The 57,671-nt window shown below is 45.4% G+C and carries 58 protein-coding genes and 1 other annotated feature (2 of these 59 cut by a window edge); of the genes, 53 read left to right on the forward strand and 5 right to left on the reverse strand.

The features are described 5' to 3' along the window. The 18 genes from NE665_RS08355 to NE665_RS08440 all read left to right on the forward strand — a co-directional run. Positions 1–870 carry the 3' portion of a type II secretion system F family protein gene (locus NE665_RS08355; protein ID WP_117443984.1) on the forward strand. It extends 327 nt beyond the left edge of the window, so 870 of the gene's 1,197 nt are visible here — the last part of the coding sequence; its start codon lies off the left edge, out of view; it ends in the stop codon at positions 868–870. 15 nt (positions 871–885) lie between these two features. Next, complete coding sequence (pilM, locus tag NE665_RS08360) at positions 886–1,794, forward strand: pilus assembly protein PilM (RefSeq protein ID WP_117443983.1); 909 nt, start codon at positions 886–888, stop codon at positions 1,792–1,794. A gap of 9 nt (positions 1,795–1,803) precedes the next feature. Continuing rightward, positions 1,804–2,541: a hypothetical protein gene (locus tag NE665_RS08365; protein WP_117443982.1), complete on the forward strand. Its 738-nt coding sequence runs from the start codon at positions 1,804–1,806 to the stop codon at positions 2,539–2,541. A gap of 10 nt (positions 2,542–2,551) precedes the next feature. After that, positions 2,552–3,139: a type II secretion system protein GspM gene (gene gspM / locus NE665_RS08370; RefSeq protein ID WP_117443981.1), complete on the forward strand. Its 588-nt coding sequence runs from the start codon at positions 2,552–2,554 to the stop codon at positions 3,137–3,139. Between the two features lie 17 nt (positions 3,140–3,156). After that, a complete protein-coding gene (locus NE665_RS08375; RefSeq protein ID WP_117443980.1) occupies positions 3,157–3,606 on the forward strand; it encodes a hypothetical protein in 450 nt (149 codons plus the stop codon). Between the two features lie 32 nt (positions 3,607–3,638). After that, the gene (locus NE665_RS08380; RefSeq protein ID WP_117443979.1) at positions 3,639–4,532 is read left to right on the forward strand and encodes a type II secretion system protein; all 894 of its coding nucleotides are present in this window, start codon (positions 3,639–3,641) and stop codon (positions 4,530–4,532) included. After that, on the forward strand, positions 4,523–5,995 hold the full coding sequence (locus NE665_RS08385; RefSeq protein WP_117443978.1) for a prepilin-type N-terminal cleavage/methylation domain-containing protein: 1,473 nt from the start codon (positions 4,523–4,525) through the stop codon (positions 5,993–5,995). The genes NE665_RS08380 and NE665_RS08385 overlap by 10 nt, the downstream gene beginning before the upstream one ends. An 11-nt stretch (positions 5,996–6,006) precedes the next feature. Next, positions 6,007–7,677, forward strand: coding sequence for a GspE/PulE family protein (locus tag NE665_RS08390; protein WP_117443977.1), 1,671 nt, complete (start codon positions 6,007–6,009; stop codon positions 7,675–7,677). Positions 7,678–8,091: 414 nt separating this feature from the next. Continuing rightward, positions 8,092–9,678: a diguanylate cyclase gene (locus NE665_RS08395; RefSeq protein ID WP_117443976.1), complete on the forward strand. Its 1,587-nt coding sequence runs from the start codon at positions 8,092–8,094 to the stop codon at positions 9,676–9,678. A 411-nt stretch (positions 9,679–10,089) separates the two neighbouring features. Then, complete coding sequence (locus tag NE665_RS08400; protein ID WP_117443975.1) at positions 10,090–10,812, forward strand: DUF3196 family protein; 723 nt, start codon at positions 10,090–10,092, stop codon at positions 10,810–10,812. 40 nt (positions 10,813–10,852) lie between these two features. Next, complete coding sequence (gene tig / locus NE665_RS08405; protein WP_117443974.1) at positions 10,853–12,130, forward strand: trigger factor; 1,278 nt, start codon at positions 10,853–10,855, stop codon at positions 12,128–12,130. A gap of 60 nt (positions 12,131–12,190) precedes the next feature. Further along, positions 12,191–14,515: an endopeptidase La gene (gene lon / locus NE665_RS08410; RefSeq protein ID WP_117443973.1), complete on the forward strand. Its 2,325-nt coding sequence runs from the start codon at positions 12,191–12,193 to the stop codon at positions 14,513–14,515. Between the two features lies 1 nt (position 14,516). Further along, positions 14,517–15,107 carry a ribosome biogenesis GTP-binding protein YihA/YsxC gene (gene yihA, locus NE665_RS08415; protein ID WP_117443972.1) on the forward strand — a complete coding sequence of 197 codons (591 nt, stop codon included), beginning with the start codon at positions 14,517–14,519 and terminating at the stop codon, positions 15,105–15,107. 489 nt (positions 15,108–15,596) lie between these two features. After that, positions 15,597–15,809 carry a hypothetical protein gene (locus NE665_RS08420; protein ID WP_117443971.1) on the forward strand — a complete coding sequence of 71 codons (213 nt, stop codon included), beginning with the start codon at positions 15,597–15,599 and terminating at the stop codon, positions 15,807–15,809. A gap of 45 nt (positions 15,810–15,854) precedes the next feature. Next, entirely contained in the window at positions 15,855–16,127 is a 273-nt protein-coding gene (locus NE665_RS08425; protein WP_117443970.1) for a hypothetical protein, read from the forward strand. A 450-nt stretch (positions 16,128–16,577) separates the two neighbouring features. Then, a complete protein-coding gene (locus NE665_RS08430) occupies positions 16,578–16,862 on the forward strand; it encodes a DUF1648 domain-containing protein (protein WP_117443969.1) in 285 nt (94 codons plus the stop codon). Between the two features lie 4 nt (positions 16,863–16,866). Further along, positions 16,867–17,157, forward strand: coding sequence for an autorepressor SdpR family transcription factor (locus tag NE665_RS08435; RefSeq protein WP_117443968.1), 291 nt, complete (start codon positions 16,867–16,869; stop codon positions 17,155–17,157). After that, positions 17,147–17,728 carry an SdpI family protein gene (locus tag NE665_RS08440; protein ID WP_117443967.1) on the forward strand — a complete coding sequence of 194 codons (582 nt, stop codon included), beginning with the start codon at positions 17,147–17,149 and terminating at the stop codon, positions 17,726–17,728. The genes NE665_RS08435 and NE665_RS08440 overlap by 11 nt, the downstream gene beginning before the upstream one ends. 40 nt (positions 17,729–17,768) lie before the next feature. Here the strand turns inward: NE665_RS08440 and NE665_RS08445 are convergent, their stop codons facing one another. After that, on the reverse strand, positions 17,769–18,395 hold the full coding sequence (locus NE665_RS08445) for a hypothetical protein (protein WP_117443966.1): 627 nt from the start codon (positions 18,393–18,395) through the stop codon (positions 17,769–17,771). Between the two features lie 161 nt (positions 18,396–18,556). Between NE665_RS08445 and NE665_RS08450 the strand changes: the two genes are divergently transcribed. The 3 genes from NE665_RS08450 (at position 18,557) to NE665_RS08460 (ending at position 23,197) form a co-directional block, all read left to right on the forward strand. Further along, positions 18,557–19,288, forward strand: a complete 732-nt coding sequence (locus NE665_RS08450) for a LysM peptidoglycan-binding domain-containing protein (protein WP_117443965.1) — start codon at positions 18,557–18,559, stop codon at positions 19,286–19,288. A 445-nt stretch (positions 19,289–19,733) separates the two neighbouring features. Beyond that, positions 19,734–19,944, forward strand: a binding site (T-box leader). Positions 19,945–19,977: 33 nt separating this feature from the next. Beyond that, on the forward strand, positions 19,978–20,529 hold the full coding sequence (locus NE665_RS08455) for a GNAT family N-acetyltransferase (protein WP_117443963.1): 552 nt from the start codon (positions 19,978–19,980) through the stop codon (positions 20,527–20,529). Positions 20,530–20,572: 43 nt separating this feature from the next. Continuing rightward, positions 20,573–23,197 carry a valine--tRNA ligase gene (locus NE665_RS08460; protein WP_117443962.1) on the forward strand — a complete coding sequence of 875 codons (2,625 nt, stop codon included), beginning with the start codon at positions 20,573–20,575 and terminating at the stop codon, positions 23,195–23,197. Between the two features lie 183 nt (positions 23,198–23,380). Here NE665_RS08460 and NE665_RS08465 read toward each other — a convergent pair whose 3' ends face one another. Next, the gene (locus NE665_RS08465) at positions 23,381–24,274 is read right to left on the reverse strand and encodes an HD domain-containing phosphohydrolase (RefSeq protein WP_233104572.1); all 894 of its coding nucleotides are present in this window, start codon (positions 24,272–24,274) and stop codon (positions 23,381–23,383) included. A 624-nt stretch (positions 24,275–24,898) separates the two neighbouring features. Next, positions 24,899–26,641 (reverse strand): carbon starvation protein A, encoded by a 1,743-nt coding sequence (locus tag NE665_RS08470; RefSeq protein WP_117443960.1) that lies wholly within the window; start codon positions 26,639–26,641, stop codon positions 24,899–24,901. A 641-nt stretch (positions 26,642–27,282) separates the two neighbouring features. On the opposite strand from NE665_RS08470, the gene NE665_RS08475 reads away from it, so the two are divergent. From NE665_RS08475 to NE665_RS08500, 6 genes are all read left to right on the forward strand, one after another. Continuing rightward, positions 27,283–28,350, forward strand: a complete 1,068-nt coding sequence (locus NE665_RS08475; protein ID WP_117443959.1) for a branched-chain amino acid aminotransferase — start codon at positions 27,283–27,285, stop codon at positions 28,348–28,350. 88 nt (positions 28,351–28,438) lie between these two features. Beyond that, positions 28,439–29,377, forward strand: a complete 939-nt coding sequence (locus NE665_RS08480; RefSeq protein WP_117443958.1) for an ABC transporter ATP-binding protein — start codon at positions 28,439–28,441, stop codon at positions 29,375–29,377. Between the two features lie 11 nt (positions 29,378–29,388). Continuing rightward, positions 29,389–30,126 (forward strand): ABC transporter permease, encoded by a 738-nt coding sequence (locus NE665_RS08485; RefSeq protein ID WP_117443957.1) that lies wholly within the window; start codon positions 29,389–29,391, stop codon positions 30,124–30,126. Continuing rightward, positions 30,123–31,085 carry an ABC transporter permease gene (locus tag NE665_RS08490; RefSeq protein ID WP_233104571.1) on the forward strand — a complete coding sequence of 321 codons (963 nt, stop codon included), beginning with the start codon at positions 30,123–30,125 and terminating at the stop codon, positions 31,083–31,085. Before NE665_RS08485 ends, NE665_RS08490 begins: the two co-directional genes overlap by 4 nt. Before the next feature lie 51 nt (positions 31,086–31,136). Then, entirely contained in the window at positions 31,137–33,641 is a 2,505-nt protein-coding gene (locus tag NE665_RS08495) for a LuxR C-terminal-related transcriptional regulator (RefSeq protein WP_178760035.1), read from the forward strand. A gap of 634 nt (positions 33,642–34,275) precedes the next feature. Further along, the gene (locus NE665_RS08500) at positions 34,276–34,833 is read left to right on the forward strand and encodes a hypothetical protein (protein ID WP_233104570.1); all 558 of its coding nucleotides are present in this window, start codon (positions 34,276–34,278) and stop codon (positions 34,831–34,833) included. 330 nt (positions 34,834–35,163) lie between these two features. Here NE665_RS08500 and NE665_RS08505 read toward each other — a convergent pair whose 3' ends face one another. Continuing rightward, positions 35,164–36,276, reverse strand: coding sequence for an FAD:protein FMN transferase (locus tag NE665_RS08505; RefSeq protein WP_117443955.1), 1,113 nt, complete (start codon positions 36,274–36,276; stop codon positions 35,164–35,166). Positions 36,277–36,584: 308 nt separating this feature from the next. Here NE665_RS08505 and NE665_RS08510 point away from each other — a divergent pair, with 308 nt between their 5' ends. The 25 genes from NE665_RS08510 to NE665_RS08630 all read left to right on the forward strand — a co-directional run bounded on the left by NE665_RS08510 (position 36,585) and on the right by NE665_RS08630 (position 54,414). Further along, positions 36,585–37,877, forward strand: a complete 1,293-nt coding sequence (locus NE665_RS08510; protein ID WP_117443954.1) for an RnfABCDGE type electron transport complex subunit C — start codon at positions 36,585–36,587, stop codon at positions 37,875–37,877. Between the two features lie 13 nt (positions 37,878–37,890). Further along, a complete protein-coding gene (locus NE665_RS08515) occupies positions 37,891–39,393 on the forward strand; it encodes an RnfABCDGE type electron transport complex subunit D (protein WP_117443953.1) in 1,503 nt (500 codons plus the stop codon). Positions 39,394–39,404: 11 nt separating this feature from the next. Continuing rightward, positions 39,405–39,923 carry an FMN-binding protein gene (locus NE665_RS08520; protein WP_117443952.1) on the forward strand — a complete coding sequence of 173 codons (519 nt, stop codon included), beginning with the start codon at positions 39,405–39,407 and terminating at the stop codon, positions 39,921–39,923. A gap of 14 nt (positions 39,924–39,937) precedes the next feature. Then, on the forward strand, positions 39,938–40,597 hold the full coding sequence (locus NE665_RS08525) for an electron transport complex subunit E (RefSeq protein WP_117443951.1): 660 nt from the start codon (positions 39,938–39,940) through the stop codon (positions 40,595–40,597). 3 nt (positions 40,598–40,600) lie between these two features. Then, complete coding sequence (locus NE665_RS08530) at positions 40,601–41,182, forward strand: RnfABCDGE type electron transport complex subunit A (protein ID WP_117443950.1); 582 nt, start codon at positions 40,601–40,603, stop codon at positions 41,180–41,182. A 1-nt stretch (position 41,183) separates the two neighbouring features. Further along, a complete protein-coding gene (locus NE665_RS08535; protein ID WP_009272898.1) occupies positions 41,184–41,354 on the forward strand; it encodes a hypothetical protein in 171 nt (56 codons plus the stop codon). Positions 41,355–41,368: 14 nt separating this feature from the next. Then, the gene (locus tag NE665_RS08540; protein ID WP_009272897.1) at positions 41,369–41,677 is read left to right on the forward strand and encodes a (Fe-S)-binding protein; all 309 of its coding nucleotides are present in this window, start codon (positions 41,369–41,371) and stop codon (positions 41,675–41,677) included. Between the two features lie 138 nt (positions 41,678–41,815). Then, positions 41,816–42,226: a DUF3788 family protein gene (locus tag NE665_RS08545; RefSeq protein WP_117443949.1), complete on the forward strand. Its 411-nt coding sequence runs from the start codon at positions 41,816–41,818 to the stop codon at positions 42,224–42,226. 29 nt (positions 42,227–42,255) lie between these two features. After that, positions 42,256–42,600: a hypothetical protein gene (locus NE665_RS08550; protein ID WP_117443948.1), complete on the forward strand. Its 345-nt coding sequence runs from the start codon at positions 42,256–42,258 to the stop codon at positions 42,598–42,600. 91 nt (positions 42,601–42,691) lie between these two features. Then, positions 42,692–42,907, forward strand: a complete 216-nt coding sequence (locus NE665_RS08555; protein WP_117443947.1) for a PF20097 family protein — start codon at positions 42,692–42,694, stop codon at positions 42,905–42,907. A gap of 48 nt (positions 42,908–42,955) precedes the next feature. After that, positions 42,956–43,213 carry a hypothetical protein gene (locus NE665_RS08560; protein ID WP_117443946.1) on the forward strand — a complete coding sequence of 86 codons (258 nt, stop codon included), beginning with the start codon at positions 42,956–42,958 and terminating at the stop codon, positions 43,211–43,213. Positions 43,214–43,304: 91 nt separating this feature from the next. Then, on the forward strand, positions 43,305–43,667 hold the full coding sequence (locus tag NE665_RS08565) for a hypothetical protein (protein WP_117443945.1): 363 nt from the start codon (positions 43,305–43,307) through the stop codon (positions 43,665–43,667). An 80-nt stretch (positions 43,668–43,747) separates the two neighbouring features. Then, the gene (locus tag NE665_RS08570; RefSeq protein ID WP_233104569.1) at positions 43,748–44,209 is read left to right on the forward strand and encodes a GNAT family N-acetyltransferase; all 462 of its coding nucleotides are present in this window, start codon (positions 43,748–43,750) and stop codon (positions 44,207–44,209) included. 354 nt (positions 44,210–44,563) lie between these two features. After that, positions 44,564–45,580 (forward strand): aspartate--ammonia ligase, encoded by a 1,017-nt coding sequence (asnA, locus tag NE665_RS08575; RefSeq protein WP_117443942.1) that lies wholly within the window; start codon positions 44,564–44,566, stop codon positions 45,578–45,580. Between the two features lie 165 nt (positions 45,581–45,745). Beyond that, positions 45,746–46,516 carry a DeoR/GlpR family DNA-binding transcription regulator gene (locus tag NE665_RS08580; protein ID WP_117443989.1) on the forward strand — a complete coding sequence of 257 codons (771 nt, stop codon included), beginning with the start codon at positions 45,746–45,748 and terminating at the stop codon, positions 46,514–46,516. Positions 46,517–47,001: 485 nt separating this feature from the next. Further along, entirely contained in the window at positions 47,002–47,406 is a 405-nt protein-coding gene (locus NE665_RS08585) for a PTS fructose transporter subunit IIA (protein ID WP_117443941.1), read from the forward strand. A gap of 36 nt (positions 47,407–47,442) precedes the next feature. Then, positions 47,443–49,077, forward strand: a complete 1,635-nt coding sequence (locus tag NE665_RS08590) for a PTS system mannose/fructose/sorbose family transporter subunit IID (protein WP_117443940.1) — start codon at positions 47,443–47,445, stop codon at positions 49,075–49,077. A 21-nt stretch (positions 49,078–49,098) separates the two neighbouring features. After that, positions 49,099–50,127 carry a dihydroxyacetone kinase subunit DhaK gene (locus NE665_RS08595; protein ID WP_117443939.1) on the forward strand — a complete coding sequence of 343 codons (1,029 nt, stop codon included), beginning with the start codon at positions 49,099–49,101 and terminating at the stop codon, positions 50,125–50,127. Then, positions 50,124–50,750, forward strand: coding sequence for a dihydroxyacetone kinase subunit L (locus NE665_RS08600; protein WP_117443938.1), 627 nt, complete (start codon positions 50,124–50,126; stop codon positions 50,748–50,750). Before NE665_RS08595 ends, NE665_RS08600 begins: the two co-directional genes overlap by 4 nt. Beyond that, on the forward strand, positions 50,740–51,012 hold the full coding sequence (locus tag NE665_RS08605; protein ID WP_117443937.1) for a hypothetical protein: 273 nt from the start codon (positions 50,740–50,742) through the stop codon (positions 51,010–51,012). Before NE665_RS08600 ends, NE665_RS08605 begins: the two co-directional genes overlap by 11 nt. Before the next feature lie 4 nt (positions 51,013–51,016). Beyond that, entirely contained in the window at positions 51,017–51,973 is a 957-nt protein-coding gene (locus NE665_RS08610; protein WP_117443936.1) for an alpha/beta hydrolase, read from the forward strand. Positions 51,974–51,977: 4 nt separating this feature from the next. After that, positions 51,978–52,841, forward strand: a complete 864-nt coding sequence (locus NE665_RS08615; RefSeq protein WP_117443935.1) for a class II fructose-bisphosphate aldolase — start codon at positions 51,978–51,980, stop codon at positions 52,839–52,841. A 16-nt stretch (positions 52,842–52,857) separates the two neighbouring features. After that, entirely contained in the window at positions 52,858–53,358 is a 501-nt protein-coding gene (locus tag NE665_RS08620) for a PTS sugar transporter subunit IIB (RefSeq protein WP_117443934.1), read from the forward strand. A gap of 11 nt (positions 53,359–53,369) precedes the next feature. Next, positions 53,370–53,651, forward strand: coding sequence for a cupin domain-containing protein (locus NE665_RS08625; RefSeq protein ID WP_117443933.1), 282 nt, complete (start codon positions 53,370–53,372; stop codon positions 53,649–53,651). A 193-nt stretch (positions 53,652–53,844) separates the two neighbouring features. Further along, the gene (locus NE665_RS08630; protein ID WP_117443932.1) at positions 53,845–54,414 is read left to right on the forward strand and encodes a hypothetical protein; all 570 of its coding nucleotides are present in this window, start codon (positions 53,845–53,847) and stop codon (positions 54,412–54,414) included. Between the two features lie 268 nt (positions 54,415–54,682). On the opposite strand, the gene NE665_RS08635 is transcribed toward NE665_RS08630, so the two are convergent. After that, complete coding sequence (locus tag NE665_RS08635; protein ID WP_117443931.1) at positions 54,683–56,347, reverse strand: NFACT RNA binding domain-containing protein; 1,665 nt, start codon at positions 56,345–56,347, stop codon at positions 54,683–54,685. 723 nt (positions 56,348–57,070) lie between these two features. Between NE665_RS08635 and NE665_RS08640 the strand changes: the two genes are divergently transcribed. Continuing rightward, a protein-coding gene (locus NE665_RS08640; RefSeq protein WP_347285924.1) for a hypothetical protein crosses the window boundary here: on the forward strand, positions 57,071–57,671 show its 5' portion. Its footprint extends 530 nt past the window's final position; 601 of the gene's 1,131 nt are visible here — the first part of the coding sequence; it begins with the start codon at positions 57,071–57,073; the stop codon falls past the right edge of the window.

Consider the following 57,671-nt stretch of genomic DNA (forward strand, 5'->3'; position numbering starts at 1 on the left):
CTGTCTATGGCAATGAGCGAACAAAAGGCTGCTTTTCCGGAGCTAATGATCAATATGTATCGCTCCGGGGAATCCAGCGGGCAGATGGAAAAGGTCGCAATGACCATGGCAGTACAATATGAAAAGGATTACCGCATACAGACCAAGCTGCGCAATGCCATGATTTATCCCATCATTCTTGGAATCACCACCATACTGGTCATCATCGCTGTGTTTGTGAAAATCATTCCGCAGTTTACACAGCTGTTCAATGGTATGCAGCTGCCCTTAGTGACCGTGATCATCCAGGGCCTATCTGATTTCATGGTGCATTACTGGTACTGGATGCTCATTGTCGTATTATGTGTGATTGCGGCAGTAAGCAGTCTTCTTCGCATGGAGCGGGTACGCTATGCGGTTGATAAAAAAAAGCTTACTCTCTGGAAAATCGGAGAGCTTATGCAGACGATTTACACAGCACGCTTTGCACGGACGCTTTGTTCCCTATACAGCAGCGGTGTGACCATCCTGCATGCTTTGACGATTGTTCGCAGTACCATTGGGAATACCTATATCGCTTCCCAGTTTGATCAGGTTATCAGCATCGTGAAAAACGGCGGCGCGCTGTCACAGGCCATTCAGAGCATGGATGGCTTTGATTCCAAGCTGGCCAGCTCGATATTTGTCGGTGAGGAGAGCGGTAAGCTGGATGCCATGCTGACATCGCTGGCAGACGAATTTGATTATGAGGCAGAGATGGCAACCCAGCGCATGATTTCCTTTATGGAGCCTGCGATGATCGTTGTGCTGGCATTGTTTGTTTTGCTTGTCATGCTGGCGGTGCTGCTGCCGATCTATCAGATGTATCAGAATCCGACAGGACTGAAATAGAAGGGAGTCTTCCACATGGGAACAGAGCACGTTGTTTATATATCTTCACACGCAATTCAACAGATCAAAGGCTCCTGTGAACAGGATGATGTTATCAAGGTGCAGTCCTGTAAAGAGGTGGCCTTGGATGATAATGCAATCATCAACGGTGTGATTACCGATGAGCAGCAGGTGACAAAGGGCTTGCAGACACTGGCGGCATCCGGTGTCCGCGCATGCAGGCTGGTCATAGACAGCGGCCAGATTTTAATGAAAAACATAGAGATTCCGATGATGAAAAAGCGGGAGATCAAGGATGTTGTAAAGCATGCACTATCGGATATTGACAGCTCCTATGAGGATTTGCTGTACGATTACAGCGTATTGAGCACACGGCTGGAAAACAAACGAAATAAAGCGGAGATTCTATGCTGCGGTATGGAGCGCAAGCTGCTTGCCTCTTATGTTGAGGTCTTTGAGCATGCAGGAATACGACTGCTTTCCGTTGATGTATCGGTTAATGCCCTGCTGAAGCTGACACAGGAGCTGAACGATTTTATAAACAAGACCTATATTGTATCGGTTGTCGATGCCAATAATGTTTCCTCGTATTTGTTTATCGATAATCACTATGTGTTTTCCAAGCGGGCACGCTTATTCTCGGAGCGTGGTTCCCATGCGTTTATAACCGAGATGATCAGCACGGTTTCTCAGCTGATGCAATTTGGAAAATCCAATTACAGTCATGCGGTAGCATATGCCTATTTCTGCGGACTGAATGAACAGGAGAATGCTGTTGTCAATGAAAGTGTGCAATCCAATCTCCATATAGCATCTGAAGTGTTTCCCAACGCAGGACTCATCAGCATTGCGGATAAAGAGGAACGAAAGAAATTCCAATTACATTCCTACGTGTATGCAGTAGGTGCTCTTATTAGAAAGTAGGATGAAAGAATGGCAGGAAAAGCTCTTAAAATGAAGGATATCGATTTGCTGAAGGTATATGAAAAAAAGCAAGCATTCGGAAAGCATCCGCAATATCTGAAATACGTGGCACCTCTTTTGCTGTTTTCAGTGGTTGTCGCTATGCTCTTCGGATGGAAATTTTTTGAAAATCGTTCATTGTCACAAAATTTGACAGATATCCGACAGGAAATAAAACAGAAAAAGGAAGCACTGGAAAACGACACGCAGCAGCAGGAATACAAGCAGTACATAGAGCTGCGCAATACCCTTACCCGATTGACGGTATTGCGCAAAAATCTGTCCTCCTATCCCAAGCTGCAGCAGAATACCTTTGACAATATCCTGCTTGCAGCCGATCTCAGTGTGAATGTCGTATCCTTTTCCTATACAAGAGATTCTGAAATCATCACCCTGCAAACAGAGGCGGACAGTGCAGATGCAACCGAGCAGTTCATTCGCCGATTGAAAAGCACCGGACTTTTTTCGGAAGTTACGTACAGTGGCTATACCCTCGTAGAGAAAACAACAGAAACGAAGGTATCTTCACAGTCGGAAAAAACAACAGCCGCAGAAGCAAATACAGATACGAAAACAAACAACACTGGGGATACTGCTGCGGATGAATTGCTGAAGCTGCTGCAGGAGGCAGCGAAAACGCAGGAAAAGGAAGTCGTCAGTACGACAACACAGGCTTATACAGCAACCGTGCTATGCACATTAAGGTAAGGGACAGCTTATGAAACTGAATAAAAGAGAAAAGCGGCTTTTGTATATCCTGCTGTGTGTGCTTTTGGTGGTCGGAGGAATCTTTCTGGTTGTACTTCCGGCCTTTGAAAAAAATACTTCACTGAAAGCGAAGTATAAGCAGGCAGAGCAGGAAATGGCGGCATTATCAAATACTGATAGCAATGCAACGGAGGCAGCCAAGGATACAAAAAGCATACATAATAAAATAAAAAAGCTGAACGATTCCTTTTACTCCAGCATGCAGAAGGAGGATCTGGACGCCATGCTGACACAGCTGGTCATGGATCATGGACTGACTCCGGTATCGCTTACCATTGAGGATGCGAAGGAAGAGGAGGTCCTCAGCTTTACAGAACAGAAACAGAAAAATAAAGACAGTAAGAATCCAGCGGAAGTCTATAGGATGCAGGTTTATAATGCTGAAATGCAGGTTAGTGGGGATGTTTTGAAGCTGCAGCAGCTGGTAGATACAGCGAACTCTTCCAAATCGATGAAGGTCAGTGCGCTCTCCTATACGGAGCAGAATCAGGAGCAGAAAACAATGCGTGTGACATTCAAGGTTTTCATGGTGGATTGATGGCAGGAGGGAATAGGATGCAGAAGAATACAAAGGGCTCTGCATTGATCTGGGCGATTGCTGTCATCATGATGCTGATGGTCGTTTTTATCGGAGTATTATCACTTTCCCATACCTATTACAGCCGTTCCTATAGCTTGAACAGCAGGCGGCAGGCAGAGCTCAGCGCCCAGTCCGTATTGACGGATATGGTGTCCCGCATAGAATCGAGAAATATAAAATACACACAGTTTATTCCCGCGCATGATGGAGAGCGTGAGACTTTACAAATCGAACTGCCTGCAGAAATGGGAAGTGTGGAGCATGCGAGTATTCTTCGGACACAGGATGGGGAAGGACGGCAGAAAATCATATTGGAGGTGCAGTGCACATATTCTGCGCAAACTGCATGTATGAAAGCGGATATGATTGGGACAAACATAAATACGAGTACAGACTTGAAGTGGCAGCTGCAGCGGTATTATTGAATTGTGACAAAAAGCAGAAATGAGGTGGCGCTATGGGAAATAAAGGGATGACACTGCTGGAAACAATCGTAAGTATTCTGATTTTATCCATAGCTGGTTTGATTTTCATATCGGGATTCACGACTGTTTTAAATACCTTCCAAAAAGCGGAAAGTGTAAAAAATCAAAGTGATGCGGTTTACTCGGCAATTCATCAGGGAGGTAGCGCGTCTGTTAAGAAAAAAGGAAAAAAGATTTCCTATACAATATCCGGAAACGGAAAAGCAGTCACCGTCTCACCGACCCTTATGCGCTATTATATGGCACAGGAGGATGTCAGTCTTTCAGTGATCAGTGACGAGGTATTGAAGACCTTAAGCACCTATGAGGAATACAAGACTCTGGTAATCAATGCGAATGCATTGGTAAACTTTGCAGAGGATGTATATTTTCCAGATTCACAAAGTAACTCATCTAATATGACATGGAACGGCTTCAGCAAGTATTATGAAAAATTGACAGGCTGGAAACAATTCCCGAAGCAGCTGCTTCCCAAACCGCTGCAGCAATCCGGAAAATCCTATTATATCAGACCCATCAGCCCATGGAACAAAACAGTTGATCAAAATAAACGACAGTCAATTTTTTATCTGAGTACAGATAATCAGTTTTACCCAGGCAGCTTTCATAATGGTTCCAGCGAGGTGCTGTCAGTTATTTATGATTTAGATAATAAGCGCTGGTATTATGATCCATCCATGCAGATGACGCTTACATATCGTATCGTTGATGACTATAGCTTTTATGCGGATATCGATCGAAATGGCGTTGTGTTTAAAAGCTATGGCGAGCTGATGAGCTATATTCGCAAGCCTGAAAACGGATGGCTGATGCTGGATGAAGAGGCGGAGTTTGATGGGAGCGATACGGATAGCATATGGCTGTAGAAATGGAGATGGTGAGGTTGCATAAGAAGGGGTTTACGCTGATTGAGATAATTGTAACATTGCTGATTGCATCGATTGTTATGCTTGTAGCCGGCACCATGATATTCAATTCTCTGAATTTCTTCCAAAGAACTGCGACATCGGATGCCGATAAGCAGGTACTGGATGATATATCTGAGGTGATTAAGGATGAGCTGATGTTTGCTACCGAGGTTAAGCTGGCAGTAGATGCGGATCGTCCGCAAGGGGATGGCTGGGACTGTCTGTATGAAAAAGACGGATATCTGATGAAAAACGGAAAGCTGCTGTATGAGAAAAATTTTTATAATGGAAATACTCTGCAATGGGTAATAAAGCCATATAAGAATGACTCCCGTATGGATAGCAGGCTGACACTTCAGGCACAGGGGGAGGAAGTGTATCGGACATCCATTACACTGGAGCTTATCAATTTGAAGGCTGCTTTGGCAAAGGACCATGAGCTTACATCCTTTGATACAGAGGATTCCATAGACATGTCTGTACAGGGGGAGACTGGCTATAAGGTGTATTATCGAAGAGGCTCCTTGAACATCAGCGAATCCTATGAACAAACGGGAACCGTAGAGGATGAGCTGATGTGTTTTCTGCTCTCAGAGGATCAGCAGCTGGAGGATTACGCATTTCAAAGCGGAAAGCTTTATTTTCGGGGGGAGTATGCCTTTGTGGATGATCCAGCCGGTCCCAGTGGAAAGCAGTGGTACAGGAAAACGACAACGGCGAAGTCCGGCGGCTCTCCTAAAACAACAAGTGGATGGAAATGTTTGACTGTCAACTGGGACAGCATGAGCGCTTATGAGGTGGGAGATGTTGTGAAAAGCACATACGGCTATTTTCGCTGTAAGAAATCGGTGCGGGGCGGCAGTGAATCCGGAGAGCCGGGGAAATATTATGCCAGTGGGGATGCTTTGAATTATAAGGATAACTGGGAAACAGACCCAATCCCTATGAATGAGCTGAACACGAGCAAATCTGAGAATTTTTGTGTTATCGATACCTCTGGGATGGATTATACCGTCGGTGGTGAAATGCTACGCTGTCCGAATACGGAAAAGCAATGGCAGGCAAGCGAAATATTTCCGGGAGATTATGTCCGTTATCCGAAAAACGGAACAGTGAGCTATGTGTGGGTGGGCGGCTATTCCCTATCGATAAGCCAACAAAATACATGGACGGCTCCGGGCACCTATGGCTGGAAAAAAATCAATGAAGCCTATGATGAAAATAGTGTATATTTCACAGATGACATCGTGCTGTACAATGGGAAATATCATCAGTGTCTGCATGATAACACAGCGCACATAACACCGAATCATGCTATGAATAACGGCTCGTGGACAATCGGCTATACAACGGTGGATGATCTGCTTGCCGCAACAAATAACTATCCGCAATGCAGAATCTATGGCGGCGATAGTGACTAAGGAGTGCTGAAATGAAAAACATACCGATTGGAGAGGTTTTAAAGGAATATGGCTATATTGATGATTTGCAGCTGCAGGAAGCGCTGATCTCCCAGCGTAAACATCCCGATAAACGTCTGGGACAGCATTTGATCGACCTTGGCTTTATAAATGAAAAGCAGATGCTGACAGCCCTGAGTGAGCGATTGAATGAGCCCTTGCTTGATCTGGATGAAGTGAAGATTGAAATCGACGCCGTTATGAAAATACCAAAGGCGCTGGCCCAGAAATACAGTCTGCTTGCCATAAGTGAACAAAACGGGAAGCTGAGCGTAGTCACCAGCGATCCATTGAATTTTTACGGAATTGAGGATATTCGTTTTGTGACCGGGATGAACATTGATATCTCACTTTGTGACAAGGCGTCCATATCGCGTGCCATCGACTATTATTATGCGGAAATTGAAGCAAGAACAGCAGCTACCACCGCCAATGAAAATGTGATATCCTTCACATTTGATGACAGTGAGCTATATAATGCGCAAGAGGATGACACACCGGTTGTAAAGCTTTTGAACAGTCTGCTGACCAGAGGCTATAAGGCAGGAACCAGCGATATTCACGTAGAGCCCTATGAAGATAAAACAATGATTCGTATGCGTATTGACGGGATGCTGGTAGATTATGTCCAGCTGTCGAAAAATCTGCATCAGACACTGCTTGTCCGAATCAAAATCATGAGCAATATGGATATCGCAGAACGCAGACTTCCTCAGGATGGACATTTTCTAACGGAGATTGACGGCAACCGTATGAATTTGAGGGTTTCCGTGATACCAACGGTTCATGGGGAAAAGGCTGTGCTTCGTTTTCTGAACAGCAATATGCCGATTCTCAATGAGCAGCGATATGGGATGAATCAGGAGAATTTTATAAAAATCTGTCAAATGCTGAACATGCCGCATGGTATCATCTATATCACAGGACCAACCGGAAGCGGCAAAACAACGACCCTGTACATGATTTTGGAGGCGCTGGCAAAGCGTCAGCTGAATATCTCAACCATCGAGGATCCTGTAGAGAAAAATATTGAACGAGTCAACCAGATGCAGATCAATACGATGGCAGGACTGACCTTTGAAAGCGGATTGCGGGCATTGCTGCGACAGGATCCGGACATCATTCTGGTGGGAGAGACAAGGGATGCACAGACTGCTTCGATTTCTGTTCGTGCAGCCATCACCGGACATTTGGTGTTAAGCACCCTGCATACCAACGATGCCATCAGCTCCATTGTCAGACTGGAGGATATGGGAATTGAGCCGTATCTGATAGCAAATTCACTGATCGGAAGTGTTTCACAGCGTCTGGTACGTACAATTTGTCCACATTGTAAGCAGAGGGTAAAAGTCAGTGATGCGGATAGAAAACTACTGGGTAAAAATGCGGTCTATGTGTATCAGGGGGCAGGCTGTCATCAGTGTAATCAGACCGGCTATAAGGGAAGAACGGCAGTACATGAAATTATTGTAATTGATAAGGAAATTCGCAGAATGATTTCCGCACATTGTGAAATTGATGAGATTTACACATATGTAAAGGCATCCCAGCAGCTGCAGACCTTACGGGATGAGGTTACAGAGCTTGTACTGCAGGGGCAGACAACGATGGAGGAATTGCTGAAAATTGCCTCATATAGCTAGCGGTCTGTAAAGAACGGCGCAAGATTATCACACTCTTTAAAAGCTACGGCGAACTGTCGTGGCTTTTGTTGTCTGCCGATGTGCGAGCAAAGTGACAGGAATAGAGGATGGCATATATAATTGGACCTGACTCAGGAATCAGCACTGTATCCGGTGGCTATCAAAGCCGATGGGTATAGCATGATAAAACCGACAGATGAAGCAAAAGCGGTGTTCTGCTTTATCCCATTAACAACTTCTCCTGTAGGTATGGTGCCTTGTAGAAGCATTGGTAAAAATTTCTTTTTATAATAAGAATGAACGTATTTTTTTAAATAGTGGATTTGTTTCCATGAAAAGAATATAATAAAGATATAACAATAATCAACGTCATTATGTGAATCCGTAAAAACACAGATGGAAAGGAAGAGGACAATGTATCATGAACATGTAGCTGTAACTGTTTTATCGACCACCTCTGAATTACAGACCTGTCTGGAACAGGGGATTGCCCGTGAACTTTTGCATTGCCATATACAAACGACATCCGATGTGCATGGGGCCTGGCATAACAGTGATATCGTTCTCTGTGAGCTTTCCCTGTGCAGTCTGCAGCCGATTCGCAGCCGAATGAAGGCAGATGCCTATCTGCTGTATATCTGCGATGTCGATGCTGCAATCTGTGCGGATTGCTGGGACGTTGCAGATGAGGTAATCTGCCGCCCGCTGTCTGGGACATATCTTGAAAAACGTATCCGTTGTCTATATGAGGGCTATCAGCAGAAGGAGCGTGCGTGGCTGCTGGATACTTATCTCAATACTCTCATTGACAGTATGCCGGATCTGGTCTGGTTTAAGGATGAGGAAGGCTCTCATGTCAAGGTAAACAGCGCGTTCTGTCATACCGTGGGAAAAAGCAGAGCGGATATTGAGGGCAAGAACCACTGTGCAGTGTGGGACGTGGATGTTGATGACTGTGCCGAAACAGAGGATATCGTTCGACGGGAAAAGAAAACCTGTCAATTCAATGAGCTGGTGAAAAGCCCGCATGGACTGCGGCAGTTTCGTACCTATAAATCACCGTTATTTGATAAGCAGAACAAGATTATGGGCAGTGTCGGCATCGGACATGATATCACCGACTTGGAAAATATGAGTACCGAGCTGGAAATCCTGTTAAACAGTATGCCATTTGCCATTCTTATCCGAGATCAGGCAGGGACTGTGCTTAATGTTAATGATAAATTTACTGAATTTTTTGCTGTATCCAAAGCTTCCATCCTCGATGTAGCATATGATGACTGGTTTTCCTCCCTGCTAAGGGAAGGTAAGGAGCTGAAAAGGGAATCAAATGGAAAGGCGATTCTGACATTTGAGGGAAATCGCAGAATTTTGGAAATCAGCAATGAAACCATATATGATATATTCAAAAGTCGTGTCGGAGATTTGTGTATCTATCGTGATATGACGGAGGAATACCTTCTTGAACAGCAGTTGAGCAGTAATTCCAATACCGATTATCTGACTGGCCTATACAACCGCAGATATTTTTATGAGTATTATGCTGATTTACGGAAATTCAAGCAGATATCCATACTATATGTGGATTTAGATTATTTTAAAACAGTCAATGATACCTATGGACATCAGGTAGGTGATGAAGCGCTGCGTATCAGCGCAGAGGTGCTGAAGGAAATGTTTCCTAAGGATTTGATTGCACGTCTGGGCGGTGATGAATTTCTGGTATCCATTACAGCGGGCATGAGTGCGCAGGAGCTGTTGCGGCAGGGGAACCGGCTTATTCATGAGCTGCAGAAGCACTTTGAGAAGAATGCTTATTATATGAATCTGTCGGCAAGTGTCGGAATTTCGTATACTACAGATCCCGTTATGCGCATCGATGATTTGATACGTGAGAGCGATACGGCATTGTATAAGGCCAAACAGCTGGGCAGGTCAAAATGCCAGCTGTATGAACGGGCCGCAAGCAATACGCGATATTTGAAAAAAGCCATCCGTTAAGATGGTTTTTATATGGAAAAAGGTGCTGTATACAACTGCTTATATAATATATAGGAAAGGCATCTGTTTTTAGAAGGAAAAATACCACGGATGCTCACTTGCATTTGAGGAATAATCATGAAAACCGTCCCCGGCGGCTTCCGCTTTTCTCGGATATGTGGCAACTGAAAACGGATATCATACGATTGCTCAGGGACGGCAGGCTGGATCCGTAGGTATATGTACTCACAGTGATGTGTGCTATCTAAGCGTTATGCGAACGCGAAACGAATGCGTGTTCTCAAAGATTTTGTCAGGATTATGTGAAACTGTAGAGAAATGTTACGAAAATAGGTTCAGAAGCTACTTTATAATTGATAAAAACGAGCGATTATGCTATATTAGTGTATGTTTAGTCGTAAAGGAGAAACCATGGATACTTATTATGAGGATATTCTAAAAAAGGTGGAAACTCTGATGAAGGATGCGCAGTTTGCCGAAGCATATGCCATTCTGGATGAGGAACTCTCCATGCCATATATTCCAAGGGAATATGAGGAACCATTGATCGCATACTATAACCAGTGTCGCAGTGAGTGTAAATGGAAAGATACCGCAGTTCGGGAAGAGGACATTGAAACTCTGCTGAAAGGTTCTCTGGAGGAAGCGTTTCTTGCGATTGAACAGCTGAAAAAAAGTAATATTCGTAATCACATGGATGCTGTGGCGGATTATCTGTCTCAAAATCCGCACTATCTGGTTCGCTCACTGATGATCGAAGCCATGATGGAACAGAACATTACCGATGAGGTCAGTGTGGAAATCGACGGTCTGGAAGTGACCTTTTCCCCGTGCAGTCTGGATGCTCCTATGGAGAGCGAGGGTGCGCTGGAAGCGGTGAATTATCTGAAGGACTGGTTTGAAAACGACAATCCGACATTTACGATGATGTGTGTGGAAACTTTGGTGAAGGAGGCGTATCTGCGTCTGCCATTCAATATCGAAGAGGATGAGGCATTGCCGCTGGCTGCTGCTGTGGCTGCTTATGTGTTTCATGCCTATGAGGAACATGAGGCATGGATGCTCTTTGAGGAAGAAAAAGGTCTTGCACAATACAGGGGTTATGAATTATTATTAAGGAAGCATGAAATGTAATGCTGTGTGCGAAGAGATTGATACGTAGGAGGTATGAACAATGAGTTCAACATGGGAATTAAAAGAAAAATCAACAGGTGAATTAACAGCGACTGTCGAAGGTGATACCTGGAAGGATGCTCAGAAAAAAGCATTTAAGAAACTGGCAAAGAAAGTAAACCTGCCAGGATTCCGTCCGGGTCAGGCTCCTGAGAAACTGGTAAGAAAGCAGATCAGCTCTCAGAATATATTGATGGAAGCAATCGATGAGGTTGCAGGAGACGCATTAAGCGCAGGAATCAAGGAACACGATTTGTGGGTGATTTCCCGTCCGGCACTGGATATCGAAAGCATCGATGAGGATAAGGTAACATTCAAGTTTAACGTAACAGTAAAGCCGGAAGTGAAGCTGGGAGCATACAAGGGCCTGGATATCACAAAGGAAGCTGTTGAAGTAAGCGATGCGGATGTTGAAGAGGAAATCACACGTCTGCAGGAGCGTTTTGCGGACCTCGTAGTGAAAGAAGAAGGCAAGGTTGAAAACGGAGATACTGCTGTGATCGACTTTGAAGGCTTCAAGGAAGGTGTTGCATTTGAAGGCGGTAAGGGAGAAGCATACCCGCTCGTGATTGGAAGCGGAAGCTTTATTCCGGGCTTTGAAGAACAGGTTCTGGGCATGGGAATTGAAGAAACAAAGGACATCAATGTAACCTTCCCGGAAGACTATCAGGCAGAGGAGCTTGCAGGTCAGCCGGTTGTCTTCAAGGTAACTGTTCACGAAATCAAGTCCAAGGTGCTTCCGGAAGCAGATGATGCGCTGGTAAAACAGGCAGAAATCGAAAATGTGGAAACGCTGGAAGCATTCAAGGAATATTCCCGTAAAAACCTGGAGGAAAGCAAGAAAAACCAGGCAGAGCAGAAATTTGAAAACGAAATTCTGACAGCAGTAACAGAGAATGCCGAGGTGGAAATTCCACAGGTTATGATCGAAGAAGAAACTGACAGCCTTGTACGTGATTTTGAACAGCGTCTGCAGTCTCAGGGCTTCGGTCTGGAGCAGTTCAAGCAGGTAACAGGTCAGACGGATGAAATGATCCGTGAGGAAATGGGCAAGGATGCCTTCAATAAAGTAAAAGTGCGTTTAGTTCTGGAAGCTATTGCAGCGGAAGAAAAGATTGAAATAAGTGAAGAGGATGTCAACAGTGAGCTGGAAAATATCGCCAATATGTACAATATGCCGATTGAGCAGGTAAAACAGTTGATTTCCAACGATGCGGTATCGTATGATTTACGTATCCGCAAAGCATTAGAGCTTGTCAAAGAAGCAACGGGCAAGTAATCATGCTGCAAAAGACGCTGGAGCGCGTCTTTTTTGCCTATGGAAAGGAGTGTAGGAATCATGAATGAAAACGATGCAAATCCAATTGTACAGCTTCCTTTGGTCTGTACGCGCGGTGTTGTAGTGTTTCCGAATCAGGAAGTCATCATCGATGTCGGTAGAGAAAAGTCTACGCGTGCAGTAGAAGAAGCACAGGAGAAATACGAAAGTCAGGTCGTTCTGGTAGCACAGCGGGATCTGGCACTGGAAGAACCTGATGTGAATGACGTATATTCCTATGGTACTCTTTGTCAGATCAAGCATATCCGCAGAATGGATGGATATCTGCGTGTGAAATTCAGAGGTATGCAGCGTGTGGAGCTGCACACGATTATCAATGATGAAGCATTGATGAGTGTAACGGCAGAAATCAAAACGGATATCGCACAGGATCCGATGGAAGAGGTTGCTCTGGTAAGGAAAATCGCCAAGCAGTTTGAGGAAATCGAGGCGGTTTCACAGACCATTCCGAAAGAAATGATCAATGAACTGGCGAAGGGCGTTTCTGCACCGATGCTTTCCGATCAGATCGCTCAGCTGTTTCCTTTTACGCTTGAAAAGCGACAGGAGCTGCTGGAAACACGCGGTGTGAATGATCGTCTGTACCTGATTCTTCAGGAAATCGAGAGTGAAAAGGAATTATCACAGATTGAGAATAAGATCAATGACAAGGTAAAAACGAGAATTGAGGAAAGTCAGAAGGAATACTATCTGCGGGAAAAGATGCGCGCCATCAAGGAAGAGCTTGGTGACGTGCCGGATACCGATAAGGACGTGGATGCGATTCGCAAGCGTCTGGAGGAAAATCCATATCCTGACAGCATCAAGGACAAAATCAGAGATGAGCTGTCCCGCTATGAAATGCTGCCGGCTGCCAGTGGAGAAACTGGTGTTATCAAAACGTATATCGACTGGATGATGGATCTGCCGTGGTGGCAGGAATCCAAGGACAATGAGGATCTGAATCTGGCAAGTGAAATTCTGGATGCGGATCATTACGGTCTGGAAAAAATCAAGGAGCGTATTCTGGAATATCTGGCTGTAAAGCAGATGACGAATTCTCTTCGTGCACCGATCATCTGTCTGGTTGGCCCTCCTGGTGTCGGTAAGACATCGCTTGCTAAATCAGTCGCAAGAGCACTGGACCGCAGATTTGTAAAAATATCACTGGGTGGTGTGAAGGATGAATCTGAAATCAGAGGACACCGCAGAACCTATCTGGGAAGTATGCCGGGAAGATTTATTCAGGCAATGAAAAAAGCAGGTACAGTGAATCCTGTCTTCCTGATTGATGAAATCGATAAGATGGCAAGTGATTACAAGGGTGATCCTGCCAGTGCCATGCTGGAGGTATTGGATCCGGAACAGAATTCCCTGTTCTCCGATCACTATATCGAAGAGCCGTATGATTTAAGCAAGGTACTCTTTATCGCAACAGCGAATTATCTGGAGAATATTCCAAACGCATTGCGTGACCGTCTGGAAATCATCGAGCTCAGCTCTTATACCGAGCTGGAGAAAATCGAGATTGCCAAGCGTCATCTGGTGCCAAAGCAGATCAAGGAAAACGGTTTGAAGGCTTCTCAGCTGAAAATTGATGATGATATGATTAGCTTCCTAATTCGATATTATACAAGAGAAAGCGGTGTTCGACAGCTGGAGCGTGTAATTGCGACGGTATGCCGTAAAAGCGTGCTGGCAATATTGAAGGACAGCAAGCGCAGTATCAAGGTAACCAAAAAGCTGGTGAAGGAATGGCTCGGTCACGAGAAATTTGAATATGGCAAACGGGAAACAAAGGATCAGATCGGTACGGTTACCGGTCTGGCATATACCTCCTTTGGAGGCGATGTCCTGCAGGTTGAGGTGAATCATTTTGAAGGCAAGGGAAAACTGGTCATCACCGGTCAGCTTGGGGATGTTATGAAGGAATCCGCAACCATTGCCTATGATTATGTACGTGCCAATGCCAAGAAATACAAAATCAAGCCGGAAGTGTTTGAAAAGAACGATATTCATATCCATGTACCGGAGGGAGCCGTTCCAAAGGATGGACCGAGTGCCGGTGTAACGCTGACAACCGCTCTGGTATCCTCCTTGAGTGATACGCCGGTAAAAGCTAATCTGGCGATGACCGGAGAGGTTACCCTGCGTGGAAATGTTCTGCCAATCGGCGGTCTGAAGGAAAAATCCATGGCGGCACATCGCTGCGGTATCACGACAATCGTCATTCCGAAGGCCAATGTCAAGGATTTGGATGATGTACCGGCAACGGTAAAGGAAAGTGTCAACTTCATACCTGTAGAGCGTGTGTCTCAGGTTTTGGATGTTGCCCTGGTTAAATAACATGATACAATTTCAGAAAGCGGAGCTGGTCATTTCCGCACCGGATAAGAAATCATGGCCGGATACGACACTGCCGGAAATCGTTCTGGCAGGTCGAAGCAATGTCGGCAAGAGCAGCTTCATCAATGCCATGTGCGGACGTAAAAAGCTGGCCTATGTCGGGAATACGCCCGGCAAGACCAGACTTCTGAATTTCTTCAATCTGGATGATAAGTATATGTTTGTAGATGTTCCCGGCTATGGCTATGCGAATATCTCAAAAACACAGCTGATCAAATTCGGACAGATGATGGAGGATTATTTTTCTGAACGAACGCAGAAAAAGGGTGTTGTGATTCTTGTGGATGCCAGACATAAGCCGACGGATGATGATATGACGATGCTGGAATTTGCCCGTTACTATGAAATTCCGGTTGCAGTTGTGGCAACCAAGTGCGATAAGGTGCCGCCGACCAAGCGCGCCCATCATTTTGCGAATATTCGCAAGGCGTTGAAGCTGAATGCGGATGAGCCCTTGTTTCCTTTCTCTGCTGTTGAAAAGCAGGGGATGGAGGAAATCTGGAGCTATCTCATACCGCTGTTCACGTCCTGAAGCAAATGAAACGTAGAGTCTTCTCTGTTTGGAGGAGGCTCTTTTTTCAACCTTGTTAAAGAAAAAGAACATAAGCTCTTGCTATTTGAATCACGTAAGATATACTTATTTTAGATAAAAGCTGGTAGAAAAGTGAATAGCATGTAATAAAGATAACCATAACAGGGAGGGATGTATCATGGAGGATTGCTTACGTATACAGACGATAGCGAAGCTACCATACTGCCTTGTGATGTTTCTGTGGATGGAAAATATACTGTACATCATAGGAGATTCGGGATGATTCTGCAATGCTATTTTGATCAGGGCAGCATAAGGATAAGGCATTTCCTATAGCTATATGACGGTGAAAGCAGTCTGTGTATTCGCTATTGTGACATTGACCATATTGATGTCACGATTTCCTGAATACCTTACGGCAGTCTGCATGGAGTCTGGTAGTGTATCACCTTGCATTTCTTCGTTTATCAAGCAGATGGGGTTAGCTATATGATAGAATCTACGGTATTTTCGTTGTTCAACGATCTGCAAGCGCTACTATCTGAGAAAGGGATTCCACTGTTCGATATCGTCGATCGGATGGATATTGTGCGTGCTGTCCCTATGGAAGAACTTTCGATGTATCTGAATGAATTCTATGAGCTGAACATGAAAACGTATGGGATTGAGGATATGAGAATCACAATGAAGCGAAAAGCCTGATCCCCTGCAGATGACGAAATGAATAGAGAAGAAGGAGGAGCTGCTATGGAGACGCTACTGGAAATCGTCATGGAAATTGTAATGGAAGGTACGCTGTATACTGTAGGAAACAAAAAAGTTTCTCTCTGGATTCGCATACCGCTGATTTTGGTATTGTTGTTGTTTTTCGGCTTTCTTATTACGGGCTGCTTTCTGAGCGGTATTTCTATTATGAAGGAAGAAGGATTTTTTATGGGCATGGTCATGCTGGGAATCTCTTTTCTGATGCTGGCAGCCCTGATTAAGCTGATCATTGATCATAGAAAAAAGCGGAGGTAGTCCTTATAGGTATCCTGACAGGGTTAGAAATATTTGTAGGTACAAGGTTAGTAACCATGCGGCCTTGTACCATTTTTGTTTCTTCTCCTCGACTCGTAATCGCATTCTTTGTATATTAAGCGTATAACTTGAAAGCAGGGGATGCTTACAGGCGCTATGCTGTATGGATTTGATTGCAGCAAGCAGGATGTATCGTGTTAGCCTGTGTTTGGGACATCCTTTTGTTATGCTGAAGGGTAGGGGAATATCAGCATATGCAAGGAAAAGACAATATCCGATTGTTATATAGCAGTGTAGTCTTATAGTGAATAGGTGAATTATATGGGGATTCCTGCTGTGAAGCGGAAAGGCTTTTTTTTATTGTAATTCTGTTTTGCCTGCTATTGACAGAAAGCGGAAGGAGTATTATTATATATTTAACTAAATAGTTAAACAATAGGAGGGTTTTATATGGTGTTCCTGAAAAAATACGGAGCCTATGGTATTCCGATCTGCTTGCTGCTTGTTTCCCTGCTGCTGTATCCGCGACTGCCAAATGAGCTTCCAATGCAGTTCAGCTTGAGCGGTGAGGTAAATCGAACCATGAATAAGGAATTCGCAATTTGGTGTATTCCTGTACTGGAGGCTGTTATTCTGCTGTATACAGATTGCAGGGATAACCGCATTGCAGGACTTGCTATTGCAATTCTGCTGACAATCATTCAGCTGGGCATTATGCTGTTGTTTATGAGGTGAGTATATGGATATGTTTAAAGCGATGGCAGATCCGACAAGGCGGCGGATTCTACAGCTGCTAAGTGAGAAAAATCTAAGCGCCGGGGAGATTGCAGAACAATTCCCAATGTCAAAGCCGGCGATATCCAAACATTTGGATATATTGAAGACCAGTGAGCTAATCACTTGTGAAAAACAGGGACAGTATGTAATTTATGCGATCAATACATCTGCCGTGGAACAGATGTACTGCCGCTTTCTGGATGTGTTTGATGGAATGGCCTTTCATGGAAAGGCGCAGAAGCATGAAAAATGATCGCTGGATGATGCTTTGCTGTGGCGGGATTCTGGTATGCGTGTGTGCCTCCCTGTGGCTTCCCTATACGGAATGGGGAATTCTGCTGTTCTCTATTCTCAGTGCTCTTCGTCTGTATTTCGCCAATGATGTGATAACCGGACTCGATCAGGCAAATCCAAAGAACCGTACCGTCCGGGAAATGGCTATGCTATCCATGTTCTTCATCCTTATGATGGCGGGAATCACAGTATGGTATGAATGCGGACAGCTGCCTGATGTTGTAAAAGAAAAATTGCAGTTTTTCATGGTGCTGTTTCTGGTGCTGGTATATGGGAATGCTGCTCCAAAGCTCCCCTTTAATCGTCATCTGGGACTTCGTCTGCCATGGACGACGACAAATGAAAATACATGGCGGTATGCACATCGCATCTGCGGCTATATGAGCTTTCCAACAGCATTTTTCATGCTGTGCGGATATGCGATGCACCAAAGCGGTGTACAGATCGCTGCGTTATGCATTGGCTTTGTCGGGCTTCCGGCATTTCTGTCCTACCGCTATAATCAGAAACAGAAAAAAGACAGAAGCTGAAGCGGTCTGCTGAAGACGGCTCGCATTCTGTCTTTTCATGTTATTTTTCTTCTACCGCAAGAATCAGCTCTTTGGCATAGGGCAGTGATGCAATCCAGTCACATACGGTATGCCATTCATCCAGCTTGTGGTTTCTTCTTGCATAATAAATGTTCATCAGCGTTTCATAATTCAGCGTACAGGTGCGCATCTGATGGTAGCTGCTTGGCAACAGCTGAATCATGCTGTACCAGGTTTCCTTATCCTTTGTTTCCAAATACTCTTTACGCAGTGCTTCCAGAACGGAAACGGTATGTGACAGCGCCTCCTGTGCCTGTGCATTCATACGCTCATGGGAGAAATCATCCAGCGTAAAGGGCTTACTGGCAATCTTGTGCATGGTGGAGGTGGAATTGGCCACGGTTGCCACCTTGTATGTATCGTATTCCTTCCACCAGTACAGTGGAGCAGTAAAATCGACAGAAACAAATATCTGACGGATGAATTTGCGGTGATCGCTGCCTGCACGTGCCAGGCGCTGTGCCAGATTCAGATCGTTTGGACCCATAATGAAATTCCCCTGCTCATCATAAAAGCTATCCATACGATTCCAGCTGTTCATCGGATTACGGGCACCACGAATGGCATTTTCAAAATTCATTACACTTGTTCTTTCAATGGTAATCATGTTAACATCCTCATTTCTTTCCAATCCATTCTATCATATTTTGTCACTTGTGGACAGAGAAAGACCAAGAAATTAAGGACAGCGGCCATCCCTGCAGGGAATCTGCGAGTACATGCATACTTTGAGTTTCTGCGGCATACATAATGATAGGAGGCTACGCTATGAAAACAATGAAAATAGAAAAAGAGCTGCAGTTCGCAGATCAGGTCAAGGAGCCGCGTTCCCTGCAGGTACGGGAATCACTGGAATACCAGAAGGAAGCTGAGGGTATTCGTGCGGTAGGTCCCCTTCGTGTACAGGGAAGCTACGTGAATGATGAGGGAGAACTGCAGGAGTATGAGGAAGTATTGGATATGGATGTACTTGCGCCCAATCACAAGCTGTCACAGGAGCGCTTTTATCTCGATATTCAGGAATATCAGAGTGTTCCTGCCAATGGTGGATTGAACCTGACGATTTTAATGGGCATTCATGGCTTGCAGGAGCAAAGCGCACCTGCCCAACAGAGGCTTGCGGCACAGGAAGCGGTACAGCCGGAATATACCGCACCAGAACCGCAGAGCGCACAGAGCACATCTGCCTATACAATGCCGCAGGACAACACCCTGCATGCATTAGAACAGCTGTCTGCTGCAGGCGTGCAGGATACTGAGGAAACGGCTGAGGAGGAAGCGGCATCACAGGAATTGGATACCACTGCGATGTCGGAATTTGAAGATTTGTTTGAAGACGATGAAACAACGTATACATCCTACCGTATGGTTGTCGCAAGAGGGAATGACTCCTATGCAACCATAGCACAGCGCTATGATGTGAAGGAGGACGCGTTGCGCATGGCGAATAACAATAAGGAAGTAAATGAGCGTACACTGGTGATCCTTCCCGCAGTCTGATTATGCCGACCTCATAGACAGCAGCTTTACAAAGGTAACCATTTGATAAGACAAAAGCATCAACGCCAATGCTTTTGTCTTTTTATATACTTGTGTATTACTTTGAAATTCGCTTGGCAGGACTCCTGCTTCTTTTGATTGCAGGAAGGCCTGCTTCCCTGTGCTCTTGTCTTGGTATCTGCTGTATACCCGCCGTCAGCATCAAAGCCTAAAACCAGCACATGGTGTATCAGGGCTGTAGGAAGCGGTGACTGCTAAGCATGCATATCTTTACCGTCAGCATTCCATATGCCATAAGAATTGGAAAGTGCTCTGGTCTGCTGTTGAAACAAGGGTGGTGTATGGTATCTGTGCAGGGTGTTAAATCGTTTTCTTCCGGTATCTTTTGGGGTCTCAAAATAAAAAAGAGGTTGAAAACCGCAGGTCTTTTGTTTATAATAGAAAAGGAAATGCGTTAGAAAAGAAGGAGTACCGCAGATTTTCAGGCAGAGAGAGCTTTCGGCTGGTGGAAGAAAGTGCTGGAGCTGTGGGAAGGTAGTCTTGGAGCAGATATTCTGAAAGAGGAGTAGGAGTATTCGTAAAGCACGGCGTTAACGTGGTCAAGGCACAGCACAGCTGTGTAAAATAAGGTGGTACCACGTGAAAACGTCCTTTGCGGGACGCTTTTTTTATATGCGGGAGGTGATCGTATGCGTTTGGATATGCCTTGTGTGGAAACAGCAAGACTGCTGCTTCGTCCTATGGAGGAGGAAGATGTCTGCGATATGTTTGCATATTACAGCGATCCGCTGGTCATGCGGTATCTATCCATACAGCCTCATACGGATATAGAAGAAACACTGAACAGTATCCGCGGCTATTTCCTTACAGCAGAAAAGCGCGGGGTACCGCAGGCCTGGGTCATGGTACATAAGCAGGACGACAAGGTGATTGGAAATCTCGATATTCACACCGTTGATGGGGATATCGGGGAAATCGGCTATCTGCTGCATGCGGATTACTGGAACCGGGGACTGATGAGGGAAGCCGTTGCTGCCCTGGTGAAAACAGGCTTTGCCCATGTCGGTTTGCGGCGTCTGGAGGCATATGTGGCGGTGGAGCATTTGGCCAGTGCTGCCGTCTTACGGCATTGCGGCTTTGTTCAGGAGGGAATTCTTCGCAAGCTTGCCCTGCTACAGGATGGCAGGTATCACGATATGATATTGATGAGTATATTGAAGGAGGATATTCCTTTAAAGTAGCTTCCTACAGAAGCATTCAGAAAACATGAAGGAGAAGTGCGTTATGAGAAAAACATTAGATACGAAGTATGATCATCTCCACGTAGAGATGGATCACTACAAAAGCTGGATCGATCACGGCTATTTCACAGCAGGAGATAAGAGCAAGGACCCCTTCTGCATTGTAATACCACCACCCAATGTAACCGGAAAGCTGCATCTGGGACATGCATGGGATACCACCCTGCAGGATATTGTTTCCCGCTACAAGCGTATGCAGGGCTATGACATGCTGTGGCTGCCGGGAATGGATCATGCCGGTATTGCGACGCAGGCAAAGGTGGATGAACGTCTGAAATCCGAAGGAATTTCCCGCTATGATATCGGGCGTGAAAAATTTCTTGACCGTGCGTGGGAATGGAAGGAGGAATATGCCTCCACAATTCGCAAGCAGTGGGCGAAGCTGGGGCTGTCTCTGGACTATTCCAGAGAGCGTTTTACGCTGGATGAGGGGCTGAGTGACGCTGTACGCAAGGTCTTTGTGGACTTATATAAGGATGGTCTGATCTATCAGGGAGAACGTATTATCAACTGGGACCCGCAGGCCAAAACAGCGCTTTCCAATATTGAGGTTATACATAAGGAAATTGAAGGTGCGATGTATTATTTCAAATACAAGGTAGTGGAAACCGGAAAAGAGCTCGTAATTGCGACGACTCGTCCGGAAACCATGTTTGCGGATCAGGCGATCTTTGTACATCCTGAGGATGCGCGTTACAAGGATATCGTCGGAATGCATGTCATCAATCCTGCCAATGGGGAAGAGCTGCCGATCATGGCGGATGATTATATCGACATGTCCTTTGGTACGGCGGTTATGAAATGTACACCGGCACATGATCCGAATGACTTTGCTCTGGCAAAGAAATACCATCTGGCAATGCCGATCTGTATGCATCCGGATGGAACGATGAATGAAATGGCACACAAATATGAAGGAATGGATCGTTTTGCCTGCCGCAAGGCACTGGTTGCCGATTTTGAACAGGACGGTGTTGTCGATCACATTGAACAGCATATGCACCAGGTCGGACACTCGGAAAGAACCGGTGTTATCGTGGAGCCGTATCTGTCCAAGCAGTGGTTTGTTCGCATGGAGCCGCTTGCTGCAGAGGTGCTGAAAAACCAAACGATCACAGATCAGAAAATAAACTTCTATCCGCAGCGCTTTGAAAAGACCTTCCATCAGTGGCTGGAAAACATCGAGGACTGGTGCATTTCCCGTCAGCTGTGGTGGGGACACCGCATTCCTGCCTGGTATCATAAGGAAACCGGTGAAATCTATGTAGGGATGGAGGATCCAAAGGATTTGGAAAACTGGGTACAGGATGAGGATGTTCTGGATACCTGGTTCTCCAGTGCGCTGTGGCCGTTCTCCACGCTGGGCTGGCCGAATGAAACCGATGATTTGAGCCGTTATTTCCCGAATGATGTGCTCGTGACCGGCTATGATATCATATTCTTCTGGGTTGCCCGTATGGCTTTCCAGACACGCTACTGCATGCACAATCGTCCGTTTAAGGATGTATTGATTCATGGTCTGGTACGGGATGCACAGGGACGTAAGATGAGCAAGTCGCTGGGCAACGGCATCGACCCGATGGATGTGATTGCGGATCACGGTGTAGATGCGCTGCGCTTCTTCCTGACAACCAATTCCACACCGGGACAGGATTTGCGCTACATCGATGAAAAGGTCGAGGCAAGTGCTAACTTCATCAATAAAATATGGAATGCAAGCCGCTTTGTCCTCATGCAGATTCCAAAGGATATGGAGGTTTCCGACATCGATCTGAGCAATGCCTCCATGATTGACAAATGGATTTTGAAGCGCTTCAATGAGGTGCTGGAAAACGTGACAGCGAATATGGAGAAGTACGAGTATGCGCTGGTAGGAAATGAATTGTACAGCTTTGTCTGGGATGACTTCTGCAGCTGGTATATCGAGCTGAGCAAGGCAGGTCTTTCCAGCGATGATGAAACGCTGCGCAAGGCGGCTCAGTCCACGCTGGTAACGGTGCTGAGCGGTATCGTACGTATGCTGCATCCGTTCATGCCGTTTGTGACGGAGGAAATTTATCTGGCAATTCCGCATACCAGAGAAAGCATCAATCTGGAAGCATGGCCATGTGCAGTGGATGCTATGATGAGCGAAGAGGAAATGACAGCGATTCGTCAGCTGATTACAATGATCGAGGCAGTGCGCAGTCTGAAGGTGGATTACAATCTGAAGCCAAGCATGGATATCGAGGTCATCATACGGGATGAAAACGGAAACAACATGCCGAGTGTATCCTATATCAATGCCATCCTGCAAAAGATGTGCCATGCGACATGGATCAGTGAGGACAGTGCTGTGGAAATGGCCGTTCGCCCAATTCTAAACGGTACGCTGAATGTTCCGCTCGCCGCAATCATCAATGTGGAAGAGGAAATTGAAAAGCTCAGTAAGGAAATCAAGCGTCTACAGCAGGAAATCAAACGCGGAGAAGGGATGCTGAGCAATCCGAATTTTGTGAATAAGGCTCCTGAGGTAAAAGTAAACGCAGAGCGTGAAAAGCTGGAGGGATATCGTTCCCAGTATGCAATCGTTGAAAAACAGCTGGAGGAAATGAAGAAAAAAGCATAAGTTATTGAAATAAGCAGGCATCTGTATACCGTGAATTGCGGACGGCAGATGCCTTTTTCAGCTGACAGCTGTTGTATATGCATCGAACAGCCACAGCTTTATCAGGCTGCCGGTTACTGATAAGATAGACGATTCATAAAAGGCGAAAAAAGAACCGGCTGTACCGGTTCTATCATTGTATATTTATTGTATGGATAATCGTTTTTCTTCTACTAAAACATGGAGCGCATGCAGTACATCCGGATCATAGAGCTGCCGTTCCTGTTCCATTACAGAGAGCGCCTGCTCATAGCTTACAGGACTGTTGTAGGAGCGCCGGCTGGTTATGGCATCAAATACATCCGCAACGGCAACAATGCGTGCATCCATCAAAATCGCATCGCCTAATAGACCGCGGGGATAACCGCTGCCATCCATGCATTCATGATGCTGCAGCGCGATCTCCGCTATGTTTTCACCATGTGATTCCATCAGCAGCTGCCAGGATGCCTGTGGGTGCTGCTTGATGATGGAGAACTCCTCAGCATTCAGACGTCCCGGCTTCTGCAGAATTTCAATCGGTGTATAGTATTTACCAAGATCATGGAAGGTTGCGGCAACACCAAGCGTCAAAATATCATAGGAAGGATCCATTTGCAGAGCGATGGACATCGCTAGATTGCTGACACGTTTGCTATGTCCAATCGTGTAGACATCCTTCAATTCTACCTCACGCAGCTTTTCAAAGCAGGCATTGGTTTCATTGACTCTTTGATAAGAGCCGCTGGTACTGAACAGCATCAGCTTTGCCGGTGTTCTGGATATACCGTGGATAGCAGATTCTTCATAGGTGAACAATGCGCTGTCGTCTTTTTTGAGAATAAAGGTTTCCCTGCTGGACTGAAACTGCATTTCACCATCCAGCAGATACAGGACGAATACCGTATCCTGCTCGTGTTCTTCCCATGTGATGCCGATATGGGTGTCTTTCCGTATAGTATACAAACCGGTCTGCAGCTGCTGTGTCGCGTGTATTTCTTCTGCATTCTGGGGGCCTTGTTCCCAGAAGCTCTGGTTATGCTTGATTTCTATTGTCATAATATGTCCTCATTGTATTGCGGAGCTTGCGGATCGAGGGCAAGGATTTTTTCGGAAACGATGTTACGTACGATGAGTCAGGCTCTGTTACGGTGCTTGTGAATCGAAATTTTACGTATTGTTTCATCATGCATTGTCATCACGTCAAGCTCTATTGTCAGACAGATTATATCATAATTTTACAAAAGTTAGTATTTTTGTAAGCATCATTATAAAAATATATAGGCGTGCTGACAGGCGCATCGGATGCTACTCATACGAAGAAGATACGGACCAAAGGAAAGCGTTGGTAAGAAACAGGGAAATGAAAAAGCTTGACCCGTATTGGTATGAGGAGAATGACAACGAACTATGCGGCTGTATCTTACAGGCATACGGTATGTCCTTGCAAGGCTATGGTAGCATCTGCAGGCGGATATGCATACAGATTTTCACCGCTCAGGACGGCTTCTTTATTCAAAAAAAATCTCCATTCGCTGAAGTGATTTTCAACAAATCGGAGATTTCTTACATAGAACACTATCATTTACATAAAACGCTCTCATTTACATCGAACACTATCATTTGATGACGATGCTTTGCACAGCGCAATATAATGTTTTGTTTCAGAATGCATCCAAGGCACTAGGCCTGATTCTCTGCCAGCTGGCTTGCGGACTGCTCATCCTCATCCTGGGCAAACAGCTTTTTGCCGGAACAGAAGGTGATCATCAGCCCCAGCGCCATCAGAAGAACAGCGAAAATCAGCTGCAGCCCATCTGTCATAAAGACAAAGCCGCCCTTCACAAACAGCTTCATGCAGCTTTCATATACCGACATTCCCAATGAGGTCATTGTCACGATGAGCATGATGGTCATTGGAACATACAGCATCCAGCCCTTACGCCCGGTCACCTTCAGGAATACGGCCAATGCGATAAGCACCATTGCCGCAAGCAGCTGGTTTGCAGAACCGAACAACGGCCATATATGATTGTAGCCGCCCAGAGATAACAGATAGCCGCCTGCCAGTGTCAGAATGGTCGCCACATACTTATTGCACAAAAAGCGCTGTACAGTGGAGGGTGTGTGGTCCTGTGTTGGCTCAAACAACTCCTGGAAAGAAAGCCGTCCGATTCTTGCGACAGCATCCAGCGAGGTCAGCGCAAGTGCGGAGACAAACATTGTCATGATGCACAATCCAACCTCTTGCGGCAGTCCGAGCTTGCTGATGAGTCCGGTGACACCGACTGAGAATTTCGTAAACGGTGTTGCTGTTTCTGCCATTGCCATACCTGCCAGCTCACTGTTTAATACCCCCTTTGCCGCGAGGGAGGTCAAGGAGCCGACAATGACGATCACAAGAATTGCCAGCAGAGATTCCAGCAGCATAGAGCCGTAGCCTACCTGCAGCATATCCTTCTCATTGCGAATCTGCTTGCTGCTTGTCTCACTGGATACCAAAGAATGAAAGCCGCTGACAGCACCGCAGGCAATCGTGATAAACAGCGTAGGGAAGAGATAGCTTCCATTCGCAGACGTGAAGCCGGTGAAGGCCGGTGTGGAAATGGTCGGATTGGAAATCAGTACACCAATCACGGCTGCGGCAATCATACCGACAAACAAGAAGGTGGTCAGATAATCCCTTGGCTGCTTCAACAGCCACATCGGTGTAATGCAGGCGAAGAAGATATACACGAAAACAACATAAATCCATGTCTGCTTGCTGAAATACATCGGAAAGGCAATACCTGCCGCCAGCATGGCGATGATCAGCGCGATACCGATTCCAGCCTGCTTCCATCCGCTGATTCCGGTTTTTCTCAAAAACAGTCCGAACGCAACGGCAACCGCAATATACAGCATGGAGATGGAGGCCGCAGAGGCGTTCGGCTTCAGCCGGGCTCCCTGTGCAGAGAATCCGTTAAAGGTACCTGCTACCATATCCGCAAAGGCGGCAATCACCAGCAGCGTAAACAGCCAGCAGAATAGAAAGAAGAGCTTCTTGCCTGTCTTTCCGATATAAGCTTCAATAATCTGTCCCATGGATTTTCCCTGAGACTTGACAGATGCGTACAGGGAGCCGAAATCCTGTACGGCACCGAAGAAGATTCCTCCAATCAGTATCCACAGGAATGCCGGCAGCCAGCCAAACATCATGGCCATGACAGGCCCTGTGACCGGGCCGGCTCCTGCGATGGAGGAAAACTGGTGCGCAAATACTTCCCATTTGTTACTCGGGACAAAATCTACCCCGTCCTCTCTGGCGCATGCCGGAGTCTTTGCCTTTGGGTCGATTCCCCATGAGGCTGCCAAGTAGCGTCCATAGAGAAGGTATGCGGCAGCCAGAACGACGATTGCTATACCTAACACTAATAATCCATTCATACAAAATTTCCTTCTTTCCCTTGCCAATATAGAAAAAAACGCTTTCCTCTTATAATTTCCCTGATCTAAGACGAAAACGTTTGTTTGCGCGATACCACATAGCGTGCCTGTTCGAACACTTTCCCAAGAGCGAAGCTTATCTCATCGGCAGATATACGCTGCATCCCTTATAGATGCAATCTCTATATCATGGTAAGATCGATTCCCTTATCGGCACAATGGCGTGCGTTGAGTTCGCAGCTTGCAGGCCCTCGTCAGGGGGAAGCGGACATACCCATCCCATTGCTCAGCAGCACAGGCTCTTTGTACAGGGATACATCCGTGTTATCCTGTTCTTTGCTTGTCAAAGTATATTGGCTGTTTTCTATGTTACACCGTGCCATATCGCTTGTCAACACCTTATTGAAAGAAAATGAAATATTATATATAAATTTACAACTGTTACATATTCTACTAATACCATTACATTGCGCTTGCATAATTGAACGATAAAGCAGTATACGGCAGTGCTGTGAAGAAAACCGGAGCATTGTGAAATAAAAATGAGAGAGAATGTAAAAATATGAAAGAATGAGGTTGACGAAATTGCAAAAAGGGTGTAACCTATGAAACATAGAAGTTATGATTAGGGAGGATATGTTATGAATATCGAAATTATAGAAGCAGCACAGAGAAAAGAAAAACCGGACTGGAACAGTGATCTGGGCTTTGGTAAAATCTTTACCGACCATATGTTTACGATGGACTGGACAGCAGAGAAGGGCTGGTGCAATGCCAAAATTGAGCCGTATGCGCCGATCTGCATGGATCCTGCAAGTCTGGTTCTGCATTATGCACAGGAAACCTTTGAGGGACTGAAGGCCTATAAGACAAAGGATGGCCGGGTGCTGCTGTTTCGCCCGGAGATGAATGCCCGTCGATTTGCCAATTCCAATCGCCGTCTCTGTATGCCGGAAATGGATGAGGAGATGTTTGTGGAGGCGGTATCTGCCGTTGTAAAATATGAACAGGACTGGATTCCAACCGCAGAGGGTACTTCCTTATATATTCGCCCGTTTATGTTTGCGACGGAAGCAGCGGTAGGCGTACATCCCAGCAATGCCTATAAATTCATGATTCTGCTTTCCCCGGTCGGAGCATATTATCCGGAAGGGGTGAATCCTGTGAAAATCTATGTAGAGGATGAATATGTACGTGCTACAAAGGGGGGCACCGGGTTCACGAAATGCGGCGGAAACTATGCGGCCAGCATCGCTGCACAGGTCAAGGCTGAAAAGCTGGGCTATACCCAGGTGCTCTGGCTGGATGGTGTAGAGCGAAAGTATGTAGAGGAAGTCGGAACGATGAACGTTATGTTCAAAATTGATAATAAAATCGTTACGGCACCCTGTGATGGAACGGTATTGCCGGGTGTTACCAGAGATTCTATTCTGCAGCTGTTAACCTCTTGGGGCTATGAGGTGGAGGAACGCCATCTCGCTATTGATGAACTGATGCAGGCAGGAAAGGAAGGCCGTCTGGAGGAAGCCTTCGGTACGGGAACAGCGGCTGTTATTTCTCCGGTTGGAGAACTGAATTTCAAGGGGGAAATCACGGTGATCAATGACTTTAAGACCGGTGATCTGACTCAGAAGCTGTACGATACCTTAACCGGTATCCAATGGGGCGATGTAGCGGATACCTATGGCTGGACACGGGAAGTAAAATAATCATACCAGGAATCATCCCAACGGTTGATTCCTTTTTTTGCGCCTTCTTATACAATACGGTTGTCCAAGGATGGATCAGGAGGAACTTATGAAAGAGCTATTGAATATACGACATCTGCACAAAAGCTTTCAGGGGCGCACAGCTGTGGATGATTTATCGTTTGATGTACAAAAGGGAGAGATACTGTGTCTTCTGGGACCGAATGGTGCCGGTAAGAGTACCACGATTCACATGATCGGGGGGATATATCCCTATGAGAGGGATACGCTGTTTTACGAAGGCCAGAGTCTAAAGACCGCAAGGACGAAGTTTCTTCGCGAAATCGGCTTTGTACCGCAGGATATTTCATTATATGAGGATTTGAGTGCAAGGGAAAACGTACGGTTTTTTGCCTCCCTGTACGGCTTGCGTAAAGAGCTGTTGAAGCAACGCGTGGAGGAGGCGCTGGAGTTTGCCGGTCTGAAGGATCGTGGCAATGAGATAGTGAAGCATTTCTCCGGGGGGATGAAGCGCAGACTGAATATCGCCTGTGCGATTGCACATCATCCCAAGCTGGTCATCATGGATGAGCCGACCGTGGGAATCGACCCGCAGTCCCGCAATCACATCCTGTCTTCTATCAAGCGGCTGCGTGATGAAGGAATGACAATTCTGTATACGACACATTACATGGAGGAGGTGGAGGAAATATCTACACGGATCATCATCATGGATCACGGGAAGCTGCTCGCACAGGGAACGAAGGAGGAGTTGAAGGAACGCCTGGAGGCAAAGCGTTCCTATATTATGGAGGTGGAGGAGCTGCCGCCAGACTGCCTGGATGCCTTCTATGCCATTGAGGGTGTGCAGGAGGTCGTACAAAAGGAATCGCAGCTATGTATTTCCACGCTGAAGAATGTGGAGAATCTGGATGAAATCATACGAACTGCCATGCGCAGTAAGCTGGTCATCCGTAATCTGTATTGTGAAAGCATCAATCTGGAGACGGTATTCCTGGAGCTGACCGGACGCCGTCTGAGAGACTAGGAGGGTTGGATATGGAACGTTTGATATTATTGAAGCAGGATTTGCATAATCTGCTGATCAATCCGATGTGGGTGTTCTACAGCACGCTGTTTCCCTTTCTGCTCGTCGTTGTAATGGGGTATCTGAGCCGGGATTTGTTCGGAGAAGAGGTGTCCTCTTACGCCTATTATTTTGTGACCTTTCTGGTATACTGTGCCGCAAATTCCGCAACGATTGCCGCCAACAGTTTTATGGAGGAGAAGCTGCGTGCCGGGAATATGCGGATTCTGTATGCACCGCTGCATCCGCATCTGCTGTACCGCAGTAAAATAGCTGCATCCTGGCTGTTTTCCAGTCTGCTGCATCTGTTGACAGCGTTTGTCTGTGTACTGGTGTTCTCCTTACAGGTGAAGCATACGGCAGTGCTGATCGGTATGCTGCTGGCACTGGAGCTGTTCTCGTGCATATTCGGTGTCCTGATGTGTCTGCTGTTTCACAGCGAGCATCTGGCCAATCAGGTAATCACCATCATACTGCCGATATGCGGCGTGCTGGGTGGCGTTTTCTTTTCACTGGACCGCTTTGGCTCATTTGCGTCCATACTGAGCAGACTGTCCTTTATGAAATGGGTGATCACGGCATCGTTTCAGGCGCTATACGATGATGTCATCACATCGGGTCTGTGGACGATTGCATTGCTTACAGGATTGAGTGCTGTTTTGCTGCTAGTATGCAAAAGACTGTTCAAAGAGGAGGACTGTATCGTATGATAACGATTATGAAACAGGCGTTTGTCCGTTTGAAACGTGAAAAGGGAAGTGCTGTGGTATATCTGGTGCTAAGCATTGCCGCTATCTTTGTGGCGCTGTATGTTTCCTCCCTGAACACCAGTCTTGGTTCTATCGCTGTACAAAGTGAACAGCATATATGGAAAAGCAGTGATACGCTGCGTGTCACCTATGTAAAGGAGGCGGTTGCAAAATCACGTCTTGTGGCACAGGAATACGATGCATTTGTACAGGTGCACAAGGATGGCAGCCTGTCGGTTACCTCTGTGAAATCAGATGCATTCAAGCAGGATTTGAACAACGCATTACAGGGACAAATCGGCTCCTCACAGCATAAAAAGCAGCGTGGTGTAGGAACCTGTGTCATTGGCTTTGTTATGATGTTTGCTATTATGCAGTCACTGGTCTATATGATGCAGTATGGCGAGGACAAGGAGCTGCGGCGTATGGAGCGTATTCTGCTCTCTCCGATAACCTTTTCCAGCTATCTGGGCGGAATGATCCTGTTTACCATGCTCTCTGTGACCCTGCCTGCGCTGCTCACGCTTGCCGTGTACTGCATAGTGGGGATTGACATCGGCTTCTCACTTGCGGTCTATGCCGGACTGCTGTTTGTCTTATCCCTGTTTGCGACGGCCTTCGCCCTGTTTCTGAATACGCTGTTTGCGCAGAAGGATACGGCAAATATGCTGGGAAGCGCACTTGCTGTGCTGGCATCCATTATCTCCGGCGGATTTTATGAGGTGGCAAATGAAGGAGGTATTCTGGATACGATTGCATCTATGCTGCCGACCAAGGCCGTTCTGCAGCTGAGCGAGTCGCTGGAAGCAGGGCTGACATCGCAGGCTGTGGAGCATCTTGTGTTTGTTCTGCTGTGGGCAGTCATTCTGTTTGGGGCAGCGCTTTTTGTACAGCATGTTCATAAAAGAGCAGGGAACTGATTGCAAAGGTAGCGAACACTGGTGTATCATAAAGAAAGGCAGGTGATGACCATGATGAAAAAACAACTGCTGTCTCGTAATCTGTGCATGCCGAAGCCAAGGGCGAACGCTCTGCTGCGCGAACGTCTGTTTCAGTGGCTGGATGCAGGACTTGCACACCGCGTTATCGGCTTGTATGCAACTGCGGGAAGTGGAAAAACCACGCTGCTGACAACCTATTTTTCTCAGCGTGAGCATGCGGTGCTGTGGTTGAGCCTGGATGAGGAATGCAACCATACGGAGCTGTTTGAAAGCTATTTGCTGGAAGCACTTGCCCCTGCGATAAGCGGGGAAGCTTATCAGCATATGGGCAGGGCGCTGCTCGCAAACAAACCGGATGTCTGGCTGCGTGAGCTTGTGGAACTATCCTGTACAGGTGATTTTATACTGGTGTTTGACAATGTGCATGTGCTGAAGGATAAAGCTTTACTAAATTTGTTATCCTGGTTTCTGCATCATTTGCAGGATTCTCTGCGTGTGATTCTGTGTGGACGAAGGCTGCCGGATATCTACTTATCAGATCTCGCTATGGAGGATGCTCTTGTGTTTCTTCGACAGGACGATCTGCTGTTTGAAGAGGAAGAGGAACTGCACTTTCTCAAAGTGACCCTGCAGCTGAAGGAAGAGGATGCCGTATTGCGCAGCATGTGCAGAAAAGCGCATGGCTGGATTGGCGGTCTGCAGCTGCAATCCATGGCAGGTGTAAAGAAGCTGCAGGATGTGTCCTGCATGAAGGACGATCATCTGCTGCATGCCTATATTACAAAAGAAATCTTTGAACCGCTGTGTGCTCAGGAGCAGGCGTTTCTGTATGCACTCAGCATTTTGGATTCCTTCGATGCTGCCTTTCTACAGGTTTATCTGCAGGATATGGATACGGACGCCTGTCTGAAAAGCATCATGGAAAAGCACTTCATCCTGATCATCCTGGATGAGGAAACTCAGCATTACTGCTTTCATGATATATTGAAGGAATATCTGCAGCAGCTGCTGATTCGTTCGCCGGAAAAGAAAAAGGCACTGCATATACGAGCAGCGGAGGCATATCGGGAAGTCGGAAATTATCAGGAATGCGTTCGTCATTATCTGGCCTGTGAGGATTATGTGCATGCTATGGAGATGTTGTCCCAAACACCACAGGACCACCGGGTTCTCTATTATCTGTCCAGAATACCGCTGGATGTAATCTGCAGCCGGGCTGATTTTGCGTATCAATACTTCTTCTATTATTATGCGAATTTTGAAGAGGTCGCCTGCCGGCGCATGTATCCGATCATCTGTGAAGCGATGAATGAGGATCCTACCTTTCTGGCGTTTCAGTGTACGATGCCAATCATGAACGGCGATTATATGAATGAAACGATGACCATCATGCCGCTGGATGAGCTTATGAAGCTTCCCTTATCGGATGTTACGAAAAGCTTTCTGCTGCTGAAGGATGCGTTTCTTCTGGCTATGCTGCATGATACCAGACAGTGCCGCCGTTATCTGTCCCTCATTGAGGATATTTATACAGCAACACAAAATATGTATACCGGAAGCATGCTGTATCTGATACGATCTCAGATTCATGAAGCGCTGGGAGAATTTCAACAGGCTTTATCGGCCTATGACCGCCTGAAGGTGCTGCTGCAGAAGCTTTCCTTTCAAAAGCCGTCTTATTATGTAGGAATTGCCGGAATCTATATGAAACAGCTGAAAACGCAGGAAAGTGAGCAGGCGCTGGATTTATGTGATGAAACAAATACACGTGCGCTGTTCAGCATACAGCGTGCCGGCAGCTTTACCAGAGCACAGCTGTATTGTGCGATGCGTGATGAGCGCGGACTGCAGCTGCTGGAAACATTACGCGGTGATCGGCTGTATGATAATGTGCTTTTGATGTCCTCACTGTTAAAAATCGTATATGTATGGAAGCCGGAGCATCCGCTGATTCATGAGTTTCATCGTGCCTGCCGTGTGCAGAAGCCGGACGATTTTGATGCACAGCTGCTGTATGCGATGATTCAGTGCGATCAGGGGGATTCATTGCAGGCAATGACGCTCATTGATGCCGTATTGCAGGAGGCGCGAAGGACACAATGCAGATATTCCCTGATAGAGGCATGTATTATCAAGCTGTGCAGATTGACACAGGAGGAACAGAGTATCAAAAATCTGTTTATCGAAGCGTTGACCTACGCGGCGGAGCAGGAAATACGACTGCCGTTTCTGTATATGAAAAAGTACTGGCGCGGGAATGCTGCCTTTATCAAAGACTGTCTGCAAAAGGCAAGTCCGCGGGAATGCACCTTTTGGAAGAGTCTGGAAATTCCTTTACAGGATGCCGTTTTGAGCGAACGGGAGCTGGAGGTGCTGCGGGAACTGGCGCAGGGAAACAGCAACAGGGTAATCGGCGAGCATCTGTATATATCCCTGGCAACGGTGAAAACGCATGTTCTCAACATCTACAGCAAGCTTGGCGTTACGAATCGTATCGAGGCTCTGAATTACTATCACACGTATATGCAGGAGTGAGGAAACAAGATATTCTAGAGTAGAAAAAGAATCTGTTCTGAAGATGCGGCAGATTCTTTTGCATATTATGATAGACTACAAAGCCTTCAATGCCATTAAGTTAAGCGGATGAAAACAAATCGGATGCGATTTTTATTTTATCTTACCCTGTAGTATGAAGTATATTCTAAAAAAACGCATGACAAAAAGAGTTTCTATTCACAGCTCTTTGAAAAATGAGGCATAATAAAGGATATATTATACAGAATCATCCTTTGAATTACAGGCCACATGTGAAAAATCACTAAAAGCACTATATTCATGTGGTCTTTTATGTAAACGCATACAATATTCATCGTTTTGCATTGACAAATACGTATATTAAATATAATAATATATTTGATAAGATATATTTGATACTCATAATTCAGTGGAGGTGAAAGAAATAGCATTTATTTTTAAAACGAAATTAAAATATGTATTGACTTTCGCTTTAATGATTACATTAACTGGGTGTTCTACACCTCAGAAATCACCTCCGGTTGTTTATTCGGATTCAACTTTGCCATTTGTGTTACCTGAAGGCATTTTCTATCAAGACAAGATTTATTGGAAAAGTGATGTAGACACTCCAGAATAAATAAATGGACAAGAATTGGGTGTAATAAAAGAAAGTGTATCACGAGAAGAATTTCCAATAAGTAACTTAAATGTAACAAAATCAGCTAAGAAATATATAGGGGACAAGGTAATAAAAAATGACAACTCATTATTCGTTAAACATGATAATAAGATACTACATTTTATCTATATAGACAAGATGGAACTTGGTGAAGAAATGAATGAATTTGACAGCAATAATACTGAGGATGCCTCGTATCCACCACATTTTATTTATAATGGTATGCGTTATTTACCAGCAGCAGTAACTGAACCAGATATCTTTGAAGCGATTCCAGATTCATTTCAGTATGTTGGTAAGATTAAAGAAGAGATTGCTGTATATGCTAGCAGAAACTATACAGGGGTTCACATTAAGAAAAATACAAAAATGTATATCGGAAAGAATCAAAATCGGTTTATGCTTTTACAACATCCGAATGGATTTATTGAACTTTATGAATGTATAGCATATAGGGAATTGAATAATCAAAGAATTTACAAAAAAACTCACGGCTCTATCGTGAGTTTTTTTAGTAAATTAACATTATGATAGAAATCAATAGCAAATTTCACCTAAGCTGATCTACAATGTTCATGCTGGTGTACAGCTACTGTTCACCAGCATGAACATCTATATACCATATATCATAAGAAACAATAATATTATAAAATGTTTATACCTTTTGTTTATAAAAGCCTCTGCTTTTTATGCATTTCATGGATGCTTCGAAATCAATAAAATCAACAGACTCTAATCATAAAGAGTAATTCAATGCCGAAAATCAGAATTGTATAAACAAGACGGATTTCTCTATGCAGTTCAAATCACTGGAACATGGTGATTTTTTTGACTTTTACCAATCCTACAGGTAACAGTCCATCAGCTCTCCTTGATTTTATCCTTTAAACCATCACTAAAGACAATTTGATACCCCTTAACACTGATGGCATCCGTACCATCCTCCGGTTTCTGGATATCATCGTATACCCAGATGGCATTAACCTGAATGTTTTCTTCCTTCTGCAGGCGGTTGATCAGCTTTACGCCTTCCTCATGGCTCATCGTATACAGCGTTGTGGAAAGGATGTCCGCTATGCCGCTGTTGTCTGTGATTACCGTAACGGAACGGCTGTGCCGAGCAGGCATCAAGGTATCAGGGTCAATGATATGATGCATGATCTTACCCTTATATGTATAATAGCGCTGATAATCACCGCTGGTCACAAAGGATGTGTCGCCCTTGGATTTTACAGAGATCAAAGAATCGGTGGACTGTGCTTTCAGATTGGGAATCTGGATGCCGACGGACCAGGCTTCGTTATCCGGTTTATCGCCAACCAGACGGATATTGCCGCCGCCGTTGATAATGGCATGCTGCAGACCGTCCTTTTGCAGCTGATCGGCAATCAGTTCCACGGCATATCCCTTGGCAACACCGCCGACATCCAGTGATACATCGGGATCATCGATATATACCGTGCTGTTTTTTTCGTCAATCTGCACATGCTTCCATCCGCTGTGCTTTGCAGCTGCCTGCAATTCCTTCGTGGTCGGAATGCTGCTTTCCTGATTCTTCTGATTTGCCAGGGTACCGGCTTCCCGGTAGTCGTGCCATATGTTTAAAACACTGCCCATCGTGATATCAAACTGATGATCGCTGATCGTATCGTAGGTTTTTGACAGCTTCAATAGATCAATGATGACAGGCTCCACTTTGACTGGCTGCTTTCCGGCATTGTCGTTGATTGTTTTGATGTTGTTCACGCCGTCATAGCTGTTGTATTTATCAAACAGCCGGTCATAATAGCGGAACTGCTTTTTCAGTTCATCGCTGTAGTTGTTAAAGGCAGTCTCATTTTCCGTATAGGCAGTAAAGCTCACCACGGTATCAAAGCCGATATCGGTTGCCGTCATGGAATATTTATGGAGTGCTTTCTCACTGCAGCCGGTAAGCAGCAGGACACCCAGTAGCAGACTCAGTATTTTTTTCATGTTTATCACCGTTTGACATTATACCATTATTTTTATGATTTTAAACCGGGATGCATAAGAAAACTTTATCATTTGATACATGGATGAAGCATTCGTTTTCTGTAACAATTTATCATTTTTACAAAACTATCCAAATGTATGGAAACGAAGGGAAACAGGAGGGAAACAGGCAGGGAAATCCTTAAGAAAATGTTAAATTTCCGCTTTTTATCATGGTATGAAAATGCTATAATAAAACCGGTATGTAAAATGTGTTAACACATTCACATATGGTATGGAAGAAGTAAGAGAAAGGTAAGGTGACTGTGATGTCATTGTTTAAAGGACCCATGCGTCAGCACATTCCGGGCCATAAGGAACTTAGCGACCATGTAGACATCATGGAAGTGAAAGCCGGCAGCAAGGTATTTATCCCTTTGATCTGCGGGCCTTCTGTGAATCTGGAAATACTGGTCAAGGAAGGTGATCATGTTTCCATTGGTACAAAAGTTGCTCAGTGCAATGAACGTAATGTTGTTCCTATTTTTGCAAGTGTTTCCGGTACTGTAACAGGTACGCAGAAGCTTATGCATTCTTCCCTGAAGCCGGTGGAGCATCTCGTCATTGAAAACGATGGATTGTATGAGCGTGTGCGTTCGTTTGAGCCGCTTGATTATAAGAGTGCTGATCGTACAGCGCTGATCGATTTCATGATGAATGCGGGAATCATCGGTCTGGGTGGTGCAGGATTTCCTGCATACATCAAGTACAAATTCGCAAAGGATGTAAAAAAGCTGATCATCAATGCGGTGGAATGTGAACCGTTCATCACTGCGGACTACAAGATGATTCAGGCGCACAAGGAAGAATTTGTCACCGGTGTGGCTGCCATGAAGAAAATGGCGATGGCACCAGAGGCGGTAATCGCGATCAAGAAGACGCACCCGGATCTGATTCAGTTTGTGGAAGAAGCAATCAAGGGCATGGAGGGCTTCAGCGTAGTCGCTGTGCCTGATGTGTATCCGATGGGCTGGGAGCGTGTGTTAGTGCGTGAAATCATGCATGCGGAATATGAAAAGCTGCCAGGTGAGGTTGGTGCCATTGTCAATAATGCGACAACGGCGATTGCATTCGGTGAGGCGCTGTTGACAGGAACGCCAATTGTTTCCAAGACGCTGACCGTATCCGGAAATGCGGTAAAGAAGCCTGTCAATGTACAGGTTCCTGTCGGTGTGCCGGTAGCGGAGGTCGTTGCGGCGTGCGGCGGCTATACGTGTGAGGATGTAAGGCTGATTGCCGGAGGTCCGATGATGGGGAAAACGATTGTCAATGACAAATTCGTTATCGACCGCAATATGAATGCATTGACCATTCTGGAAAACAAGCCGTTTGACAGTATTGCCTGTCTGCGCTGCGGGAAATGCTCCGATCACTGTCCGGCAGGACTACAGCCGGTACGCATCGCACAGGCAGTAAAAACAAATGATAAGAAAGCCATGGAAAAGCTATGTGCCATGGATTGTATCGAGTGCGGTCTTTGTACATACATCTGTCCGTCCCGTCTGGATGTGACGGAGAATGTTCGCCGTGCAAAGCGTCAGCTGATGCTGGCTAAGAAGTAAGGGAGGGTATTTTATGAAATTTACATTCCATGCATCACCGAACTTACGTCAGAAGCAGAGCACACAGCAGATTATGCTGGAGCTGATGATTGGGTTACTCGTGGTGTTTGCGTTTTCACTTATTTATTATAATAAGGCATATACATTTGATCATATGCTGCAGGCAATCAAGCTGCTTGCCGTATCTTTGATCACTGCATTTGTAACAGAGCTGGCCTGGGCGTTCTTTATGAAGAAGGATCAGAAATTTGATCTGCCGTATATTAAGAAGTTTATGGGAGGTTCCTTTGGCTGGATCACAGCGATCATCTTAACGCTGATGTGTCCAATCAGTATCCGTCCCTATGCGCTGGGGGTTTCCACCTTCTTCGCTATTTTCTTTGCAAAGCTGTTGTTTGGCGGGTTTGGAAACAATATCTTCAATCCTGCGGCTGTGGGAAGGGCCATCGTTTTTGCGACCTTCATGGGGGCAACGACGGATGTTATCACCTCGGCTACACCGACAACCATCATCGCTTCCGATTTTAACTGGCTGGTGACGAATCCGGAAATGATTAAGGACATGATGAGTGAAATCGGCGGTATCGGAAAGCTGTTGACCGGCTGGTATCCGGGTGCAATCGGTGAAACGAGTGCGATCATTATCTTACTGGTCGGTGTCGTATTATCCATTCGCCGTGTCATTGACTGGAGAGTTCCTGCTGTGTATCTGGGAAGCATCTTCGTTCTGGCAGCCGGGATCGCTTTGCTGCGCGGTGTTGGCAGCTATGAGGGCATACCGGGCTTTCTCTGGTATCCACTCGTCCATGTACTAACAGGTGGTGTCGTCTTCGGTGCGGTGTTTATGTTAACCGATCCGGTGACCTCTCCAACGAGTGCACAGGGGCGCTGCATCTTTGCGCTCGGTGCTGCAATCATCACCGTGCTGATTCGTGTAAAAGCAAATCTGCCGGAGGGCTGTCTGTATTCCATTCTGATGATGAACATGCTGACGCCGATGATTGAAAAAGGGCTGGAGGGAAAACAGCTGGCTCTGCGCAAGAAAGCGACAATCATTTTCAGCGTTGTAGCAGTTGTCGGTATGGGAAGCGTACTGCTTGCCGGAAGCGTTATTGAAGCAAAGGAGCCTGCACCTGCTGTTATGCTGAATACAGCGGACAAGGATGTTAATAAATTTGAAGCCAAGCTGAGCGGGAAAACCGAAAACAGCGATGGCTCTGTGACCTATCATGTGGAATCACAGGGCTATGCATCCACAGAGGATCCCAACATCTATAACAAGTTTGATATCACCGTGAAGGATGATAAGATCGTCACGGTTGTACCGACGGAAATCAACGATACACCGCATCAGGGAGATAAGATCGACAACCCTGCATTCCTGGATCAGTTTATCGGACAGGATTTGAAGCAAGAGGTAGAGGTAGAAAAAAATGATGCGGTAACAGAAGCTACGTTCTCTTCCAAATCAACGGTGCGTGCCGTTGCAGAAGTGCGTAAGGCTCTGGGATATTAGGAGGTAAGAATATGAAAAAGATATTACATCTGACTGTTTTCTTAGCTCTGATTGCTGCCCTGGCCGGAGGAGCGCTGGCGTTTGCCAATAATATGACGGCTCCTGTCATCGCTGCCAATGAGCTGGCTGCGGAAAAGGAGACACTGAAGGAAATTTATCCGGATGTGAGTGATGATGCCTTTGTAAAGGTAAAAGACAATGCTTCCAAAACCATCGAGAAAATATTCGAGGTGGAAGGAAAGGGCTATATCTTCAAAATGAAGGTAACCGGATATAAGGACGGTACCAGCTTCCTGGTAGCCCTGAACAAAGATGGAAGCGTATATGACTATGTTGCAATTTCCAATGGAGATACACAGGGACTTGGTTCCAAGGTAACGGAGAAGCCGTTCCGTGAATCTTTAAAGGGAAAGGATGCAACCGGTGAAGAGATTCTGGATGATACGATTACCGGAGCAACGGTTTCCAGTAAGCCGGTTATCGAAGGAATCCGTGAAGCAGCCAAATATCAGGCTGAGAATCTGAAATAGGAGGTGGATGAAGAATGAACCGTAAAGAGAATTTTACAGCAGGATTCATCCGTGAAAATCCTGTATTCTCCCTGTATCTGGGACTTTGTTCCACCCTGGCCATAACGACCACGCTGAACAATGCCATCGGTATGGGAGTTGCTGTTATTGTCGTATTGATCATGTCAAATGTGATCATTTCCCTGATTCGTAATATTACACCATCGGAAATTCGTATTCCGGTTTATATTGTAATCATTGCAACACTTGTAAAAATTATCCAGATGCTGATTAAGGCATATGCACCGAGTCTGGATTCCGCGCTGGGTGTCTTTATCCCATTGATTGTTGTAAACTGTATTATTCTGGGACGTGCGGAAGCCTTTGCCAGCAAAAACAGCGTCTTTGATTCCGCTCTGGACGGACTCGGCATGGGGCTTGGATATACCGTATCCATCATCCTGATGTCCGCAATCCGTCAGATTATCGCAACGGGAATCCTGTCCTTTGACAATCCGTTCGATGCGGCGCAGAATATCTTCTCAATTCGTATTATTCCGGAGGACTTTGCAATCTCCATGTTCTCTCAGCCGTTTGGTGCATTCTGTACGTTTGCATGTCTGGCTGCAGGACTGGCTGCCTATAAGTCTCACCAGCAGAATAAGGCGAAAAAGCTGGAAAAGGAGGCGAAATAAACGATGAACTGGAGTAATTTATTTGTTATGCTGATTACGTTTGTCTTCATCAATAACGTCGTCCTGAATCAGTTCCTTGGTATGTGTCCATTCATGGGTGTATCCAAGAAGAGCAGCTCTGCCATCGGTATGGGTGCTGCCGTTACCTTTGTTATTGTGGCAGCCTCTCTGGTAACCTATGGTCTGTATTACATGGTACTGGATCCTCTGAATCTGCAGTATATGGACCTGATTACCTTCATTCTGGTCATTGCCGCTTTGGTACAGCTGGTGGAAATGATCATCAAGAAGCTGAGTCCTTCTCTATATAAGGCGCTGGGTGTCTACCTGCCGCTGATTACGACGAACTGTGTCGTATTGAATGTTACACTGAACAACATCACCAGCGGCTACAATTTTGCGGAGATGCTGACATATTCCATCGCAATTCCTGTTGGATTCACGATGGTACTGTACATCTTCTCAACGATTCGTGAGCGTCTGGATGCCTGTGATACTCCGCTTTCCTGGAAAGGAAATCCGATTGCCCTGATCGTTGCAGCAATCATGGCACTTGCCTTCAGCGGACTGATGGGTCTGGTTTAATATGAAGGCATTACTTCCCGTCCTGTATCTGGGAGCACTCGGTGCAGTCTATGCACTGGTGTTTTACTTCAATCACAAAACACCGCTTCCTAAGGGATGTGAGGATTTGAAAGCACAGTGCAAGGGCTGTCATGATCATTCCTGCTGCAACAACCCTGCACATGAGGAATAGAAAGGGGTAGTCACATGGTAACTGCAATCATTATGATGCTTGTTCTGGGGGCGATTCTTGGTCTAGGGCTGGGAATTGCGGACAGATTTTTAAGCGTTGAAGTCGATGAGCGTATTGAAAAGGTCAGCAGCATGCTGCCAAACTACAACTGCGGTAGCTGCGGGTATGCAGGCTGCAGCGGACTTGCCGAGGCACTGGTAGAGGGTGAGGTCACTGTTGTCGGTACCTGCAAGCCTTGTAAACCGGATCAGAAGGCAGCCATCGCTGAATATCTGAACACCACACCGGGACCGGATGGTACCTGTGTTAAGGTAAAGGCTTAATAAGAAATACAGGCGTTCCTCCATATACAGAGGAATGCCTTTTCATATTCTTGAGATAAAATTGAAGAGCTGTAAAGAAAAAACGGAACGAATATGCTATAATGGAAAAAACTAGGGGAAGGGCAGGAGGATATGTTTATGTATGAAAGAATGTTAAATAAGCAGGAGCAGCCCCGGTACAACGAAATGTGTGCGCATTGTGAGGAATGCGGGGAGCTGTTTATCAGACTGAATACATGGCTATTTGAAACATTCGCAACGCAGCAGGAGGTTACCTTTCCCTATGGCAACCACTATGGCTGGGGGATTGCACATCGTAAGAAAAAGAAGCTGATGTGCAATGTGTTTCCGGAGGCGGGAGCCTTTACTGTTATGATACGGCTCTCTGATGCGCAGTATGCTTCCCTTTACGATCAGCTGCAGACCTATGCAAAGGAATACATCGATAACAGATATCCGTGTGGTAACGGCGGATGGATACAGTATCGGGTTTGTGAGGAGGCTCATATGGCAGATATTCAGAAGCTTCTTTCTCTGCGCTGTCAGTGAACATGAAAACGTGGAAAAGGTGATGGAATATGAAAACAAGGCTGTATATGGCTATGCTGCTTTGCATTAGCATACTTGGCGGCTGCAAGAACACAAGGGCTGAAATCGTTCAAGGAAACATAGCGAAAGCAGAGTGCACAAAGCAGCTGATTATGGTACATGGGCAGCTGTATTACAATACAAAGAAGACCAACAACGATAGGCTACGCTGCGGCATGACGGATGGGGAAATTGACAGCATGGTAGAGCGGACAGAAATACCGAAAAAGGATAATCAATCAAATTTTGGTACAGGCATCAACTATCAGATCGGTGATCAGGAAGTTGAGCTTTCTATGGGGGAGGACTGGGTGATATTCAAACCATGGCGGTGAGATGCACCATAGACACCGGAAATAAACGGTATTTCAAAGGTATATGCAATCGGCTCTGGGATTGCCCATCTTCAAAAAAGGAGGAATGAACATGCTTTGTCCATATTGCGGTAAGGAAATGAAAGCAGGCTTTGTACAGGCTGCTTCCAATATTATATTCTCTGAAAAAAAGCACCTTATGAGGATGCAGCCTGCAAATGATCAGGAGGTGCTGCTGGCAGAGCAGAGCATGTATCCCGCTGCTGTATCTGCATGTTACTGCACAGGCTGTCATCGAATTGTTATACATGGTGTAGAAAGAACATGATGCAAAAAATAATGTCGCATGATGCGTCATACGGGAGGAGTGTGAACGATGTTATCCTTTAAAAAAGTATTGCGAACTGCAATTCTATCCTTTCTCGCTTTTGCCGTCTTTGCAGGTATATTTGCCGATTTATTACTGCTTATGCTTGGATTGACAGGAGAGGGTTTTGATGTGTATCGGCTTCAAATCTGTCTTGCAATTTTATGTTCCGTGATGGTTACCTGTACCTATATCATCACTCGTAAAATTTATGAGCTTTCTCTGGAGTTCAGCCGATGGAAGAATAAGGATACGAAGCCGTTTTAACAGGGTATGGAAGCATATCCTTTTTTTCTTGCATCTAGCCATAACGAAGACAGATATGGTAAAATACAGATGACAAAGAGGAGATGACGGTATGGAAAGCTTTGAGGAATGGCTGGATTTTGTACTGGGAATGCCATTGCCAGACGATATCGCTGCAGTGAATTTTAATTTATATGAGCAGGAAGGAAATATCTGGTCAATCGAATTTGCAGGCACAGAGGGCTTTGATCCACAGGATGCGGATTGGGCCTGTGAAGAGGTTTTTGTAACACGTGAGGCACCATTCAGCTGGGAAGAGGAAGCAGACTGGGAACAGATTCTCACAGAAATGAGTGAAAGACTGCAGATATACCTGGAAAACGGTAGATATGCGGAAAAACTGAAGGCATATGCGGGTGTGGGTATTGGCTTTGTGGACGGCGATATCAATATTCTTTATCATAAAGACAGCTGAGCATTGAAAAAAAGCATAGATTAGCAGAAAGCCCGGTTTACAGGATGCGGGAATGTGCATACTATAGCATGGTGATCAATATGACAGTTATGGTACGTCCCTGGGATGTGGAGGATGCGATGGAGCTGCACAGCTTGTCGATGCATCCGTATTATCTGAAAAAGAGAGTCTGGAAATTCCTGTATCCGGATACCTTTCTCAATGCCGTATCTACGATTCATTTTTATCAGCATGCGGATCCGCAGCGGTATCTGTTTCGTGCGGTGGAGCTGGATGGCAGCGTTTGCGGCTTTCTGGAATGCGAAAAAAAGACGAGCAGCAGTGCGGAGCTATCCTATTGGCTGGGCGTGAATTACTGGCATAGAGGTATCATGCAGCAGGCGGTTCGTGCTCTGTGTGAGGAGGCCTTTGATACGCTGCAGCTGCTTTCCATTTATGCACTCGTTGAAAAACGTAACACAGCCTCCATACATGTGCTGGAGGCAAATGGATTTCAAAGAGAGGAATTTGGAAAGCTGTATATGTTTAAAAAGTATAAGTGAGGGCTTTGGCAGCAGGTAAGGCTGCAAATGAAGGCTTCTTTTCCAATTATGAGGATGCAACACGATTGATTTACAGGTGTATGGCATCCTCTTTTCTGATCGGAAGGAAGACAGTAGAAAAATACAAATCATTCGTTGCTTGGTATAAACGAGCATACTTGCGAATGTGCATATGGCTGTATTGGAGCAATCTTCTGTATACAGGCACAAAGAGCTGCCTGCACGCATCTGCAGCTGTCTTAATGAAAGTGATTGTAAATGAAACGAAAATTATTGAAAAACATTTCAAAAAAAGATATATTTTGTAAATGAAATCATGTATAATAAGAAGGTATATGAAAGAGGAGTGAAGCTATGGCAGTTGAAGATCTGATCATACCAAAATATTATGAAAATAAGCTGGATATCATATCCACGGAAATCGCCATCAAATATGTCAAGGACCTGTTTGAGCGTCGTCTGGCGCATCATTTGAATCTGATGCGTATATCGGCACCTCTGTATGTTTCCAAAAGCAGCGGCTTAAATGATGATTTGAATGGTACGGAGCGTCCGGTTGCGTTTGATATCATGGAAATTGAGGGTGAGGACTATCAGATAGTTCATTCTCTTGCGAAGTGGAAGCGTATGGCTTTAAAGCGCTACAATCTGAATGTCGGCAAGGGAATCTATACCGACATGAATGCAATACGCCGGGATGAGGTGCTGGATAATCTGCATTCCTGTTATGTCGATCAGTGGGACTGGGAGAAGATAATCAGCAGGGAAAACCGGACGATGGATTTTCTGAAAATGACCGTGCGCAATATTATGAAGGCTTTGAAGGAAACGGAGAAGGAGCTGGATATCGTTTATGAAAACCTCATGCCGTTTATTCAGGAGGACGTATATTTCCTTACCACGCAGGAGCTGGAGGACCGCTTTCCTGATCTGACGCCGAAAGAGCGTGAGTATGAAATCGTGAAGCAGCATAAAACTGTATTTTTAATGAAAATCGGTGATACTTTGCACAGCGGAGAAAAGCATGACGGACGTGCTCCGGATTATGATGACTGGGCATTAAACGGCGATATTCTGCTATATTATCCGGTGCTGGATACCGTACTGGAAATTAGCAGCATGGGCATCCGTGTGGATGCTAAAGCATTGATGGAGCAGTTGAAAAAAGCAGGCTGTGAGGAGCGTAAGGATTTGCCTTTTCATAAAATGCTGTTGCAGGATGAGCTGCCGCTGACCATTGGCGGAGGCATCGGGCAGTCCAGAATTTGTTTGATTTTATTAAACAAAGCACATATCGGAGAGGTGCAGGTGTCACAGTGGAGCGATGCCATGCGTGAGGAATGTGAAAAGCATAATATTGTATTATTGTAGGACATGAAGGTGTCCTATTTTTTATGTAAGCTGCTGTCTTCTCTACATGAAAAAAACATAGTATAATGAATATAGATATAAATTGGGGGATTTCTTTGATAGGGTACATTGCATAGCTTGGGAAAGGAGCATGACGGACGTGCAGGTGTCTGTCGTATATGGGGTATGGAAAAGAGATTGGAAAAAAGGCTTGATGAAATATCGAACTATTTACTATCGCATGGGAAAGCAAGTGTTAAGGAACTCTCGGACTGCTTTGGAGTAACCATGGAAACCATTCGTAAAGATTTGGAATTTTTACAGAGAAAGGGGATTTTGTTTCGTACGCATGGCGGTGCTGTTCTGCGTAATTCCTTTACCGATGTACCGATTGATGTGCGAACACAGGAGAAAATCGAAGTGAAAAAGGCAATCTGTATGGAGGTCATCAACTTCATTCACGATGACGATGTGGTTTTTGTTGATCCAAGCTCCACTGCACTTCCGCTCGGTAAACTGTTTAGCTTTCGGAAGAATCTGCTGATTATTACAAACTGCTTTGAAATGATGAATGAGCTAAAGGAAAGCAGACATGAGATCGTCTTTCTGGGGGGGAAGTATTCCCGCAGCGGGAATCGTACGGAGGGGCAGTTTGTTTCCGATATGGCGAGTCGCTTTTCCTATGATGTTGCGGTGTTTGGAACGGATGGCTGTTTAGGCTTTGATGGTCCCGGAACACAGACCGAGGATGCGATGTTTCTGAATGAGATCATATTGCGCAGAAGCAAGTGCAAGCTGCTGATTACACTGGCGGAGAAATTCGATAGAACCTCCCGCTATCAGTACGGTGTATTTCAAAATTTCGATGCACTGGTTACGGATTGTGTAGAAAGTGAGCTTCGCAAGCAAATAAAGGTAGGCAAACTGCTTGAGGTCAATCGCTTTGAATCTTCGTGAATAGAAAAACAGGAAACATCGTCGTTTCCTTGAAGACTGAACAGAGAAATGCAAACTATACTTGCCAAAAAAACATGAGCATGATTTTTATTTCAACCTACATAAGAACTTGACAGAAGCGAGACTGCTGAGAAAACGGACGATGTGTTACTTGCATCGTCTGTTTTTCTATCATTACATGTCCATGAGTTTATAGGAAACAGGGTATTCCTTTTCACTGCTCTTATGAAGCAAGGGGACATATAAGTCTTTTTCAGCAGCCTGTCAAGAGCAGGTCTTTTTCTGTAGCCTCTTAAAATTTTTGAAGCAGAATGATTCGGAAGCTAAAAAACTTTTGAATCAATAGTGGAAAGCTCTGCTTTCTAATTTAAACGGAATGTTATTGACTAATATTTTGTAATTAATACAATGTAATTGTAAATGGAAACGATTTCATATTTAGATATGGAATTAAAACTTTTGAAACAAAAAGAGAAGGAGGACGTATGAAGCACATTGTTATCGGAGCACATGGGAATCTGGCAGAGGCTTTTTTAGAAACAAGTCGCATGATAGCCGGAGAAGCGCAGACGGCTTGTATGTATGCCATCGGTATGAAGGAGGATATGGACCCGCAGGCATTTATCAAAAAGGCAGAGGAGCTGATTACTCTTGATCCTGAGGGCGAATATTTGCTGTTGGCGGATTTATTCGGAGCCAGTCCGTGCAATAGTCTGCTCATGGCATTTCAGCATTGCCGCTACCGTCTGGTAACCGGCTTGAATCTGGGAATGGTATTGGAGGTTTTATTTCAATTCGATGATATGTCTTTAAAGGAAGCGGCAGAGCACATGGTAGAAACAGGGAAGGGAGGTATTCAGAACGTGGTGCTGCCTGCAGAAGGGATGTAAGACGTATGCATAAATTAGAAAAAAGGAGAGGAAAAAATGACATTATTACAAGCAATCTTACTTGCAATGCTGTATTGGCTGGCAGCAGGTGAAATCTTTGTACCATTCACCTACTGCTTCTGTGATTTAATGCTTATCTCACTGCTTACCGGTGTTATTTTGGGGGATCCGGTAAAGGGCTGTATCGTTGGTGGAACTATTCAGCCGCTGTATCTGGCACTTACTGCCGTTGGAGGGGCCATGCCGGTGGATAAAGAAGCAGCCGGAATCGTGACGACGGCCATGGTCATAACGGCGGGAATATCGCTGGATCAGGGTCTGGTAATTTCTTCTGCAGCTGCCCTGATTATGGCGCAGCTACACACGGTTAAACGTTTGGCAATGGTTTGGACGGTACATCATGCAGATAAAGCGGTGGAAACCGGTAATGTAAAGGAGCTTACCCGCACATCCCTGATTTACGGACCACTGATTCGTGCGGTGATTTTCCTGGTGCCGATGACCATCGTATTGAAATATGGAGTGAACAGTCTGGGAATCCTCATGAACGGACTTCCGGATTGGGCGAACAACATGTTCTCTCTAGCCGGCGGACTGCTTCCTGCATTGGGATTTGCCATGGTCATTCTGGTAATCGGAAAAGGACAGCTGATACCGTTCTTTATCGCCGGCTTCTTCTTTGCCCAATATTCCGGTCTGGGAGCTGTGCCGGGATGTCTGCTTGGTATATTTATCGCCTGGCTCTATACGATTTTTACAAAAAAGGAGACAGACAATGGAAGCTTGTTTGCGGATTTACTCAATCTCAAAAATGCCGAATCCAAGGCAACCCATATCCTAAGTAAAAAAACATTGAAAAGAGTTTGGTTCAACTGGCGTTTGCATGTCTGCCATGTGGATAATGTTGAGCGTTTGCAGGCGATGGGAATGTGTTTGACCATGGCGCCGGCATTGGAGGAGCTGTATCCGGATGATAAGGAAGAACAAATCAAAGGATTGAAGCGACACATGCAGTTCTTTATCACGGAAAATATGATTGGCGGTATCATTCCCGGTATTATTACATCGCTGGAAGAGCAAAGAGCGATACAGAAGCGTGAGCAGGTGCCTGATGATCAGCTGATTTCCGAAGATTTGATCAACAGTGTTAAAAACGGTATGATGGGACCCTTTGCCGGTGTCGGTGACACCTTGAATTACGCGACGCTGAAACCACTTATTTCCACCTTCTTTATGGGCTTTGCGCAGCAGGGAATGCTGTGGGCACCGATCGTTGATGATATTCTCCTCTATGTCATTCTGGTATCGGAGGGGAAATTCATGTTCAACATGGGCTATAAGCTGGGCACCGATTCTGCTATGAACATATTACAAAACAATGCAGTACAGAAAATTGTGACCTTCTTTTCCATCGTCGGATTGTTTGTGATGGGGACGATGGCAGCACAAAACGTCAATGTTGCTGTGATCTATGAAATTCCATATGGAGCAAAGGATATGATTAGTATTCAGGAGCTGCTGTTTAATCCGATTGCGCCGGGTATTCTCTCACTTCTTGCAGTCTTTGGTGTTTACGCTTATCTGAAAAAGGGGGGCACCGTATTAAAGGTTACACTGGTGCTGCTCGTGATTGCCATCGCACTTGGAGGTCTGGGCATTCTGGGCGTGTAATTCAAAAAGGAGGAAGCAGGTATGACAATGAAAAAATTTATCAATCAGCCGGAGCGCTTTATTGATGAGATGCTGTACGGGCTGTATGCGGCACATCCATCCTATTACTCGTGTGTGAACGAGGATGCGCATTGTCTGATCAGCAAACAGAAAGCTGCCGGTAAGGTAGGAATCGCAACAGGTGGTGGAAGCGGTCATCTTCCGCTGTTTCTGGGCTACGTTGGGAAAGGGATGCTGGATGGATGCAGCGTAGGGGATGTCTTTCAATCTCCAAGCTTTGAACAGATGCTTGAAGTAACAAAAGCCATTGATGCCGGTGCAGGTGTACTTTATATCTTTGGAAATTATAACGGGGATATCTTCAATTTTCAGATGGCTGCAGAAATGGCAGAAATGGAGGAGGATATAGAAGTGTGTTTGTCGATTGCCGGTGAGGATGTGGCAAGCGGTCCGCGTGCAAAAGCACAGGAAAAAAATATTCGTCGAGGTGTTGCGGGTATCTTCTTTGTATACAAATGCGCAGGGGCAGCTGCTGCGGAAATGCTGCCATTGGATGAGGTGTATCGCATTGCAGAAAAAACAAAGCAGCTTGTGGCAACCATGGGGGTTGCTATGAGCCCGTGCACCGTACCGAGAATTGGGTATCCAAGCTTTGCGATGGCGGATGATGAAATGGAAATCGGTATGGGAATCCATGGAGAGCCGGGAATTCGCAGAGGAAAGATTTGCGCAGCAGATGAGATCGTAAAGGAGATTTTACCGCCCGTCATGCAGGATCTGCAGCTGCAGCGTGGTGATGAGGTGTGTGTATTGATCAACGGTCTGGGTGCTACTCCGTTAGAGGAACAGTATCTGATCAATGGTCTGGTACATCGTATGCTGAAAGCCGAAGGAATACGGGTTCATAGAACCTATGTTGGAGAATATGCGACGTCACTGGAAATGACCGGCTTGTCCATCTCCTTGCTGAAGGTTGATGAGGAGCTGAAGCGATTGATGGATGCTGCGGCGGATACCCCGATGTTTACACAGTTTGGAGAAGCGAGATGAAAGCAGAAGATATAAAGCGTGTATTTCACGCGTGGAAGATGATATTTCAGGAGCATGTAGAGCAATTAACAGCACTGGATTCTGTTGGCGGAGATGGCGATCTCGGTGTCGTTATGCGCGATGGATTTCGCATTGCAGATGAATTTGTCACAGCTTGTGATGAGCAGGATATTGGCAGGTTGGTGTATATGGCAGGGAAAAAATTCAATAGCGTCGCATCCTCTTCTATGGGGACGCTCATTTCCAGCGGCTTTATGAAAATCGGAAAGCAGCTGAAGGGAAAAGAAGAGCTGCAGGATGTGGAGCTTGGCGTGCTGTTACAGGGAATGGCAGAGGGTGTCATGACGCTGGGCGGTGCAAAGGAGGGGGAGAAGACGTTCCTTGATGCGCTTTGCCCGGCACAGCGCGCCTATGCTGAGCATGTAGCAAAGGGGAAAACAAAAGCCTTACAATACGCCGTTACCGCCGCAAGGGAAGGGGCTGAGAAAGCCAAAATGATGCAGGCGAGGCATGGCAGGCTGGCATTTCGTCAGGAAAATTCCATTGGTATTGTAGATCCAGGAAGCATAGCGGCTGTATTGTATGTGGAGGGTATACAGCAGGGGCTTCAGGATGAAGGATAAGAAGCTGCTGTTCGTTAAGCTGACAGGGCTAACGCTTGCAATCTACTGGTTCATCAGTAAAGGCGGTACGCAATCCATCGATACCTCATTCGGATTGCAGACAAAACGCGGAGCATTTGATTTGTTTGATTTTGGATCAGCATGGATGATCTGGCTGGTTATGGCATACCTTGTCTTTGCTGCTCTGCGCAATCTGTATTTGAAAAATGTCAGAAAACCGAAAAGCAATATTCAGAAAAAATATGCAAAATTGAGGAGATAGGCTAATGAAACTGCGGGAATACCGTTTTGTAAGCGGAGATGGTGAGGATGAGCTGTATGGCTGTGCATGGATTCCGGATGGTCCTGTAAAAGGCTATATCCAGATATTACATGATCTATATGATCATATCGATCGCTATACGGCACTGCTTCAGTTCTTTGCCGGCTATGGCTATGCCGCCTTCGGACATGATCTGATAGGTCATGGAAGGTCGGTGTATGTGAATGGTCCCGGGCAGATCAGTGAGAGGCATACGTATAAACACTTTATCGAGGATACGGAAACGATGTTCTATCTGGTCGCAAAGGATGCCCTGCCCAAGAGGGAATGGAAGAAGTCCTATATTCATGCGCTGATCGGCTTTGGCTTTGGCAGTATGCTGGCAAAGCAGTATGCAATTACGACAAATAATTGCAATGCATTGATCCTATGCGGTGATTACGGCTTTCCTTCTCTGTATAAAAAAGCCATAAAAATATATGGAAGAGAATGTCGCAGCAAAGCGAATACGGAGCCGGCTGAAAAAACCGAAGCATATATTCTCTCTCATTATGGTATTGATAATCTGGATACCCTTGTTGAACAGAGAGTCTTTCAGCATCGTGAACAGAAAAGGCTGAAAAAAGACGCCTGCTGCAAGCTTGCTTACTCCATGCAGTATATGTTAAACAGAATTTCACTGTGTTCTCTGTATACGGCGGAAGACTGGATTTCACAGCTTCCCGAATATCTTCCGATCTTATTTTTGAGCGGGTATGAGGATGTGTTTTCCAATTATACACGGGAGCTGGATGCTGTCATACGGAAATTAAAGTATGCCGGTGCAGAGAACATCTTTTACAAATATTATGAACATAAGAAGCATGAATTGCTGTTTGAGGATGCCGCAGGAGATGTCATGCAGGACATGCTTAAGCTGATTCGGCGTCTGGAAGAGCATAGCAAAGAAAGGAAGGAATGAAATTATGTTGGTATCAATGTTAGAGATTTTAGAGAAAGCGAAGGAAGGAGGATATGGTGTTCTGGCACCGAATGTTTTCAATGAAGATTCAGTCAGAGTCTGTATAGAAGCTGCTGTTGAATTGGATTCCCCCCTTATTATTGATGTTTTACCGGATAATCATAAGGATATTGTATCCTTTGGAAAGCTGATTTGTTCCATGGCGCATGAAGTACGGATTCCAATCGCACTGAACCTGGATCACGGAGACAGCTTTGAGGCCTGTGTAAAGGCGATTTATGGCGGATTCACAGGGATTATGGTTGACCGCAGTGCATTGAGCTTTGAAGAAAATGCACAGCAGGTTGCGGAGTTTAAGAAAATCTGCGAGCCTCTTAAAATCACGGTGGAAGCAGAATTTGGACAGATAGCAGATGGCTGCGATTACGAAGAAAAACGGGATGAATATCTGACAGATCCTGTGAAAGCAAAGGAGTTTGTTGAGAAATCCGGCTGTGATTGTCTTGCGGTATCCATTGGCGAAGCCCATGGAGAGTATACCGGAAAGGGACCGGATATTGATTTTGAGCGATTAAAGGAAATAAAGAACCTGGTGGATGTACCACTGGTATTCCATGGCGGCTCATTCTCTGGATTTGAAAATATTGCGGAATGCTGCCGAATTGGTACGCAGAAGATCAACATGGGAACGGACGCTTATAATTATGGACTGGATTGTTTGTTTCAGGATGGACGTTATCAGCAGGGGGAGAATATCGGAGCGAGAATGGCAGGAGATATCATGTGGGCAGGCTATAAGGAACGTGTGATGGATTATATGAGGGTGACAGGATCTGTGGGAAAAAATTGGATCAAAATTGAAAAATAAGGAGCGATGATGAAAAATGGCACGCATAGGTTTAGTCAGAATAGACAGTCGTTTGATACATGGACAGGTATGTACGCAGTGGTTGTATAGGATGAATAGTAAAAAGGTATATATTGTTGATGATGAGGGAGCGAGCAATTCCTTTTTGTCCAGTATTTATAAGATGGCATGCCCGGTAGGTGTTGAACTGGAAACGATATCGACACAGGAAGCCGGAAATAGATGGCAGCAGGATCAGTTAGGGGAGTTGGAGCCAATCTTTGTGTTGTTTAAAAATATGCCGATGGCCTATAAGGCTTATAAAGCAGGCTTTCGCTATGAAACCTTACAGATAGGCGGAATCGGCGGAGGCGTTGGACGTAAAAATATTGTCGGACCGATTTCGTTTGATGATGACGATGCGAAAATGCTGGATGAAATGGTCCAAGATGGACTGGAGGCTTATTTTCAGCCGGTGCCGGATAATCAAAAGGTATCCTGGAGCGATGTAAAGGCTAAGCATTACCCGAAGCTGTAAAGGAGAATATGATGAAGGATGTGTATGTAAGAAAGCCGAATGATAAGGAACGCAGACTGTTGGAAGACTGTCCGATTTGGGAGCACGATCCGGCAGTGTGGGATGCGATGTACGATAAACGCTGTGAAACGTGTCTAGTCATCGAGGGTACAGCAGTTGTGACCTGTAGTGATGGACAATCCTATGCGTTCACAAGAGGTGATCTTGTCACCTTCCGACCTGATATGGCATGTGTCTGGAAGGTGCTGGAGAAAATTCGCAAGCATTATATATTTGATATGGAGGTAGAATAAAAGGGGCGATGCTCCTTTTTTTATGTGCGAAAAAAGCCGATACAGAGTGGTTAGGCATGGGTGAATTGCTGAAGCGATGCTGCTTCCCTGATGGATGAAAAAAATGCATGCTGTACGCAGGATGCTTGTGGGAGTCTTGGCAATGTGGTATAGTATGTATATGCTTTTATAGTAGTTGAGGAGATGAAGCTGTATGCAGAAATCACAAAAGCTTACCGCATCGATAGTACTGATTGGCTGTATCGCCTATGGACTGTTTTTTTCGGATCCTGTCTATACGGCACTGGTCTTTATTCTGTATGCCTGTATTCTCATGTATCTTTTCAGTAAGCGAAAGCTGCCGGTTTTCAGTCGTATAAAATTCATGATCGCAGCATGGATGTTCAGCATTGTGATGACTGCCGTGTGTATTGCTGCGGCAGAGCTGCTTCGCGGCTATTTCCTTTTTGACGGAGTGTTAATGGGCTGCATGATGTGCCTTGGTTTGGGAGCAGTTATTCAGACTGCATTTCTGATTATGCAGGAATTTCTGCCGGACGTGGTACAGGTCGTGCTGCTGGTACTGGCTGGTCTTTATTTGCTTAACATCGGTGTCTTCAGTGCAACGATGCGTGCTACGCTTTCCGATATCGGACTTACAGCAAAAGATACGCAGTATATATTGCCATGGGATTTGCTGGGTATCACGTTGGGTATCGTTCCGGTGGAAGTGGCATTGTTTGCAGGTGTTTACAGGCTGCGCCTGTATTTTCAGAACCGATGACTGCGGATGTTTCATCGAGAGGAGAGAAGATGCATGTCCTTTCCGATAGCGGAAGGAAAAGCAGGGTGCTTTAAATCGTAATAGGATGTATTTAGGATGGAGATGTATTGGAAACACCTGATAGATACATCCTTTTTATGTAAACAAAAGCTTTTTCTGCTATGAGATAAAAAAACCTATCACCGCTTATGCAGTGATAGGTGTGCAGGCATAGCTTGTAAAAGCACTGTGCCATATTCTGTAGGGCAGCAGGCATGCGTTTGTCTGCTTAATGCTTTTTCTGCGTGATCAGATGCTCGTCGATCAGCCTTTGAATCTGCGCCGGCTCCGGATCGATGTAAATGGTCTTGTAGTTTGAAAGGGAAACAAAGCTGCCCTTGTTTCCAGGGATTTTTTTCAGCTGTCGGATCGTACAGTAGTTCACGGGAACACTGGAGGAATAGCGGCCGTTGCTGTACCATGCGGCAAGCATGGCAGCGTTGCGCAGCAGTTCCTCATCCGGCTGTTCACAGGTAATGACAACATGGGCACCATGCAGGTCCTTGGCGTGCAGCCACGTATCGCTTTTTCTTCCCAGACGCCAGGTAACGTGATCGTTTTGCAGATTGTTTTTCCCAACGTAGATTTGTACATCGTCAAACGCAAAGGTTTCATAATGCGGAAGCTCCTGCTTCTTTTTCTTGCGTATGCAGGTCTTGACTGCCTTGACATATCCCTGTCTTGCCAGCTCCTCCCGTATTTCCATAGCATCCTGTACGGTAGCCTGCTCCAGCTGTACCTCCATGGATTCAAAATAGCGGATTTCCTTTTCGCACAGGGTCAGCTGTTCCTGAAGAATGGACTGTGCCCGTTTGCTCTTGTGGTATTTCTGGTAATAGCGGTTGGCATTTCCCTTGATATCAAAACGCATATCCAGCGGAATACGAATATCCTCCCCTGTTTCAAAGGAGGGCAGTGTCACTGTTTCGCTGCGTTCGATACTGCCCATATAAGCGAACAGCAAATCGCCATATTCCCTATATTTATCGCAATCCATAGCCTCCTCCAGCGTCTGCTGCAGCTTTGGATATTTTGATGTATTCTTATGCAGCTCCTTGCGAACAGCACGAAACAGATCGCCGCTTTGCTGCTTGATGCGCACCTTCTCCTCCTTCTGGAAAAAGAGCAGATCCATTCCTTTCATGAGCGGATACTGTCGTGCTTCCACCTCCAGGTGAGTCAGTGGTATGCAGTGAAACTGGGTCTTGTCCTGCACGTCACTCAGATACAATGCATCAGAGGTTTGAATCTGTTCCAGAATGTCATCGAAACGTTCCCCCTGTGCCATACGATATTGTACTTCCTTCGAGAGCAGGGGAGAAAACCCGTGAAACTGTTTGGTGAAGGACTCATTTGGATCAATGTGGTCATAATGATAGGGGTCCTGTTTTCCGGTGTGTGGTGCAGGCAGCTGATATAGCGCTCCCGGATGAATGGTGCGGCGGTTGTTTTCAAAGGGGGGAATGCGTTTTAAGGCATCCAGTATACGGCCCTGCTCATCCACCAGAATCATATTCGCATATTTGCCCATCAGTTCAATATAGAGATGCCGGTCATGAATATCGCCCAGCTCGTCTCTGGCTTCAACCACCATATGCAGGATGCGGTCAAGTCCAATCTGATTCAGAGAACGAAGGATTCCTCCATCGATCTGTTTTCGCAACAGCATGAGAAAATTGCCGGGCGTCTCCATCGTCGTATACGATTCCTGTGTCAGATTGATGCGGTTGTATACACTGTGTAAGGATATCATCAAACGGCGTGTTCCTTTCGGTGTCCGTATCGTAAACAGCAGCTCGGTATCGCTGATCTGCTGCAGCTTTGTAAGCTTGGCAGGCAGAAAGCTCTGTAGCTCTTTCTGTACCTGGTGAAGCAGTAATCCATCTAATGCCATAAAATCACCTCGCTGCTCCATTATATCATACCAAAAGGACCTGCTGTGCGATAAGTTTCATATGTTTCCGGCTAAAAAACAGAGAATTGAGCATTATACTACAGGTTGAGACACATGTGCAGCTTCCTTATGGAGTAGTCAGGCTCGGATACAATTATTAAATCGAAATAATTTCTATCGCTATCTTGTGCGCTTATTCTATTTTTATACTGCTACTATTTTCTTAAGCGTTATCTACGAAATGTTTTCTTGATTTGAAGTGAAGTATTGCATGACGTATGTGACTGTTTCCGAATGGAATCTGTTTTCTTCTTTTTAGCCAGATAGAATTTAGTTTTTATTCTGTAATTTCGACAAGATTTATGCTACACTGTAGATACAAAAAAGGAGAGGTCGGTCTATGAGAAACTATATACATAATACAATCCATTCACATCGAATTCATCCGCAAAAGCCCCGGCCTTTCCGTAGCTCAACCGCTTGCTAGAAGCGTTTTTTCTTATGCTTATAACAAGTTAAGTTATTTTTTCCCATCCCTGTGTAACACGCTGCAGCTAAATACCGCTTGTCGGCGGTAAGGACTGCCTTGTTTTTGTTGCATGCATTACAGCGTATGAAACGAAACAGCAGGTACTTTTATATGCTGATGAAAGCAACAGCAACATAAGAGCTCCACCAGATCATATCCCTGAAGTATAGATAACAATATCAGAAAGAAAGGATATGATCATGAATACAAATACAGAAACAGCAGCTATGATTAGTTGTTATGATGATAAAAAGGCATATGACATGTACTGTAAAAAGCTGTTATCAAACAAGCAGATACTCGCCTATGTCATGAAAGGCTGTATTCCGGAATATGCAGACATTCCACTGGAGGATATACCGTCCTATATCGAAATGTCTTCCATAAAGAATACAGCGGAGTACGAACATATTGATGATAAGCAGATAGAGGTTACGGATGAGGCCATACCAGGAGCCCAGATCAAATACGATATTCAGTTTGAAGCAGTGATACCATCAAAGCAGATGGAATCAGATCAGAACACGCCCTCGGAAAAGAGGCTTCGCTTGATCATCAACCTGGAAAGCCAGGCGGAGGATAACCCCGGCTATCCTCTGATCAAGCGTGCTTTGTACTATTGCAGTAGATTGATGGCAAGACAGAAGCATCCCAGGGATGGATTTCAGCATTCCGATTATGGTAAAATCAAAAAGGTCTGTTCCATATGGATCTGTATCGGTCACAGCAATCAAAAGAACGATGTCATCAATACCTATAAGATACAGGAAACATGTGAAACAAAGATATGGCATG

Origin of the sequence: Clostridium sp. DFI.1.208 (assembly GCF_024463855.1) — a bacterium.
Classification (GTDB): domain Bacteria; phylum Bacillota_I; class Bacilli_A; order Erysipelotrichales; family Erysipelotrichaceae; genus Clostridium_AQ.

What these genes read in the sequence shown, in the direction of transcription:
- NE665_RS08365 (WP_117443982.1), top strand. Translation starts at nt 1,804, where the DNA reads ATGGCAGGAAAAGCTCTTAAAATGAAGGATATCGATTTGCTGAAGGTA.
- NE665_RS08535 (WP_009272898.1), top strand. Translation starts at nt 41,184, where the DNA reads ATGAAGGCATTACTTCCCGTCCTGTATCTGGGAGCACTCGGTGCAGTC.
- NE665_RS08630 (WP_117443932.1), top strand. Translation starts at nt 53,845, where the DNA reads ATGCAGAAATCACAAAAGCTTACCGCATCGATAGTACTGATTGGCTGT.
- NE665_RS08585 (WP_117443941.1), top strand. Translation starts at nt 47,002, where the DNA reads ATGAAGCACATTGTTATCGGAGCACATGGGAATCTGGCAGAGGCTTTT.
- NE665_RS08435 (WP_117443968.1), top strand. Translation starts at nt 16,867, where the DNA reads ATGGATATGTTTAAAGCGATGGCAGATCCGACAAGGCGGCGGATTCTA.
- NE665_RS08470 (WP_117443960.1), bottom strand. Translation starts at nt 26,641, where the DNA reads ATGAATGGATTATTAGTGTTAGGTATAGCAATCGTCGTTCTGGCTGCC.
- NE665_RS08635 (WP_117443931.1), bottom strand. Translation starts at nt 56,347, where the DNA reads ATGGCATTAGATGGATTACTGCTTCACCAGGTACAGAAAGAGCTACAG.
- NE665_RS08555 (WP_117443947.1), top strand. Translation starts at nt 42,692, where the DNA reads ATGCTTTGTCCATATTGCGGTAAGGAAATGAAAGCAGGCTTTGTACAG.
- NE665_RS08380 (WP_117443979.1), top strand. Translation starts at nt 3,639, where the DNA reads ATGGGAAATAAAGGGATGACACTGCTGGAAACAATCGTAAGTATTCTG.
- NE665_RS08620 (WP_117443934.1), top strand. Translation starts at nt 52,858, where the DNA reads ATGGCACGCATAGGTTTAGTCAGAATAGACAGTCGTTTGATACATGGA.
- NE665_RS08540 (WP_009272897.1), top strand. Translation starts at nt 41,369, where the DNA reads ATGGTAACTGCAATCATTATGATGCTTGTTCTGGGGGCGATTCTTGGT.
- NE665_RS08560 (WP_117443946.1), top strand. Translation starts at nt 42,956, where the DNA reads ATGTTATCCTTTAAAAAAGTATTGCGAACTGCAATTCTATCCTTTCTC.
- gspM (WP_117443981.1), top strand. Translation starts at nt 2,552, where the DNA reads ATGAAACTGAATAAAAGAGAAAAGCGGCTTTTGTATATCCTGCTGTGT.
- NE665_RS08440 (WP_117443967.1), top strand. Translation starts at nt 17,147, where the DNA reads ATGAAAAATGATCGCTGGATGATGCTTTGCTGTGGCGGGATTCTGGTA.
- NE665_RS08445 (WP_117443966.1), bottom strand. Translation starts at nt 18,395, where the DNA reads ATGATTACCATTGAAAGAACAAGTGTAATGAATTTTGAAAATGCCATT.
- NE665_RS08515 (WP_117443953.1), top strand. Translation starts at nt 37,891, where the DNA reads ATGAAATTTACATTCCATGCATCACCGAACTTACGTCAGAAGCAGAGC.
- NE665_RS08625 (WP_117443933.1), top strand. Translation starts at nt 53,370, where the DNA reads ATGAAGGATGTGTATGTAAGAAAGCCGAATGATAAGGAACGCAGACTG.
- NE665_RS08390 (WP_117443977.1), top strand. Translation starts at nt 6,007, where the DNA reads ATGAAAAACATACCGATTGGAGAGGTTTTAAAGGAATATGGCTATATT.
- pilM (WP_117443983.1), top strand. Translation starts at nt 886, where the DNA reads ATGGGAACAGAGCACGTTGTTTATATATCTTCACACGCAATTCAACAG.
- NE665_RS08530 (WP_117443950.1), top strand. Translation starts at nt 40,601, where the DNA reads ATGAACTGGAGTAATTTATTTGTTATGCTGATTACGTTTGTCTTCATC.
- NE665_RS08550 (WP_117443948.1), top strand. Translation starts at nt 42,256, where the DNA reads ATGAAAACAAGGCTGTATATGGCTATGCTGCTTTGCATTAGCATACTT.
- NE665_RS08510 (WP_117443954.1), top strand. Translation starts at nt 36,585, where the DNA reads ATGTCATTGTTTAAAGGACCCATGCGTCAGCACATTCCGGGCCATAAG.
- NE665_RS08460 (WP_117443962.1), top strand. Translation starts at nt 20,573, where the DNA reads ATGAGAAAAACATTAGATACGAAGTATGATCATCTCCACGTAGAGATG.
- NE665_RS08525 (WP_117443951.1), top strand. Translation starts at nt 39,938, where the DNA reads ATGAACCGTAAAGAGAATTTTACAGCAGGATTCATCCGTGAAAATCCT.
- NE665_RS08425 (WP_117443970.1), top strand. Translation starts at nt 15,855, where the DNA reads ATGGAGACGCTACTGGAAATCGTCATGGAAATTGTAATGGAAGGTACG.
- NE665_RS08475 (WP_117443959.1), top strand. Translation starts at nt 27,283, where the DNA reads ATGAATATCGAAATTATAGAAGCAGCACAGAGAAAAGAAAAACCGGAC.
- lon (WP_117443973.1), top strand. Translation starts at nt 12,191, where the DNA reads ATGAATGAAAACGATGCAAATCCAATTGTACAGCTTCCTTTGGTCTGT.
- NE665_RS08495 (WP_178760035.1), top strand. Translation starts at nt 31,137, where the DNA reads ATGATGAAAAAACAACTGCTGTCTCGTAATCTGTGCATGCCGAAGCCA.
- NE665_RS08485 (WP_117443957.1), top strand. Translation starts at nt 29,389, where the DNA reads ATGGAACGTTTGATATTATTGAAGCAGGATTTGCATAATCTGCTGATC.
- NE665_RS08520 (WP_117443952.1), top strand. Translation starts at nt 39,405, where the DNA reads ATGAAAAAGATATTACATCTGACTGTTTTCTTAGCTCTGATTGCTGCC.
- yihA (WP_117443972.1), top strand. Translation starts at nt 14,517, where the DNA reads ATGATACAATTTCAGAAAGCGGAGCTGGTCATTTCCGCACCGGATAAG.
- NE665_RS08455 (WP_117443963.1), top strand. Translation starts at nt 19,978, where the DNA reads ATGCGTTTGGATATGCCTTGTGTGGAAACAGCAAGACTGCTGCTTCGT.
- NE665_RS08615 (WP_117443935.1), top strand. Translation starts at nt 51,978, where the DNA reads ATGTTGGTATCAATGTTAGAGATTTTAGAGAAAGCGAAGGAAGGAGGA.
- NE665_RS08610 (WP_117443936.1), top strand. Translation starts at nt 51,017, where the DNA reads ATGAAACTGCGGGAATACCGTTTTGTAAGCGGAGATGGTGAGGATGAG.
- NE665_RS08400 (WP_117443975.1), top strand. Translation starts at nt 10,090, where the DNA reads ATGGATACTTATTATGAGGATATTCTAAAAAAGGTGGAAACTCTGATG.
- NE665_RS08465 (WP_233104572.1), bottom strand. Translation starts at nt 24,274, where the DNA reads ATGACAATAGAAATCAAGCATAACCAGAGCTTCTGGGAACAAGGCCCC.
- tig (WP_117443974.1), top strand. Translation starts at nt 10,853, where the DNA reads ATGAGTTCAACATGGGAATTAAAAGAAAAATCAACAGGTGAATTAACA.
- NE665_RS08590 (WP_117443940.1), top strand. Translation starts at nt 47,443, where the DNA reads ATGACATTATTACAAGCAATCTTACTTGCAATGCTGTATTGGCTGGCA.
- NE665_RS08450 (WP_117443965.1), top strand. Translation starts at nt 18,557, where the DNA reads ATGAAAACAATGAAAATAGAAAAAGAGCTGCAGTTCGCAGATCAGGTC.
- NE665_RS08595 (WP_117443939.1), top strand. Translation starts at nt 49,099, where the DNA reads ATGACAATGAAAAAATTTATCAATCAGCCGGAGCGCTTTATTGATGAG.
- NE665_RS08385 (WP_117443978.1), top strand. Translation starts at nt 4,523, where the DNA reads ATGGCTGTAGAAATGGAGATGGTGAGGTTGCATAAGAAGGGGTTTACG.
- NE665_RS08580 (WP_117443989.1), top strand. Translation starts at nt 45,746, where the DNA reads ATGGAAAAGAGATTGGAAAAAAGGCTTGATGAAATATCGAACTATTTA.
- NE665_RS08505 (WP_117443955.1), bottom strand. Translation starts at nt 36,276, where the DNA reads ATGAAAAAAATACTGAGTCTGCTACTGGGTGTCCTGCTGCTTACCGGC.
- NE665_RS08570 (WP_233104569.1), top strand. Translation starts at nt 43,748, where the DNA reads ATGACAGTTATGGTACGTCCCTGGGATGTGGAGGATGCGATGGAGCTG.
- NE665_RS08480 (WP_117443958.1), top strand. Translation starts at nt 28,439, where the DNA reads ATGAAAGAGCTATTGAATATACGACATCTGCACAAAAGCTTTCAGGGG.
- NE665_RS08490 (WP_233104571.1), top strand. Translation starts at nt 30,123, where the DNA reads ATGATAACGATTATGAAACAGGCGTTTGTCCGTTTGAAACGTGAAAAG.
- NE665_RS08375 (WP_117443980.1), top strand. Translation starts at nt 3,157, where the DNA reads ATGCAGAAGAATACAAAGGGCTCTGCATTGATCTGGGCGATTGCTGTC.
- NE665_RS08420 (WP_117443971.1), top strand. Translation starts at nt 15,597, where the DNA reads ATGATAGAATCTACGGTATTTTCGTTGTTCAACGATCTGCAAGCGCTA.
- asnA (WP_117443942.1), top strand. Translation starts at nt 44,564, where the DNA reads ATGGCAGTTGAAGATCTGATCATACCAAAATATTATGAAAATAAGCTG.
- NE665_RS08430 (WP_117443969.1), top strand. Translation starts at nt 16,578, where the DNA reads ATGGTGTTCCTGAAAAAATACGGAGCCTATGGTATTCCGATCTGCTTG.
- NE665_RS08605 (WP_117443937.1), top strand. Translation starts at nt 50,740, where the DNA reads ATGAAGGATAAGAAGCTGCTGTTCGTTAAGCTGACAGGGCTAACGCTT.
- NE665_RS08545 (WP_117443949.1), top strand. Translation starts at nt 41,816, where the DNA reads ATGTATGAAAGAATGTTAAATAAGCAGGAGCAGCCCCGGTACAACGAA.
- NE665_RS08565 (WP_117443945.1), top strand. Translation starts at nt 43,305, where the DNA reads ATGGAAAGCTTTGAGGAATGGCTGGATTTTGTACTGGGAATGCCATTG.
- NE665_RS08395 (WP_117443976.1), top strand. Translation starts at nt 8,092, where the DNA reads ATGTATCATGAACATGTAGCTGTAACTGTTTTATCGACCACCTCTGAA.
- NE665_RS08600 (WP_117443938.1), top strand. Translation starts at nt 50,124, where the DNA reads ATGAAAGCAGAAGATATAAAGCGTGTATTTCACGCGTGGAAGATGATA.